The sequence below is a fragment of the uncultured Tateyamaria sp. genome (assembly GCF_947503415.1).
Classification (GTDB): domain Bacteria; phylum Pseudomonadota; class Alphaproteobacteria; order Rhodobacterales; family Rhodobacteraceae; genus Tateyamaria.
The window spans coordinates 388,684-446,354 of record NZ_CANNDS010000001.1 but is presented as its reverse complement, the minus strand read 5'-3'; the positions used below and the strand labels follow the sequence as shown (position 1 = coordinate 446,354).

Annotated in this window: 46 protein-coding genes (1 of these 46 running past the window's edge); 31 read left to right on the top strand and 15 right to left on the bottom strand. The window is 58.2% G+C overall.

Features of this window, described 5'->3' with window-relative positions:
• From xrtD to Q1A32_RS02220, 4 genes are all read left to right on the top strand, one after another.
• Positions 1-1,306, top strand: partial view of a VPLPA-CTERM-specific exosortase XrtD gene (gene xrtD, locus Q1A32_RS02235; protein ID WP_299648896.1) — the 3' portion only. It extends 296 nt beyond the left edge of the window; only the last 1,306 of its 1,602 coding nucleotides appear in the window; its start codon lies off the left edge, out of view; it ends in the stop codon at positions 1,304-1,306.
• A gap of 180 nt (positions 1,307-1,486) precedes the next feature.
• Positions 1,487-1,816, top strand: a complete 330-nt coding sequence (locus Q1A32_RS02230) for a hypothetical protein (protein ID WP_299648893.1) — start codon at positions 1,487-1,489, stop codon at positions 1,814-1,816.
• Positions 1,813-4,494, top strand: a complete 2,682-nt coding sequence (locus Q1A32_RS02225) for a hypothetical protein (RefSeq protein WP_299648891.1) — start codon at positions 1,813-1,815, stop codon at positions 4,492-4,494. The genes Q1A32_RS02230 and Q1A32_RS02225 overlap by 4 nt, the downstream gene beginning before the upstream one ends.
• Before the next feature lie 4 nt (positions 4,495-4,498).
• Positions 4,499-6,514: a hypothetical protein gene (locus Q1A32_RS02220; protein ID WP_299648888.1), complete on the top strand. Its 2,016-nt coding sequence runs from the start codon at positions 4,499-4,501 to the stop codon at positions 6,512-6,514.
• Between the two features lie 3 nt (positions 6,515-6,517).
• On the opposite strand, the gene rffA is transcribed toward Q1A32_RS02220, so the two are convergent.
• Positions 6,518-7,657: a dTDP-4-amino-4,6-dideoxygalactose transaminase gene (gene rffA / locus Q1A32_RS02215; RefSeq protein WP_299648885.1), complete on the bottom strand. Its 1,140-nt coding sequence runs from the start codon at positions 7,655-7,657 to the stop codon at positions 6,518-6,520.
• A gap of 436 nt (positions 7,658-8,093) precedes the next feature.
• Between rffA and Q1A32_RS02210 the strand changes: the two genes are divergently transcribed.
• Genes Q1A32_RS02210 through Q1A32_RS02200 form a run of 3 tightly spaced genes read left to right on the top strand, consistent with a single transcriptional unit; the run spans position 8,094 to position 12,531 of the window.
• Positions 8,094-10,109, top strand: a complete 2,016-nt coding sequence (locus Q1A32_RS02210; RefSeq protein ID WP_299648882.1) for an acyltransferase family protein — start codon at positions 8,094-8,096, stop codon at positions 10,107-10,109.
• A 3-nt stretch (positions 10,110-10,112) separates the two neighbouring features.
• Positions 10,113-11,726, top strand: coding sequence for a GMC oxidoreductase (locus tag Q1A32_RS02205; RefSeq protein WP_299609901.1), 1,614 nt, complete (start codon positions 10,113-10,115; stop codon positions 11,724-11,726).
• Entirely contained in the window at positions 11,710-12,531 is an 822-nt protein-coding gene (locus Q1A32_RS02200) for an SDR family NAD(P)-dependent oxidoreductase (protein ID WP_299609903.1), read from the top strand. The genes Q1A32_RS02205 and Q1A32_RS02200 overlap by 17 nt, the downstream gene beginning before the upstream one ends.
• A gap of 2 nt (positions 12,532-12,533) precedes the next feature.
• Here Q1A32_RS02200 and Q1A32_RS02195 read toward each other — a convergent pair whose 3' ends face one another.
• Positions 12,534-13,211 (bottom strand): rhomboid family intramembrane serine protease, encoded by a 678-nt coding sequence (locus Q1A32_RS02195; protein ID WP_299648879.1) that lies wholly within the window; start codon positions 13,209-13,211, stop codon positions 12,534-12,536.
• A 285-nt stretch (positions 13,212-13,496) separates the two neighbouring features.
• Between Q1A32_RS02195 and Q1A32_RS02190 the strand changes: the two genes are divergently transcribed.
• Genes Q1A32_RS02190 through Q1A32_RS02180 form a run of 3 tightly spaced genes read left to right on the top strand, consistent with a single transcriptional unit; the run spans position 13,497 to position 16,531 of the window.
• Positions 13,497-14,534: a glycosyltransferase 61 family protein gene (locus Q1A32_RS02190; protein ID WP_299648876.1), complete on the top strand. Its 1,038-nt coding sequence runs from the start codon at positions 13,497-13,499 to the stop codon at positions 14,532-14,534.
• Entirely contained in the window at positions 14,531-15,748 is a 1,218-nt protein-coding gene (locus Q1A32_RS02185; RefSeq protein ID WP_299648873.1) for a glycosyltransferase, read from the top strand. The genes Q1A32_RS02190 and Q1A32_RS02185 overlap by 4 nt, the downstream gene beginning before the upstream one ends.
• A gap of 3 nt (positions 15,749-15,751) precedes the next feature.
• The gene (locus tag Q1A32_RS02180; RefSeq protein WP_299648870.1) at positions 15,752-16,531 is read left to right on the top strand and encodes a YdcF family protein; all 780 of its coding nucleotides are present in this window, start codon (positions 15,752-15,754) and stop codon (positions 16,529-16,531) included.
• Between the two features lie 15 nt (positions 16,532-16,546).
• Here the strand turns inward: Q1A32_RS02180 and Q1A32_RS02175 are convergent, their stop codons facing one another.
• Entirely contained in the window at positions 16,547-17,266 is a 720-nt protein-coding gene (locus Q1A32_RS02175; RefSeq protein ID WP_299648867.1) for a WecB/TagA/CpsF family glycosyltransferase, read from the bottom strand.
• 139 nt (positions 17,267-17,405) lie between these two features.
• Between Q1A32_RS02175 and Q1A32_RS02170 the strand changes: the two genes are divergently transcribed.
• The 4 genes from Q1A32_RS02170 to Q1A32_RS02155 all read left to right on the top strand — a co-directional run bounded on the left by Q1A32_RS02170 (position 17,406) and on the right by Q1A32_RS02155 (position 25,069).
• Positions 17,406-18,320, top strand: coding sequence for a glycosyltransferase family A protein (locus Q1A32_RS02170; RefSeq protein ID WP_299648864.1), 915 nt, complete (start codon positions 17,406-17,408; stop codon positions 18,318-18,320).
• A gap of 160 nt (positions 18,321-18,480) precedes the next feature.
• On the top strand, positions 18,481-19,734 hold the full coding sequence (locus tag Q1A32_RS02165) for a glycosyltransferase family 4 protein (RefSeq protein ID WP_299648861.1): 1,254 nt from the start codon (positions 18,481-18,483) through the stop codon (positions 19,732-19,734).
• A gap of 1 nt (position 19,735) precedes the next feature.
• The gene (gene asnB / locus Q1A32_RS02160) at positions 19,736-21,685 is read left to right on the top strand and encodes an asparagine synthase (glutamine-hydrolyzing) (protein WP_299648858.1); all 1,950 of its coding nucleotides are present in this window, start codon (positions 19,736-19,738) and stop codon (positions 21,683-21,685) included.
• A 381-nt stretch (positions 21,686-22,066) separates the two neighbouring features.
• Complete coding sequence (locus Q1A32_RS02155) at positions 22,067-25,069, top strand: hypothetical protein (protein ID WP_299648855.1); 3,003 nt, start codon at positions 22,067-22,069, stop codon at positions 25,067-25,069.
• A gap of 470 nt (positions 25,070-25,539) precedes the next feature.
• On the opposite strand, the gene Q1A32_RS02150 is transcribed toward Q1A32_RS02155, so the two are convergent.
• A complete protein-coding gene (locus Q1A32_RS02150; protein ID WP_299609924.1) occupies positions 25,540-26,376 on the bottom strand; it encodes a 2OG-Fe(II) oxygenase in 837 nt (278 codons plus the stop codon).
• A 382-nt stretch (positions 26,377-26,758) separates the two neighbouring features.
• On the opposite strand from Q1A32_RS02150, the gene Q1A32_RS02145 reads away from it, so the two are divergent.
• Positions 26,759-27,550: an inositol monophosphatase family protein gene (locus Q1A32_RS02145; protein ID WP_299648852.1), complete on the top strand. Its 792-nt coding sequence runs from the start codon at positions 26,759-26,761 to the stop codon at positions 27,548-27,550.
• A gap of 13 nt (positions 27,551-27,563) precedes the next feature.
• On the opposite strand, the gene Q1A32_RS02140 is transcribed toward Q1A32_RS02145, so the two are convergent.
• The 6 genes from Q1A32_RS02140 to Q1A32_RS02115 are packed head-to-tail and all read right to left on the bottom strand — an operon-like array spanning position 27,564 to position 34,638.
• Positions 27,564-28,130 carry a histidine phosphatase family protein gene (locus Q1A32_RS02140; protein WP_299648849.1) on the bottom strand — a complete coding sequence of 189 codons (567 nt, stop codon included), beginning with the start codon at positions 28,128-28,130 and terminating at the stop codon, positions 27,564-27,566.
• The gene (locus Q1A32_RS02135; RefSeq protein WP_299648846.1) at positions 28,130-29,197 is read right to left on the bottom strand and encodes an ABC transporter ATP-binding protein; all 1,068 of its coding nucleotides are present in this window, start codon (positions 29,195-29,197) and stop codon (positions 28,130-28,132) included. Before Q1A32_RS02135 ends, Q1A32_RS02140 begins: the two co-directional genes overlap by 1 nt.
• Positions 29,198-29,209: 12 nt before the next feature.
• Positions 29,210-31,426: an iron ABC transporter permease gene (locus Q1A32_RS02130; protein WP_299648842.1), complete on the bottom strand. Its 2,217-nt coding sequence runs from the start codon at positions 31,424-31,426 to the stop codon at positions 29,210-29,212.
• 3 nt (positions 31,427-31,429) lie between these two features.
• Complete coding sequence (locus tag Q1A32_RS02125; RefSeq protein WP_299648839.1) at positions 31,430-32,455, bottom strand: ABC transporter substrate-binding protein; 1,026 nt, start codon at positions 32,453-32,455, stop codon at positions 31,430-31,432.
• Between the two features lie 57 nt (positions 32,456-32,512).
• Positions 32,513-32,980, bottom strand: coding sequence for an NUDIX hydrolase (locus tag Q1A32_RS02120; protein ID WP_299648836.1), 468 nt, complete (start codon positions 32,978-32,980; stop codon positions 32,513-32,515).
• Entirely contained in the window at positions 32,977-34,638 is a 1,662-nt protein-coding gene (locus tag Q1A32_RS02115; protein ID WP_299648834.1) for a Na/Pi cotransporter family protein, read from the bottom strand. The genes Q1A32_RS02120 and Q1A32_RS02115 overlap by 4 nt, the downstream gene beginning before the upstream one ends.
• Before the next feature lie 181 nt (positions 34,639-34,819).
• Here Q1A32_RS02115 and Q1A32_RS02110 point away from each other — a divergent pair, with 181 nt between their 5' ends.
• The 7 genes from Q1A32_RS02110 to Q1A32_RS02080 all read left to right on the top strand — a co-directional run bounded on the left by Q1A32_RS02110 (position 34,820) and on the right by Q1A32_RS02080 (position 40,671).
• The gene (locus tag Q1A32_RS02110) at positions 34,820-35,617 is read left to right on the top strand and encodes a DeoR/GlpR family DNA-binding transcription regulator (RefSeq protein WP_299648831.1); all 798 of its coding nucleotides are present in this window, start codon (positions 34,820-34,822) and stop codon (positions 35,615-35,617) included.
• 41 nt (positions 35,618-35,658) lie between these two features.
• On the top strand, positions 35,659-36,633 hold the full coding sequence (gene phnD / locus Q1A32_RS02105; RefSeq protein WP_299609943.1) for a phosphate/phosphite/phosphonate ABC transporter substrate-binding protein: 975 nt from the start codon (positions 35,659-35,661) through the stop codon (positions 36,631-36,633).
• Positions 36,634-36,694: 61 nt separating this feature from the next.
• Positions 36,695-37,492 carry a phosphonate ABC transporter ATP-binding protein gene (gene phnC, locus Q1A32_RS02100; RefSeq protein WP_299648828.1) on the top strand — a complete coding sequence of 266 codons (798 nt, stop codon included), beginning with the start codon at positions 36,695-36,697 and terminating at the stop codon, positions 37,490-37,492.
• Positions 37,489-38,304 carry a phosphonate ABC transporter, permease protein PhnE gene (phnE, locus tag Q1A32_RS02095; RefSeq protein WP_299609947.1) on the top strand — a complete coding sequence of 272 codons (816 nt, stop codon included), beginning with the start codon at positions 37,489-37,491 and terminating at the stop codon, positions 38,302-38,304. Before phnC ends, phnE (Q1A32_RS02095) begins: the two co-directional genes overlap by 4 nt.
• Entirely contained in the window at positions 38,304-39,119 is an 816-nt protein-coding gene (gene phnE, locus Q1A32_RS02090; RefSeq protein WP_299648825.1) for a phosphonate ABC transporter, permease protein PhnE, read from the top strand. Before phnE (Q1A32_RS02095) ends, phnE (Q1A32_RS02090) begins: the two co-directional genes overlap by 1 nt.
• Complete coding sequence (locus Q1A32_RS02085) at positions 39,116-40,021, top strand: HAD-IIA family hydrolase (RefSeq protein WP_299648822.1); 906 nt, start codon at positions 39,116-39,118, stop codon at positions 40,019-40,021. Before phnE (Q1A32_RS02090) ends, Q1A32_RS02085 begins: the two co-directional genes overlap by 4 nt.
• Positions 40,018-40,671 (top strand): HAD-IA family hydrolase, encoded by a 654-nt coding sequence (locus tag Q1A32_RS02080; protein WP_299648819.1) that lies wholly within the window; start codon positions 40,018-40,020, stop codon positions 40,669-40,671. Before Q1A32_RS02085 ends, Q1A32_RS02080 begins: the two co-directional genes overlap by 4 nt.
• A gap of 160 nt (positions 40,672-40,831) precedes the next feature.
• On the opposite strand, the gene Q1A32_RS02075 is transcribed toward Q1A32_RS02080, so the two are convergent.
• The 5 genes from Q1A32_RS02075 to Q1A32_RS02055 all read right to left on the bottom strand — a co-directional run bounded on the left by Q1A32_RS02075 (position 40,832) and on the right by Q1A32_RS02055 (position 45,583).
• Positions 40,832-41,719: an oxaloacetate decarboxylase gene (locus Q1A32_RS02075; protein WP_299648816.1), complete on the bottom strand. Its 888-nt coding sequence runs from the start codon at positions 41,717-41,719 to the stop codon at positions 40,832-40,834.
• A gap of 4 nt (positions 41,720-41,723) precedes the next feature.
• A complete protein-coding gene (locus Q1A32_RS02070) occupies positions 41,724-42,998 on the bottom strand; it encodes a TRAP transporter large permease (RefSeq protein ID WP_299648813.1) in 1,275 nt (424 codons plus the stop codon).
• Positions 42,995-43,420 (bottom strand): TRAP transporter small permease, encoded by a 426-nt coding sequence (locus Q1A32_RS02065; RefSeq protein WP_299648810.1) that lies wholly within the window; start codon positions 43,418-43,420, stop codon positions 42,995-42,997. The genes Q1A32_RS02070 and Q1A32_RS02065 overlap by 4 nt, the downstream gene beginning before the upstream one ends.
• A 130-nt stretch (positions 43,421-43,550) precedes the next feature.
• Entirely contained in the window at positions 43,551-44,543 is a 993-nt protein-coding gene (dctP, locus tag Q1A32_RS02060; protein ID WP_299648807.1) for a TRAP transporter substrate-binding protein DctP, read from the bottom strand.
• A 179-nt stretch (positions 44,544-44,722) separates the two neighbouring features.
• Positions 44,723-45,583, bottom strand: a complete 861-nt coding sequence (locus Q1A32_RS02055; protein ID WP_299648804.1) for an AraC family transcriptional regulator — start codon at positions 45,581-45,583, stop codon at positions 44,723-44,725.
• Positions 45,584-45,713: 130 nt separating this feature from the next.
• Between Q1A32_RS02055 and Q1A32_RS02050 the strand changes: the two genes are divergently transcribed.
• The 9 genes from Q1A32_RS02050 to Q1A32_RS02010 all read left to right on the top strand — a co-directional run bounded on the left by Q1A32_RS02050 (position 45,714) and on the right by Q1A32_RS02010 (position 57,627).
• Positions 45,714-46,538, top strand: a complete 825-nt coding sequence (locus Q1A32_RS02050) for a phytanoyl-CoA dioxygenase family protein (protein ID WP_299648801.1) — start codon at positions 45,714-45,716, stop codon at positions 46,536-46,538.
• Positions 46,539-47,219, top strand: coding sequence for an MBL fold metallo-hydrolase (locus tag Q1A32_RS02045; protein WP_299648798.1), 681 nt, complete (start codon positions 46,539-46,541; stop codon positions 47,217-47,219). It abuts the gene before it with no gap.
• A gap of 44 nt (positions 47,220-47,263) precedes the next feature.
• Positions 47,264-48,994 (top strand): ABC transporter substrate-binding protein, encoded by a 1,731-nt coding sequence (locus tag Q1A32_RS02040; RefSeq protein WP_299648796.1) that lies wholly within the window; start codon positions 47,264-47,266, stop codon positions 48,992-48,994.
• A gap of 114 nt (positions 48,995-49,108) precedes the next feature.
• Complete coding sequence (locus Q1A32_RS02035) at positions 49,109-50,119, top strand: ABC transporter permease (RefSeq protein ID WP_299648793.1); 1,011 nt, start codon at positions 49,109-49,111, stop codon at positions 50,117-50,119.
• Positions 50,119-51,042 (top strand): ABC transporter permease, encoded by a 924-nt coding sequence (locus tag Q1A32_RS02030; protein ID WP_299648789.1) that lies wholly within the window; start codon positions 50,119-50,121, stop codon positions 51,040-51,042. Before Q1A32_RS02035 ends, Q1A32_RS02030 begins: the two co-directional genes overlap by 1 nt.
• Positions 51,039-52,769 (top strand): ABC transporter ATP-binding protein, encoded by a 1,731-nt coding sequence (locus Q1A32_RS02025; RefSeq protein ID WP_299648786.1) that lies wholly within the window; start codon positions 51,039-51,041, stop codon positions 52,767-52,769. Before Q1A32_RS02030 ends, Q1A32_RS02025 begins: the two co-directional genes overlap by 4 nt.
• A 6-nt stretch (positions 52,770-52,775) precedes the next feature.
• Entirely contained in the window at positions 52,776-55,847 is a 3,072-nt protein-coding gene (locus Q1A32_RS02020) for a glycoside hydrolase family 38 C-terminal domain-containing protein (protein ID WP_299648782.1), read from the top strand.
• A gap of 642 nt (positions 55,848-56,489) precedes the next feature.
• Entirely contained in the window at positions 56,490-56,720 is a 231-nt protein-coding gene (locus tag Q1A32_RS02015; RefSeq protein ID WP_299648779.1) for a hypothetical protein, read from the top strand.
• A complete protein-coding gene (locus Q1A32_RS02010; RefSeq protein ID WP_299648776.1) occupies positions 56,713-57,627 on the top strand; it encodes an MBL fold metallo-hydrolase in 915 nt (304 codons plus the stop codon). Before Q1A32_RS02015 ends, Q1A32_RS02010 begins: the two co-directional genes overlap by 8 nt.
• Positions 57,628-57,671 lie beyond the last annotated feature (44 nt).

Genomic DNA, 57,671 nt, shown 5'->3' with positions numbered 1-57,671 from the left:
GGGGCGGCTGGCCAATATCGATGATATCGTAGCCTATGCCTTGATCCTTTGGGTCGGGGGCATCCTGCTGGTGAGCTTTGGCTGGGCCACGGGCAAACACTTCTGGCCGCCTGTGCTGCATCTTGTCTATATGCTGCCCTTGCCGGGGGTTCTTTACTACAAGTTGACGACTTGGCTGCAGCTGATCTCGTCCGAGCTGGGGGTCTGGTTCCTGAAGCTGATGGCCATTCCGGTGTTCCTGGATGGCAACATCATTGATCTGGGCATCATGAAGCTGCACGTGGCCGAGGCTTGTTCGGGCTTGCGCTACCTCTTTCCGATCCTCAGCTTTTCCTACATCTTTGCCGTCCTCTACAAAGGACCGATGTGGCACAAGGCGGTTCTGCTGATCTCGGCCGCGCCGATAACGGTGCTGATGAATTCGGTTCGCATCGCGCTGGCGGGCATCATCGTGAACCTTTACGGGGTCGAGTGGCTCGAAGGCTTCACCCATTTCTTCGAAGGTTGGGTAATTTTCCTGTCTTGCATCCTGATCCTGTTCGGGCTGGCGCGGGTCATGTTGATGTTCAACCGCGAAAAGATGAGCCTGCCCCATGCGCTTGATCTGGACACGGACGGGCTTGGCACGCAAGCACTGCGGCTGCGGCTGGTGCGCCCGTCGGCGGCTCTCATTGGCTCGGCGCTGGCTGTACTGGCAACGGTTCTGGCCTTTCAAAGCCTGCCCGAGCGTGGACAACAGATCGCAGAGCGCGACAGCTTTGCTCTATTCCCGCAGCAGCTTGGGGCGTGGCGTCAGACCGGCCCGCAGAAGATACTTTCGCCTGATGTGGAGGACGCCTTGCACGCAGACGACTATCTGCAGATTGATCTGACCCGGCCCGGTTCAGAGGCCGGGGTCGGCCTGTTCATGGCTTGGTACGCTGACCAGTCCAAAGGGGGTGTCCATAGTCCTGAGATTTGCCTGCCGGGGGCCGGCTGGGAAATTGCCTGGTTGGAGCGCAGTGACATTACCGCGCAGGTCGGCAGTGACACCCCGTTCGAAATCAACAAAGCCATCATCCAGAAGGGTGAGAATAAGATGATGGTGTATTACTGGTTCGAACAGAAGGGGCGCCGCATCGCTTGGGATTTCGAAGCCAAATACTGGCTGATGGTGGATGGTATTCGTACCGGCCGTACTGATGGCGCGCTTGTTCGGCTAACGACACCGATGCATGCGGGAGAGCCCAACGAGGATGCCGAGGCCCGTTTGCAGGACGTCCTGAGCAATCTTCAAGGCCCCCTACCACGCTTTATGCCTGGATAGGAAAATCGGCCAAGTCTTTGGTCTTAAGACCAAAAAATGCCCAATAGTTGTGAGTGAACGGCAGGACCGTACGCTCGCAACGTACGCTCATCTAAAATCATCTTAACCAAATTTCGGTCTCTACTGGGGCGCCGATGATACGCATTTTCAGTGGGCAGCACCCCTGAAGTGGATCACGGCATGAACGATCCTTTTCGCCCGCTTGGCAGCGGCGCGCTCTTCGGAACCCAATGCGGAGTCCTCTACATGACCGATATTTTTTCGGCGCAGCAGACGTCGCTACAACGTCTTGCGACCGCTATCCCCCCTGTACCTCACGACGACGCGGAATATCTGGAAATTCCCAGCCGCGCCCTGAATGAAGCGTTTAGTTGGATTGTGTGCGCGATAACGTTCGCCGAAGATGCCGCATCCATGTTCAACGCTGCATGCTCGGTTGTTCCGATCCGCTTACGCCGTGCCTGGGCCACAGGAAAATCCACAACAAATATCATGGAGCTTTTCCAATGAGTTCAATGGCTATCGGTCTTGGCTTGAGCCAGGCACAATCTCCCGGAACCTTAAATGTTCAGGTTTTTGAAACGGTCGAACCCGACTATTTTCTGCCACTGACAGCTGGGGTTGGCATCACAATTGTCGGTATCCTCGGCCCGGTGACCCACAGCGGGATCTATCCGGTTCAAAGTGACGTGCTTTCCAATGCACTGTTGAATGTTCGTGCCCCGCAGATCGAACAGGCTGTGCCCGGCGCACCTTTGCGTCTTACCGCGCCCGGTCTTTGGGCGCATGACGATCAAAACAGCGGCCACACACGTAGCTATCGCTGGCAGCGCAACGGGATCGACATTCCCGGCGCCACTGCGCCCGAGTATTCGCCCACCGCGGCTGATGCGGATCAAGACTTGCAGTTGATCGAAACCGTGGCTGGCGCCAACGGCGCGCGCAGCGCTGCTTCAAATTCTATCGACGCTGTGCACGAACAGGGTCTCTTTGCCACAACACTGAAAGCTGGAGGTCTTCTGGACATTATCGGCAATGATGGCCGCAGTTTTGCACTGGATGACCCGGCAGACATCTACGACGGTACGTATAGCGTGGCGGACCTGAGTGCTGGTCCAGTTGCACTTGTGGATGCTGTGTTGAACGCGACTGCAGCACCGGATGTTGGTCAGACGCTGACAATTACGCCCGCGCTTTTTGCTTGTGATCCCGCGTTTGGGGAAATTGCCGTCAGCTATACTACCAACGGCGCAAGTTCTGTTGATGCAAGTGATCCAAATACGCCGACGCTGGTCGCGGATGCTGCTGATGCTGGTACGACGTTGGTTGTGACGGCCAATGCAACACAGGGCGGTGCATCCGTAGACAGCGTTTCGAACGGTGTGGAGATCCCCGCAGTGCCGGAGATTACCGGCAGACGTCCTTCCATCGACCAGAATCTCACGGAAGGTCAAACGCTGGACGAAGTAGTGACGTGGGGCAGCGACTACGCGTCAAACGTAGGCGCTATTCAGTCTGTACTGCGTCAGGTGCGCACTGATTTGGCGGATTGGTCCGCTTACGACGGTGCCGCGGTTCTTGAAGCTGGTCGCGACTATCGAGTCCGAGAGAAGATCACAGACGATCAAGGCAACTTTAAGCGCTTCTACAGCCGTTTCCGCACAGCCTCACCTCTGCCCGACACGTTCAATATCGTGCTTGGCAACGATGGGACATTGCAGATCGAAGACAATGACGGGCGCAGCTTCACGTTGGAAGAAGGCCGTTACGACGGCACCTATAGCGTGGCCGAAGGTACCCTTGCATCCGGTGCGGTGTCATTGGTCGCGCCCGTCCTGATTGCGGACGGTAACCCAGTGGTCGGAGAAATCCTGGCCATTGCTCCGGCCCTTTTTGCCTATGATCCGGCTCTTGGGTCGCTGTCGGTGAACTATGCCACAAACGGTGCAAGCACCGTGAATGCCAGTGATCCAGCTGCACCCGTCCTGATGATTGACCCTGCCGATGCTGAAACGACGCTGTCCGTGACTGCAACAGCCACGCAAGGGGCGAACGACACGAGCACCTCGTCGAACGGCGTGGCCATCGCCGCTCTGTCGGGCGCGTTCAACATCGTGTTGGGCAGCGACGGGACATTGCAAATCGAAGGCAATGACGGGCGGAGCTTTCCTGTCGATGATTCACTGGACCGCTATGATGGCATGTACAACGTGAATGCAGGTAGCCTTGAAGCCGGGGCGGTACCTCTGGTCGCACCCATCCTGACTAGCGACGGCACCCCGACGGCCGGAGAGACGCTGAGCATTGTTCCAGCCCTTTTCGCCTATGATCCGGATTTTGGGGATCTGTCCGTAAGCTATTCAACCAATGGCGCCAATGCGGTCGATACAAGGGACCCGGACAATCCGACACTGCTGATTAGTGCGGCTGACGCCGAGTCTACACTCAGGGTAACGGCGCAAGCGACGCAAGGGGCAAACACAATCGATGCGGCATCAAATGGCGTCGAGATTGCAGAAGCGCCTTCGGCACCTTCAGCGACGACGCCCACATTCTTCCAACCTGCGCCAATCGCCAACTATGACAACTCGTCGACGGCATCAGAAACCATGGACCTGTCTGCGGGCACCGCAGGAGACACGGTTCTGATCCACTATGGCTCAGACAGTGCCTCGGCCCCAGTCTCGTTGACCATAGACGGGCAGGCGATGACGCTGATTGCCAGCGCTGCGGCCGGATCGGACGGCAACAAGACAAGCGGGTATCTTTACGAACTGGTTCTGACCAACGCCGGGTCGGCAAGCGCTTCTGTTGATGTCAATCTGGGAGGTTCAAGCTCGAACGGACATATCTTCGTGGGTGCAATTGTATCGGGTGGTGCACGAGTGGCCGCCGACGGAGACCAAACCGCGGATGCGAGCCTTTTGTCTACGTCTGTGGCGCCAACCGTCTCCGAAAACCTCGTTCTGTCATTCGTCTCAGGCTATTCGGACAGAATGAACGGCAACGAGACCTGGAGCGGCACGACCTCCCAGGGCTCACGGCTCACCGCGTTTTTCGGCAGCACTTTTGCCACGGCGGAAGATGTGCCCGCGAGCACCTTCACCAGCACCTTGCAAATTGATGGCGGCACACAATCGTGGCAGCATGGCGCGTCCATGACCACCGTCGTCTACAACGGAGTATAAGATCATGCCCAATATTGCATTTTCCGGGTTTTCGGCAGGAACGGCTGTCACAATCGGCGGCGTCACAGTCAACACATGGGGGCAAGTTGAAGGCGGTGGAACTGTCTGGGATCAGCCCGCTGCGCCAGGCACAAACGTCGCGATCAACGTGCAGCGCTCCGAACATCAAATTGCCCCTGAGGGAATGATGTTTGACGTCGATTTGTCAGGCTTTGACACCAATACGCTTCCGGTGGGTCAGTACGACCCCAGCTATCATGACAAGGTCATCTTCTGGGACTTTGGGGAAGACTACACATTCGAAGCTCCGACCCAGGTTATCTCCATGGATGATACGGACGGGGGCAATCGCTGTTCAAGCCGTTACATGCGTGGTCCACTGGGCGCGCACACCTATCGGTCAGCGAATAGCTATACCGTACGCGTGGCGGTGCTTGAGCCATCTTCGGGCAAATGGGGGCAGGGGGTCACCACTGTCACCGTGGGCAATCCCGACACGTTCTACACCGGAACGGCCACGCTTTTTGTCGATCCCTCGGGCTCCTTTGCCAATGCCCCGAGCGGCGCGTTGCGGTTCAACAGCATTGGGGCGGCTTGGAACGTCATGGCAACAGCCAGACGCGCCAGCCGGATCATGCTGGAACGCGGCCAGAGCTATACCCTCTCGCCCTCTGATGTTGCGCTTTATCAACCATCCGGTGCTTCGAGCGTCAGTCTTCGTATGGAAGCCCGCCCCAGCACCGGAACAAGCGATGCAGCCAAACCGATTGTGCAAGCCACGGGTTATGCTAGCCAGGAATCAAACGTCTTTTACGACAATTCCCTCGCCAACTCCGGGTCCGCTATGAGCGGTACGGTGTTCTCCGGCATTGATTTCCGCGGTCAGTGGAACGCGATCAACGAATCCGGTGTGCGACTGACCTTCTATCAGGTTGCCGCTGGCGGCAACGGCCCGACCAGCGTGACCTTTGATGCGTGCGATTTCACAGGTTGGGGCATCACACTTTATGGCAGTGACTGGCCTTCGGGGCGTGGCATCACAAACCGGGTCGCGACCTACAATGACTGCGTAATCACTGAATGGGGTGGGTACGGCATTCTGGAAGCCTCTCAGTCGAGCCACGCCATCACCGGCTGCCGGATCGCCCAGAATCCAAATGCGCAAGCAGGCGGAGATCGGACCAACGAACCAAACGCACCCATCCGGATCACTGACCCCTGGCGATCTGTCATCAGTGCTTGTGATCTGTTTTCACTCAACGGATGGGCGCGTTGGGGCGCTATTTCGGCCACACAACCCTGTGTGCGATGGAACACTTCGGCCCCGCATGCGGGAGCCCGTCTGAACGTTCAATCCTGCGCCATGGAAGCTGCCTGGACACCGATGTCTGTCAACAGCCAGAATCCGAGCACGGCGCGTGGCCTTGTCAACGCGCTGGTCGAGGGTTGTGTCTTGATAGCGGGCTTCCAGTCCCGGGCGATTTTCGAGGTCAGCCATGGCGGCACGACGATCCGCAACAACGTTGGCATCTTTGCACCGGTGTCGCATGACAGCGGTTCGATCGGTGGTTTCAACGCTGGGATTCAGGGTGGTTTCTTGTGGATGGAAGGCGGCGGGCAAGGCAACCCTGCCAACGAGGCGACGCCGGTTCTGTTCTACAACAACACGCTGGTGAACCTCACGAATGTGTCAGCGGCCGAAGTGCGGGATTCAATTGGGTTCAGCAGTGTAGTCGCGCGCAACAACCTGATCCATGCGCCTGCGCTCGGGGCGCAAGGTCGACGGTATGAACCCATGACGGCCATATCTGCCTTCGAGCCCCGGTATCGGGGATATCGTAACTCGTCTACGCCGTTGGCGAGTCAGTTTGCGCACCCCACCGATATGGCGACCCTTTGGATGCCAGCACTGAATTCGCCCGCCTTGGGCGAAGCTTTGGCAGAGCCTAATGCTCATACCGATTTCAAGGGTGATCTGAGGCCAGAACCTGCCTCACTCGGCGCAACCGAGGTGGGGTAACACCTAGAGCGTCTGCAGAATTTCGCTGGCCGCACCAATCACCGTTTCGATGTCGGGGCCCAGATCAAAGTACATCGGCAGACGCACCAGTGTATCTGCCACATGATCTGTGCACGGTAACGGCCCGGTGGTGCGGCCAAATTTCAGCCCTGCAGGCGCACTATGCAGCGGGACATAATGAAAAGGCGTATTTATGTCCCGCTCACCCATCTCTTTGATGAAACGGGTGCGCGCCTTTAGATCGGGCAACTGCAGATAGAACATGTGCCCGTTGCCCACACAGTGGGGGGGCGTTTTGGTACGCGTGATCTTTCCCAGCTCCTCAAATGGAGCAAAGGCTTCCATATACGTATCAAAGATCGCCTGCCGCCGTGCCAGGATCGTGCTGTGCGCCTCTAACTGCGCAAATAAGTACGCGGCGATCAGTTCGCCAGGGAGATAGGACGACCCCACATCAACCCAAGTGTATTTGTCGACCTGCCCACGAAAGAACTGCGACCGGTTGGTGCCTTTTTCGCGAATGATCTCGGCGCGCTCAAAGAGGTCTTCCCGGTTCAGCGTTAGCGCGCCGCCTTCACCACTGATGATATTCTTGGTCTCGTGGAAACTCAGGGTCGCCATATCCCCAAGACTGCCTGCGAGGCGCCCTTTGTACGTCGCGCCTAGTGCTTGAGCCGCATCTTCGACCAACATCAGATCATGCGCCTTGGCGATTTCAGCGAGCGCGTCCATGTCCGCCGGAAAGCCGGCATAGTGCACGGCAAAAATCGCTCGCGTCTGGGGCGTGACGTGTTTGGCCACCTCTGCTGGATCCATATTGAGCGTGAGGGGGTCGATATCGACGAAAACCGGCGTTGCCCCGCGCAGAACAACGGCATTTGCGGTCGAGACAAAGGTGAAGGACGGCATGATGACCTCGTCCCCTGACCCCAGATCACACAAGACAGCCGCCATCTCGAGTGCTGCCGTGCAGGAATGGGTGATCAGGGATTTTCGCGCAGCCGTAAGCGTACAGATCACATCCTGGCACTTGCCAGTATAGGTCCCATCACCGGCCAGTTGCCCGAGCCGCACCGCGTCCCGAATATATTTGATCTCATTCCCGATCAGGCTGGGGCGATTAAATGGGATATGGCGCACCATTGATGCCTCCGATAGTTAAAGCAGTTTGCGGAAACTGAGACCCGCGCACCGGCGAGTTAAGACGCCTGATCATATCCTTTTGATACCCTTCAACGGGTTGAAAAAAATACATAAATTTAGGTGGCGCACATCGCCACAATAAAACTGTTGCCCAATTGGTTCAGGCTCAATTGCTTTGACTACATTGCAAATCGCCAAGTATTCTAGTGACGAAGAAACTGACACAGGCCCCATTGGCAATCAACTGCTGAACGCGTGTGCGCATCGGGGTCCGCGCCGGCACATGCGACCTGAAAACCGCGGTTGTGGAGAACTCTTCCGGCCCACGCCGTCGGATGCTTGTCTTGGTCTGCAAACCTGTTAGATCATCCGCATGTTTTTAGAATTTTCCTTACAAACACATGATAAACCGCCCTTCTGACGTGGACTTCGGCACGTGAACCAAACCCCGCATGCACGCTATCGCCCAGAGATCGACGGATTGCGCGCCGTGGCTGTGTTGCCCGTGGTTTTGTACCATTTCGGCGTGGCAGGTCTGGACGGTGGTTTTGTTGGCGTCGACATCTTCTTTGTGATCTCGGGATTTCTCATCGGTGGCATCCTTTGGGCGGAACTGGAGAGCACTGGGAAAATCCGACTGGGCGCATTCTTTACCCGGCGGATCCGTCGATTGGCTCCGGCTTATCTTGTAATGGCATTGGCCACGCTGATCGGAGCTTGGTTCATACTTCTGCCCTTCGATTTCCGAGAGTTTGGGCAGGAACTTGTTGCCGCGACCGTCTATCTGGCGAATGTGCATTACTTCAACGGCGCCGGCTATTTCGATCAGGCCAGCGAATTGAAACTTTTGCTGCACACCTGGTCGCTGGCTGTGGAGGAGCAGTTTTATATCGTTCTGCCCCTGCTGCTCATTGGCTTGGCGCACTGGCGTGTGCATTTGCTCGCCCTGTTGATGGGCTTGGGTGTGCTGTCTCTGCTGGCCTGCTTGTGGATGATGAGCATCTCGCCGCCGGGTGCGTTCTACCTGTTCCCTTTCCGCGCTTGGGAACTTCTGGCCGGAGTATGTCTGGCCATCGTCGGGTATCGCCGGGGCCTAAGCTGGCGCGTGCATGCCGTGCTTAGCTGGGTCGGGATTGCCTTGATTGCTTCCGCCATCTTCTTGTTTGAGGCGGGTGATCACTTTCCCGGTCTCTACGCGTTTGTCCCGGTTCTGGGCGCGGTTTTGATCATCCTCAACGGTCAGGATGACAACCTGGTCAACCGTATCCTGTGCAGCCGCGCGGCGCTGTTCTTTGGGCTCATCTCCTATTCGCTGTACCTGTGGCACTGGCCGATGGTGACGCTTCTGCACAACTTTCAGGGGGCTGTTCCGACTCTGTGGCAAATCCCGATATTGTTTGCCACCGCCATCGCTGTGTCTTGGCTGTCTTGGAGATATGTGGAAACGCCTTTCCGCCGGGGCGCTCTACCGGGGTGGCGCCTGGTGGCGAGCTATGGCGCGGCTGCGACCGCCCTGGTTTGTACCGCGCTATCTTTTGCCTTTTCCGAAGGGTTGCCAGGCCGCTTTCCGACCGAGGCACGCCCTTTCATTTCCGCCACCCGTGGCTTCATTCAGGACTGGTCCCGCTGCACCCGCCCCGAGGACGGGGCTTGGGCCGGTATCGAGATTTGCCCGATTGGCCCTGACGGCCCGCCGGAGTTTCTGGTCTGGGGCGACAGCCATGCTCGCGCCTTCAAGGAGGGGCTTGAGCTGGCCGCCTCCGAAGCCAACGAACCCGGGCTGCTCATCTGGCATGCAGGCTGCCCGCCTCTGATGGGCGTGGTGAAAGACGAGTTGGTATCGACCCCAGCGCAAGAGGCATTTTGCGCGCAGTCCATACAGATCGTGGCCGAAGGACTGGCGGCCACACCGTCGATCCAGCGACTTTTGATGATTGGACGCTGGAGCTACTACGCCGAAGGCACCGGCATCGGGGCAGATAGCCACAATTGGATCACCCTGTCCGCGCATCCCGGCGGCCCCTTGGATACAACCCAGACCCAGCAGGACCTGTTCACCGAAGCGCTGGCACTGACTACGGAAACATTGGCCCCGCAGGTTGACCAGCTGTTCGTGCTTCAGCAGGTGCCGGAAATCTTCGATTATTCCACGCGCGATGCAGCGCGTGCGCTGGCTTTCGGCAGAACCGATACCGCCACGCTTGCTGCATCATCCGGGCAAACGTCTCGCGCCGCGTTGCAAGACCGGTTTGCAAGTGTCGACGCGGCCCTGGAGCGGGTTGCCCAAACGCCCGGTGTCACCGTGCTGGAACTTTGGTCACGACTTTGTTCCGACGCCCGGTGCGAAGCAATTTTCGACGGCACTCCCTATTATTATGACAACAACCACGTCACCAATACCGGGGCGCTGATCCTGCGGGATGTGTTCAGACCGGTTCTTGGAAGAGAATAAGCCATGCAGACAGTTTGCCTTTCTGACGCCCGGTCCCAATCCTGGGATGTCATCATCATCGGGGCCGGATTGGGTGGCGGATTGCTTGGCCGGCGTTTGACGGATCACGGGTTACGGGTGCTTTTTGTTGAAAAAGGGCCTGCGGGCTACGCCATGGATAGCCAGACCGGACAAAATAGCCCCGTGACCTCAAAAGCGCGGCAGCTCCGAGGCATGTGGCCAAAGCAATCGGAATCCCGTCTGGGCGGCATAGCCACCCGGTTTTTCGGTCCATACGGCAGTGGCGTCGGAGGCTCGTCGACTTTTTATGCCGCGGCTCTGGAACGGCCCGAGCGTCATGACATGGATGACAGTTCCGAGCTGCCGCACCCAACCGGAGGATGGCCTGTCTGCTTTGACGCATTCCAACCCTATTTTGATGAAGCCAGCGCGCTTTTGCATTTGTGCGGAACACCAGATCCCCTGTCGCGCGAACCTGTTCCGAAAGGGTTGAAGCCCCCTATCGCGGCGTCGGACGCAGACCTCGCGCTTATGCGCGAGATGGAAGAGAGCGGCCTGCATCCCTACCGGTTACACGTGGCAGTCAAGTACCCGGAGACTTGCCGGCAATGCTTTGGAAAGAAGTGCCCGTGGAGTTGCAAGATGGACGGCCGTTCCGCTGGCGTTGTGCCAGCCCTGGACACCGGGCATGCGGCGCTTCTCGACAATTGCGATGTGCGCGAGATCTTGCAGGATGGGGCACAGGTGACCGGCCTGCGGGTCAACTGCAACGGAGAGGAAGCAACACTGCAAGGCACGCGCTATGCCCTCTGTGCCGGATCTCTGGGGTCGGCCCGGCTCATGCTCGCGTCCCAAAGTCACTCCGCTGGAGGCTGCGCCAACTCAAGCGATTGGGTTGGGCGGGGCTTGATGTTCCATGTCGACGAGGTGTTTGTTCTGTGGCCCAAGACCCGGTCCGCGAAAACAGGTCCCTTTGGCAAGGCCATCTCTCTGCGTGATCTCTACACCGCCCCGGGCAAGCGGTTCGGGTTGGTCCAGTCGATCGGGCTGGATGTGAGCTATGGCAACATTGTCTTTTACATGGGACGGATATTCGATCAGTCGATCCTGCGCCGGTTTCGCCGCTTGCGGGGGCTGATCCGGGTGCCAGCTTTCATCGCCAGCCGCGTCTTCGGCAAAGCAGCAGTCTTTGTCGGCATGATGGAGGATTTCCCCTATCCGGAGAACAGAGTTGTCCTGAATTCTGAAGACCCGGAAGTCCTGACGTTCGAATACAGTTACCACCCGGAGCTTCTCAAACGCCGCAAAGCATTTCGCCGTGCCCTTCGGAAAGCGTTTCGAAAACACGTGTCTTTTCTTGTATCACTCCAGCCAGTGCTCAATTTCGGTCACCCCTTGGGCACTTTGCGCTTCGGTTCAGACCCGGCCACGTCCGTGCTGCGACCGGACTGCCGCACCCATGATCTCAACAATCTCTACGTGGCTGACGGATCGTTCATGCCGAGCTCAATGGGGGTCAACCCGAGCCTGACGATCGCCGCCAATGCCCTGCGGGTTGGGGATCTCATTGCGAAAGCTGTCAATCAGAAGGACGCACCGGATGTCGCAGCAGAATAGTGCCATGACCTCGCCCGCGATGCCGCCCGAGGCGTTGCCTGCTCCCGAGGTCGCAGTTGTCACGGGCGCTGGGCGCGGCCTTGGGCGACACTTGGCTTTGGAACTGGCCGCACAGGGACTGAGCGTTGCGGCCTTGGGTCGAAAGATGGTCGACCTGGAGACTTTGGCGACCGAAACGGCCAGTAACGGCGGCACTGTTTTGCCAGTGCTTGCGGACGTAAGTGATATGGCTGCTTTGCGCGCGGCATTCGATCGGATCGATGCCGAGCTGGGACCGGTGGACATCCTGTTCAATAACGCTGCCGTCTATCCACATCGCGATTTTCTGGACGAGACCCCGGAAAGCTTTCAGCACGTCATGGACATCAATTTGGGTGGTACACTGACCTGCGCCATGTTGGCGCTTGAACGCATGGTCCCGCGCGGGCGGGGCCGGATCATCAACGTGGCCACGTTCGCAGGCAATGATCCCACCTATCTGGCCTCTGCCTATTCGGTCTCGAAGGGGGCTTGCCGCATTCTGACCAAATCCATGGTGCGGGATTTGGGCGACAGGTTCCATGACATCCTGATCAATGACTGGGTGCCCGGCGCATTGCAAACCGAGATGGGGCTGCCCGATGGCACTGACCCCGCAGTGGCCGCGAAATGGGGCGTGGCGCTGGCCTTATGGCATGATCAGGATCTGAACGGAGTGACCTTTGATCGAGATTGCGAACAGCTGCCTGTTCTGTCTCTCAAGCGGCGCCTGTTCAACAAGCTGACCGGACGTACGAAAGCACCCCGCCGCATCCCGAGCCTTTAGCGTCAGCCGTTGTCGTCCAAGTCCGGCACCAGTGGATGCGGGTTGATCAGAAGGGCCAAAATCCAGCCGGCGACAAAGCCTCCCAGATGGGCCTGCCATGCCAGATGCCCGTCCAGCGCCCACCACATCACCACATTCAGCAGAATCAGAATCCCCACGGTACGGGCCACGGGGCGAAGCGCATCTTTGCGCGTGGATCGGTCCACATAGTCCCAAGCCAACAACCCTCCGGCAAGGCCGAACAATGCGCCCGAGGCCCCGACCATCGGCGCAGGTGTCGTGGTCAGTACTGCATAGGCCGCGCCCCCTCCGATCATCGCGCCGAAATACAGCACCGCAAATCCGCTCGGTCGCACTCGATCCAGAACGCCTAGGCTGAGCGACCAAAGTGTGATCATGTTCACCGCAAGATGCATGATGCCACCGTGCAGGAACCCATAGCTTAGAAACATTATATATGGCTGCAGCTCGTAGTTAGGCTGCCAGCGCCACAGCAGACCTGCCCAGAATGCCCCGTTTTCAAAGGTCGTGGCACGCAGCCGCGGCGCAAGATCGGCACGGGCGGCAACCTGCAAACAGATCTCTACCCCGCAACACAACACGATGATCAAGATGGGCAGCCACAGACCTGATCTGTCCGCAACTGCCTGACCATACGACGTGTCATTTGTACCTGTCATGCACCCAAGAACCCCGTTTTCGGGCTATTGGCAAGCCATGGGACGGACAGACACTTGCGCAGAATTCCACCGTGCCACACAACTCCGTGGGTAGGGGAAACCTGTATTTACAATTTTGGTATCGAGCCCCTATGCTGCTTAATTGCGTTTGTTGGGCACCTTGTTAGAAGGCCAACGCAAGAATGCGCATTACTGACCGAATATAGACGATAAAACACTACTTTGACGCGAAATTAGGTTTGCCTTTTTAATGGAATATCCGAAATGGCCGTAAACACGGCACTCATGAAATGGGGAATAAAGCGGCTTGTTTCCGGACGCCGTGCCGATATTTTTGACTTGGCCACACGTCGCTGGGAAATTAGCCCTGCCGAAACCATCAACAGCCCGCCTGCGGTTTACCTAGAAGACGCGCTGGACCACGTCGTATCCTTGTCGCCATGGCGCGATTGGGACAGTGAACGGCCATTTCTCGAAGGTGGGCCAACGGTTCACGCGGCTTCCGAAGCCTTTTTGATCGAAAACGCCGAAATCTCCGGCGCATTTCTGTATTGCGGTTCTGCAAAAGAGCATCCCGGATATGGTCCTCAGCATCTGACCGGGGGCGGCGCTGGTCCGTCCGTATCCTTGGACGAAGCGCATTTGGTTTCCAATTGGGCGTCCAGCAATTTCTTCGGGCTATTCATGCGTGCGTCCTTGCCGCTTGAGATGTTGCCTGCCAAAGACCATCAGGTCATCCAGATGCGCACCAAGACTTATGGCCACGAAGAAGGGTATCGCGATTTGCTGTCCATGCCCCGCCCCCAGGAGATCACCCGTGGGCGGATCAAGCGGCTGACGATCTACAAGGATTTTGCGCACAACGCGTCCAAAGTCGAACGCTATGCCGAGCTGCGTCGCCGCCTGCGCGCCAACCTGCCCGACGCAGGAGCCGCACCTCCACCGGGTGTTTATCTGAAGCGTGGTGCGACAGGCGAACAGCGCGTTGTGACCAACGAGGCCGAGGTCGAGGCCGCTTTGGCGGCACTTGGCTTTGACGTGGTCGAACCGGCGGGGCTGAGCCCCGAGGAGATCTCGCGTCGCTGCCTGAACACGCCGATTGTTGTCAGCGTTGAAGGCAGTCAGTTGGGCCACGCAATTTATTCCATTGCCGACAACGGCGCCTTTTTGGTGCTGCAACCGCCGGATCGCTTTGCCATGGCGTTTAAGGAATTTACGGATCGGCGTAATATCACATTTGCATTCACTGTGGGCCGTCCGGCGCAAGGCGGGTTCCGAATTGATGTTGACGACCTGCTGCGCACATTGGATCTGATCTCATGACCTCAGCGCCCTGCACAGAGCTGATCGCCCTGCCCAGTCTTCGGGCGCATCGCGGCCCAAGCGGTGGGTTGATCCTGACGCAGAAATATCTTGATGGGGTCGATATCTATGCCGACTATTGGCCCGGCCCGGTCACAACGCTGGTCAATCTTGAAACCGAGGCCAATTCAAACATGGATCTGGTGGAGTCCGATCCTGACAGCTTGCGCACAGGGCTTGAAGTCCGTCCGACGGACCCCGAGGCCTTGGCCGAGCGGCTGTCACGGGGCGCGGTTGCTCTCGCCCATCTCGCACCGGACGAAGCCGAGACCGCCGCTCTTTGCCACAAGATCGGACTGCCGATCGTCATGGTCAGCGAATATGCGCCAAAGACCGAACGACAGATCGTCGATGCAGGGACCCGGAACCCGCTGTTGCGGCTGCGCCGCAAGCTCTGGATTTCTGGGGCCGAACGCACGCGCCAGACGATCCTGAAAAGCCATGCCGCCGGGTTGCAATGCAGTGGGACACCTACATTCGATCTCTATGGTCCTATGGCGCCCAATCCTTTTTTGTTCTTCGACAATCGTGTGCACGCAGACGATATTCTGGACGACGCGGCACTTGAGGCCAAATGCGCGAGCTTGGCGCAAGATCGCCCGCTGCGTCTGGTTTTCGGCGGACGGTTGATTGCCATGAAGGGTGTGCTGGACTTGCCGCCGATCGCACAAGCCTTGGATCGGCTGGGCGTGCCCTACAGTATGGAAATCTATGGCAGCGGCGATTTGGAAGACACGTTGCGCAGTCAAATCGCCACCGGCGGGCTGACAGACCGGGTCACGCTGCATCCCCCTGTGGACTTCAACACCGGCTGGATCCCCTACTTGAAAGAGCAAGCGGACATTTTCATCTGCTGCCATCCGCAGGGTGATCCGTCCAGCACCTATCCCGAAGTCATGTCCTGCGGCGTGCCCATTGTCGGCTATGACAACGAAGCCTTTGCCGGGATCGTGCGGGAGTCGGGCACCGGTTGGGCTGTGCCGATCCATGACACGGATGCGCTGGCTGCGCGCATTGCAACGCTACACGCGGATCGTTCGGCCCTGCAGGCCGCCGCTTGGCAGGGGCGCGATTTTGCCCGGACACATTGCTTTGAAGCGACGTTTGCCCGCCGTGTCGATCATCTGATCTCGGTCAGCCGGTTGCCTGCGGACCTCAAGAACGGGCGGAACTGAACCATGCGGACGGTATTTGTCTTTCTGACAACCCCGTCCAATGCACTCGTCTTGCTGATTGTTCTGGGGCTTGGCCTCATGCTGCTGCGCTGGCGGCGATTGGGGATGAGTGCGGCCCTGTTGGGAACCGTGGGGCTGTTGACCTTTGGCTATAGCTCTGCCGGGGAATTGCTGATGGCGCCCCTTGTGTCCCGGTTTGCTCCGCCGGACCTTGAAACGGTCTCGGCCCCTTTTGGTATCATCGTGACCGGCGACGGCGTCAACGAAGTTTCGTCCAGAACAACCGGTGCCTTGATGGAACTGACCGAAGCAGGCGACAGCGTGCCAATCTCGGCTTTGCTGGCCCTGCGATATCCTAATGCGCAGCTGATCCTGATCGGCGGCAGCGGTCATCCCAGACCGACACGGCCTGCGGACGGAATGCGGCGTATATTGATGGAATTTGGAGTGGACGAGGATCGGATCACCATCGATGCGGACTCGCTGAGCACGCATGAACGGGTGACCAACGCCATGGGCGTGATCGGTGCGGATCGGGACAAGACATGGTGGCTGGTCACGTCAGCTCACCGGATGCCGCGTGCGATCGGTGTGTTTCGCGCTCAAGGGCTTGAGCCAATCCCATACCCGGTCGATTTTCGCTGGATACCGCCCTTTGACCCTCTCTATACATATCCCCTGACCGAAGGGCTGGCGATGACGGATACGGCCGCCAAGGAATGGCTCGGCATGTTGCTCTATCGCATGCAGGGCAAGACCCAAACCTATTTCCCGGCACCATAGCGCCATTGCAAGGGATCAGGCGCGTTGCGACAGCCGCCTGATGTGCATGAAGTATCTCACAATATCGATTGTATATCGCCGCCCCAACCGAAGCGGTTCGCGGCTGAGTCGATGCAGCCATTCCAACCGCATTCGTTGTACCCACAGAGGTGCGCGGGGAATGTGGCCGGAATGAAAGTTGGCCCAGCCGCCTCCACAGATGATCAGACCGTCGCCTTTGTCCGACAAAAGCTTGCCTGCCAACAATTCTTGCCGGGGCATCCCCATGCACAGGACCAGAATATCAGGCTGAAGCGTCCGGTACTTCTCGACATAGAACGCGTCCTCATGAAACCCGTGCTCCAGCGACACAAGCGCATCATGCCCGTCTTCACGCAACCGCACGCCCAGTTTCTCCAAGGCTTCCTCGGAGGATCCCCAGACCGCCAGACGCGCAGACCTGTGGTGCGCCAGCACCTTGGGGATCAGGTCAGTGCCATTCAGGTTCTCGGTCTCCTGCAGCCCCAGTCGCTGCATCCCTTTGGCAAGCCCGACCCCGTCGCGCAGCAGAAACTCACTGTGCAACACCTGCTGACGAAAACCGGTGTTCTCAGCCGCGCAGTTGACGCCATGCGCGTTGAGAAACATCAGCCGCTGCGCGCCCTTGCCGGGGTGAAGCTGGTCCAGAGACCAGGCCAAAGAGTCCCGTTCCACCTTTCGGAGGACCTCCAAAAGCTCTGCATCTGCCTGCGTCATGTCGTGAAATCACCATCTTTCAAGAATATGCGTACCAAAGGGGCGGAATAGAATTTGTTTTGTCCGCCCGATCTTGTAGCAACCCAACTATATATACACGCTGAAAATACAATTTTGCCGCAAACATAACCCGGATTCCATGACTTATATCCTGATCTCGCCCTGCAAGAACGAAGGGGCTTTTATTGAAAAGACGCTTATCTCGATCCGGGACCAGTCGGTGCCACCGGTACAATGGGTCATTGTCGACGATGGCTCTACCGACGACAGTGTTCAGATTATCGAAAAATACCTGCCGGACATGCCATATATCAAGGTCGTGAACCGGCCGCAGGGTGACCGGCGGGTGGGTGGTGGCGTGATCGAGGCGTTCAATACTGGCCTCGCGGCCGTTGACGTGACCGACTACGACTACTTGTGCAAGCTCGATGTCGATCTGGACCTGCCGCCACGCTATTTCGAGACCCTTCTGGACCGCATGGCTGAGGACCCGCGCCTTGGAACGGCCTCGGGCAAGGCGTACTATATGCATCCCACCACGAACGAGCGCAAAAGCGAGCTGTGTGGTGATGAAGCCTCGGTCGGGATGACGAAATTCTACCGCCGTACCTGCTTTGAAGAGATTGGCGGCTTTGTCGCCGAAGTGGGCTGGGACGGCTATGACTGCCACCGTGCGCGCTGGTTTGGGTGGCGCGCCGTCAGCTGGAATGATCCGGAACTGCAATTCATCCACCTGCGCCCCATGGGGTCGAGCCAGAAAAGCATCTATCGCGGGCGCATCCGCCATGGCAAAGGGCAGTTCCATCTGGGCGCGCATCCGCTGTTTTTCATGTTGAGTTCGCTCTACCGCTCGGTGCGGCAGCGACCCTATGTGACGGGCACCCTGTTCTCCATCTATGGCTACATGAAGGCCTGGCTGCAGGGCGAAAAGCGCTTCGGTGACCGTGACATCACGGCCTTCATTCGTGCCTATCAAATGCGCGCCCTGCGCAGCGGCAAGGCAGAGGCCGCCGAATGGGCGTTTCAGCAACGCCGAAACGCGCTTGGCTTGTAGAATGATGTTCATCCATCGGCGCAGCGGGACACATGTGAGGATGTGTGTGCCTTGGAAATCACCAACCGTCTCCATTCCAAACCGCAGGTATGCGGGTCGCGGTTTACTCGACAGCCGCCTTTCGGCATAAAGCCCCAGTTGATTAAGGAACTTGATTTACATGTCTGACCTGCCCCGCGTGGCCTATCTGACATCGCTTTATCCGGCTGCATCTCACACTTTTATTCTGCGCGAAGTGACCGCCTTGCGCGATTTGGGTTTTGAGGTTGTGACCTGTTCCGTCCGCCGTCCCGGACCCACACACCTGATCGGTCCCGAAGAAGAAGCCGCCCACGACAGCACCTTTTATGTCATTGAGGCTGGCAAGAACCCGGTTCGGATGCTGCAAGCGATTGCAGGGGGGCTCGCATCACCCGCCCGCTTTCTCAAGGCCCTTAAGTTGGCCCGCCGCACCGCACCGCCGGGGTTGAAAGGGGCACTTAAACAGCTCGCCTATTTTGCCGAAGGCCTTGTGTTGTCCCGGCACTTGCACGCGCAAGGTGTTCAGCACCTGCACACCCATTTCGCCGACCCGCCTGCCCATGTGGCGATGTTGACTGCCGCGCTGTCGGGCATCCCCTTCAGCTACACGCTGCATGGCCCCGCCGAAATCTACGAACCCAACACATGGTGCCTGCGCGAAAAGACGGCCGAGGCCACTTTCGTCGCCTGCATCAGCCATTTCTGCCGCTCACAGGCGATGTATTTTTCCGACCCCGCCCATTGGGACAAGCTGCATATCATTCATTGCGGCGTTATCCCCGAGCGCTACGAAAGTGACCCGCCAAAATCGAAGGCACCAGGGACCAACCTTGTTTTTGTGGGTCGCCTGACCCCGATCAAGGGACTTCGGGTCCTGATAGAGGCCTTTGCCGCCGCCCATGCCACGCGGCCTGACCTGACGCTCACGCTGGTGGGTGATGGTGATGACCGGGCACATCTGGAGGCAATGGCTGCGCCTTTGGGCGATGCGGTGCAATTTCTGGGCTTTCAAAGCCAACAGGGCGTGGCCGACGCATTGGCTGCCGCGGATGCATTGGTGTTGCCCTCTTTCGCTGAAGGCTTGCCCGTTGTGCTGATGGAGGCCTTGGCCGCTGGCAAACCGGTGATCTGCACGCAGCTTGCCGGTGTCGGTGAGTTGGTCGAAGACGGGGTATCAGGCTTTATCGTGCCCGCCAGCGACGCCGAGGCGCTGACCGCGCGCATCCACGATATGGCCGAAGATCCTGCACGACGGGCCGAAATGGGCGCACGTGGCCGTGAAAAAGTGCGCGCCGAATTCGATGTGCGCCATGAAGCCGCCCGAATAGGGGCGCTTTTTGCCGGTACACATGACGGCAAGATACGTCCTGACCCGTTGAAGAGACCTTCCTGATATGTGCGGCATTACCGGTTTTCTGTGTACGACGTCCCCCGGGCAGGCCCGCGACGAAGTCCTGCTGCCAATGATGCGGGCTATCGCCCACCGTGGACCGGACAGTCAGGGCCAGTGGTGCGATGCCGATGCCGGATTGGCACTTGGCCATCTGCGGTTGGCTATTGTTGATTTGAGCCCGGCGGGCACGCAACCCATGACGTCGGCTTCGGGGCGTTGGGTGCTGTGTTTCAACGGTGAAATCTACAACCACCAAATCTTGCGGCGTGAGTTGGAAGACACCGGAAAGGCTCCGGAGTGGCGCGGTACCTCCGATACCGAAACCTTGCTGGCGGGGATCGACATTTGGGGCCTGCGGGACACGCTGGAGCGGACCATCGGCATGTTCGCCATTTCGCTGTGGGACCGGGAAACACGGACCCTGTATCTGATCCGCGACCGTATGGGGGAAAAGCCGCTTTACTATGGCTGGCAGGGCGCAGAGGACGCTCGCGCATTGCTCTTTGGTTCAGAGCTCAAGGCGCTGCGTACCCATCCTTCGTTCGAGGGAGAGATCGCGCGCGACAGCCTTGTCGAAGTCTTGCGCCACGGCAATGTGGGTGAAGACCGCTCCGTCTATCGCGGGATCGGCAAGGTCCGACCTGGGGAAATGGTGACCATCGAGGCGTCGACCGGCGCAATAGAGACGGAGTTCTATTGGAATGGCGCAGAAGTTGCTGCGGCGCCCAAGCCTGTGCGTCGCCCTGATGATCAGGTTGTAGACGATCTGGAGGCCCTCCTGATGGATGCGGTCGGCCAACAGATGATGTCGGATGTGCCTCTGGGTGCATTCCTGTCGGGCGGGATCGACAGTTCCGCCATCGTTGGCATCATGCAGCATCTGTCAGACCGGCCCGTGCACACCTTCTCCATCGGGTTTCAGGAAGCACGTTATAATGAAGCCGAGTTTGCCCGGGCCGTTGCCGGGCATCTGGGCACCCACCACACAGATCTTTACGTGACGGATCAGGAATTGCGGGACGTCGTGCCGCTGCTGCCCACAATGTATGACGAGCCCTTCTCCGACAGCTCGCAAATTCCCACCTATCTCGTCTCCAAGCTGGCACGGGAGCATGTGACGGTGTCCCTGTCTGGTGATGGCGGGGATGAGTTGTTCTGCGGTTACGGCCGCTATGCGCATGCGGGCAAACTGCGCACTCGACTGAAATCAATGCCCCAGCCATTGCGCAACTTGGGGGCGAGCGCCATTCGGGCCATTCCTGCCGCCACGCTGACTGCTGCGCTGCAGGGCCTCATCCCGACGCCACAGGGCAAGGAACCCATCGGGCAGCGTCTGCACCGTCTGGCCAACTATGCGCGCCAACCTGATCTGGAGACCCTGCACCGTGCCATGGTGTCTGTCTGGCGGTTTCCAGACGCTGCCGTGCCGGGGGCGTCGCACCCGCAATCCATGCTGGCAGAGCATCTGCCGCCGCAGGGTGCCTTGAGTGATATAGAACGCATGATGCAGCTCGATATGCTGACCTACATGGTGGATGACATTCTGGCCAAGGTGGACCGCGCAACCATGGCTGTCGCCCTCGAAAGCCGTGCGCCGCTGCTTGATCACCGGGTTGTGGAATTTGCGCTGGGCCTGCCCGAGGACCAGAAACTACGTGGAGACGCGACCAAATGGGCCCTACGGCAGGTTCTGTACCGCCATGTGCCCAAAGACCTGATTGAACGGCCCAAGATGGGGTTCGAAGTGCCCATCGGGCTGTGGTTGCGCGACAGCCTCAAGGACTGGGCCGCCGCCCTTCTGGACCGTACGCGTCTGAATCGCGAAGGCTACTTCGATGCGGACCTGATCGATAAGCTGTGGCAGCAGCACCTGTCGGGGCGATTCAATTGGGGCCCGCAGCTCTGGAACGTGCTGATGGTCCAAGCCTGGCTGGAGAGCCTGGATTCCTAAGCGCCTCTTTGCCAAGACACCGGCAAGGATATGCGCACTGGACGCAAACGCATCCGTCCGCTTCCATTTGCAGCAAAGACTTGCACTCTACCTTAGGTCGGTCGGCGAGTTCCTGCGCAGATTTCCCACAGTTCTCAAAATTTCCGGTCAGGTGGCTTGTCTGTTTACCTTCTTGCCGTAAAACCGCCTTAATGAGGGGCCAATTCCTGCACGTTTCGGTAGTAATAATTAACGCAGGAAGTCGAGTAGGTAACCCGCTGAAGTGAAATAACGCGCAGAGCAAGCATGCGCGATCAATGGTGGCTTTCCCTATGGGAAGCCTCTGGAGAAGTATTGCCGGTGGCCTGCCACCGCCAAGGAATGAATGAAAAAGGCGCACTCATGCCACTCACACTGAATACCTCCACAACTGCACAAGTATCCGGCGCTCGGGTCACAACTCTCCAGACGGATGGGTACGAAACCGCGCGCAATATTACGATTATTGATGGACCCGACCACGGCACTCTGACGGTCAACCCTGACAATTCGCTCGCACTCGTCATGACAGAGTCCGACCATACGGGAGCGCTTGATTTCACAGTAGAAATCACGGACGCGAACGGGAACACCTCACAGCAGACCTTCAATTTCAACGTCACAGCCCCCAGCCAACAGGGCGGGTGGGGCACCGGCGCCAACCACTATATGCTGGAGACCGATGACGATGGTGAACTGGTCATTGAAACCGGTGAGAACCACCGTGAGGTCTATGTCTCTGCGTCGTCAGATGCCCTGACCATCTCCGATATTGCGGCCCAGGAAGGGTTGCAGACCTGGCAAATCACCGGCGAATGGCTCGCTGAGCATCCCAACTACGGTTCGAGCGCGGACACGGCCTTGGCCCAAGACGCCGGCATGATGCTGTGGTGGGAACTGACGGGACGTAACTTTGCCACCGGCGAAGATGCAGTCGCCAGCTCGCACTGGCTGCGTCTGGAAAGTGGCTATACCTACGACCAGATCGCGGACAACGCGCTTATGCCAGCGGGGATCCATGGTGAAAGCCCACTGCATCCGGTCGTGATCACCTCCTACGGAGAAGGCGAACAACCGGTTCTGGCCAGCAACCACTGGGTGGCCGGGTACAATGGTGAGACCTTCACCAACATCGTCCTCCATGATCTTAATATCACGGACGAATTGCTTTTCCGTGGTTCAACCGATGGCAGCGGAAACATCCTCGTTGATTCAATCACGGCAACGGACCTGGGATGGGTTGTTGTCGAAGGCGCAGACAGCTTTACGCTGCGCGATTCCAATATGCTGGATACGGGGCCGGACGCGCCGCGCTATGGCGACAACTGGAGCCCTCATGTCGAGCGCTTCTCGGGCTCATACTTCTCTGACACAGAAGGCCTTCTGATTGAAGGCACGCGGTTCACCGGCATCGGTTGGGACGAAGGCTATGACTACTACGGGAGCGGCGACCGTCCGCAACCGGCCAGCACCTATTCCCACAGCATCTATTTTCAGCATGACGTGCTGGACGCGACCTTCCGCGACAACATCTCTGCCTCGGCGGCGTCCATGGCGGCACAGTTGCGCAGCGGCGCATTTGTGGAAGACAACCTGCTGATGGACAGCGGCGGCGGACTGATCTTCCGCGGTGGTGAATTCTGGGGCGAGGGCCCCATCGGGAACTTCACACTTGTGTCCGGCAACGTCATCACGGCCGCTGGGTACCGCGCCGCAAACGAAGGCCAAGGCTACCATGCCATGGGCATCTATAACGGAGGCAACGACACCACTCTGACGGGCAACATTGTCGCGCATCTGGCCGATCCTAACGATCCACAGGAAGTGGCCGAACGTTCAATCAACGAAGGCGGTCTGAACCACGAGCACAGCCCGTATTTCGACGATACAATGGTCTATCGCTGGTATGGCACCTGGCACACAGAGCGCGGCATCGAAGAAGGTGAAAACCAGAACATCGAGGGTCTGGACCGCAGTGTTCTGGATCAGGCAACGGCTGACAACCTGGCCAGAATTGTCCTGAACAACCCGAATGCCAGCCTTGAAGATCTTGTCGCTTGGATCGGTCAGAATGAAGTTGAAGCAGATACGCTCAACGCCTATTTCCAAGCAGCCTTTGGCATCCTGAACGAGACCCGTACGGAGTCGCGTGAAGTGCGCTTCATTCCCAACGAATTGGGCGATGGCGTGCGCTGGGACAACCGCATGAACTGGGACACGGACGATGTGGCCGGCAGTGTGGCAGGCGACCGTGTCAATCTGGGTGGCAACCATGTGATCTATGGCGGCACGCACACCATCTATGGGCTCAACTTTGGCGACGGCGGTCAGCTTGACGTGTCGCATGGACGGCTCAACGTCGCCGGTCAGACAACGACTGGTGTGTCAGGTGGTCAAATCGACATCACCAACGCTGGTCAGGCTTGGCTGAACGGGTACAGCGGCCCCGGAGTTCTCAGCATCACACAGGACGGCGGACGATTTGCCAATACAGGTTCGGTGTCCCGCAATGTCGATCTTGTTATCGACAGTGGACAAGCGATCCTCAGTGCCGATGGCGGGACGTTCACCGTGGGCAGCAACGATGAGCTGACCATCATCGGTGCCGATGCACGCACAGGGTTTGATGGTGATGGCGGCGCGCAGGGTATCATTCGCTTCCTTGCGGGCGCTGACCTGACCATTGCCAACGACGCAAGCGGTCTGGGCAGCATCTCCGAATTCCGGTCCGGCGCATTTGGTGACAACAGCAATGTCTCGTCCCGTGTCGAACTGGGTGACGTTGATCTGACCGTTGATCTGAGCCAGTCCTACCTTGGAAACGGCAGCTACCTTCTGATCAGCGCGGATCAAGTCACAGGCGACATCGGCAGCTTCGATGTTTTGGGCCTCGGTGGGCGCGGCGCGACTGTCACCGTGAACTACAACACCGATGAGGTGTGGCTTGACCTTGGCACCGGCTCCGGCACCTCAGTGCGGACTGTTGGCGACGACAACACCGTTGACGACGACGTGACTGCCAATTGGGATCGCGACGGCGCAGACCAGAGCAATGGTGGCGAAGGGCGTGAAGAATCGTCCGGCGGTGATCGTTCATCGGGTGCTGACAGCTTCGTATTTGCATCCGCCCCCCCAGCCAGCACGTTTGATGTCCAACCCGACGACGTACTGATCGACATAGGCAACGAGCCAGCCGCTTCTGCTGCCGGTGACGTCGTTCTGGTGGAAGATGAAAGGTCGGACAACGCGCCAGTTATGTCGGCCGGCAAATTCGCGTCGTTCGACAAAGAGGATGACGGGGCCATGGCAAGCGCAATGTCTTCGATGGGTTGCATGTCCGGCGCTGAAGCCTGGGCATACTGGTAAAATCCTAAGGGGAGGGCATCGCCAGCGCAGCCCTCTCCCTTCCATCCTTCTGACAAAACCAAAACGGACAAGGCGCGCACGCACTTTGTCCGTTTTATTTTGTGTCGGCACGCGTGTGCCTTCAGCCGAAAGAGCGACAATACAGCGTTGAGAGCGATCAGCTGACCTTAGCTATGTTCCGTCTTGTGCGAAGCCACGTACAGCGCGCGCATGTCGGCTCCCAAAACATCAGCGCTCCAGTTTCTGCGAACAGGAGGTATGACGCGCCCGAGTACGCCAGGGCAGTGCCTCTGCTTGAAAAGGGCAGGATGTTAGCTGGACATCCCGGCTCACCCACAAGCTCCGACTGCCGCCAAGCGATTGGACAGTTTCTGATCGTTCCTCAAATGCAGGATGTCGTGGTCGAGTGGTGTGGCGGAGAGTCGAAACCCTTCGCCTTCCATATTCATGCTCTTTCGGTCATATGTGGTTCAAAGCCCGAGGCGTCTGAGCGGTCCTGCCAATCTGCGATAGACGATAGGTGGCAAGATATCCTGAATGACAGCGCGGCGCGCTTCAAGCTTGTCTGCCTGATCCACGGTACCCGGTCGCGGCTTGAAGAGCGTCCCATGCCCTTTCCGCGACGCATCCCAGGTCGCAGTGTAGTAATAAAGCGCGATCGACTGGCGCGGCTCACCATCAGGGTGGTTCACGGGTTCGGGGTTGCCATGGAACGTGTCCGAGCCGGTCGAAAAGCATACCATACGGTTATAGGTCGGCACGAAGCTCGCCATTTTCGTGGTCATGCCCTTGTCCCAAACCTCGAAGGAGCCGCCATATTCCTCCTTCCAGTCCCGGTTGAGGTAGATCAGCACGTTAAGCCGACGTTCTACCCGCATTTGGCCATGGAAGTTGAAATCGGCATGGATGTCGAGGTGCCCACCATTGAGCGTTTTGTGGATGCCTGCGCCCATGAAGTAGGGATCGGGGATCAATCCCTTGATGCCCGTCATCTGTTCCAGAAACAGAATGAAAGGGCGCGCATTGAAGGCGTAAAACAGGTTCTTGGTGTAGTTGGGCAGACGCTCCGGGATGAAGGACGATTTCAGGTTTTCCTGTGCACGGGAAAAGCTTGTTTCCGCCTCGGGCATCGTTCCCAGTTCTTCAAGCACGCGGTCCAACACAGCCTCTGGCAGGAAGTTGTCGATGCAGCCGTGATGGTAGGGCTCTGCAGATTGATAGGCTTCGGCTTTTGCGGCTCCGGCAGCCTTGGCCACATCATTTTCAATCAGAAGCGTGTCGGGGTCGATGGTGTAATAAGCGGTCATCGGTCGTGCGTTCCCTGGTAATGGAGTGCTTTGATAATAGGTTCGGAATTATTAAAGCGAACAGTACCGCAACGTGATGGCAATGTTGAGACATTTTGCAGCCGTTGCGTGCAAAAAGGACCCTCCGTTGCCAGTGCGCCACCCTTTGAGAGGCGGATGAACGGAGACAGGCGCAACCATAGTGCTACCCGCCTTTCGACATGTTGAGCGCGCCTGAGACATGCGTCCATGTGCTGATTTTCTGTTTTTGTAACGCGGCCATCAAAATGCGCCACATCGTCCACAGTTTGCCCCGGTCGAAGGTATATTCAACTCAGCATTTGCGATGCCGGTCGTCGGTCCTCTAAGTTCAAACAGATGCCAATGTGAAATCGGAGTGCCCATGGATAGCCTTTCAACCCGCCAAGAGTTTGCTATCGCCGTGTGCAGGGATGCAGGTACAAAAGCCGCTCGGTATTTTGCAGACAGAAGTGCGCTTGTGATCGATCAAAAGGGCGCGCAGGACTGGGTCAGCGAGGCGGATAGAAACGTTGAAATCTATATCCGCGAACGGATCGAAGAGGCTTGGCCCGACGATGGTATCGTCGGGGAAGAGCATGCGCCCAAAGTGGGGCAGAGCGGATTTGACTGGGTGATCGACCCCATCGACGGCACCACGAACTTCGTCAACGGCATCCCCGCGTGGACAATCGTGTTGGCGGGGGTTTCGGAGGGGCAGACCCAGATCGGCGTGATCCATGAGCCGAATGTCGATGAGACCTATGTGGCGCGACGTGGCGGTGGGGCAACGTTGAACGGCGCCGAGATGCGGGTGGCGTCCGGTGTCGCGCTGGACAGCGGGACAGTGTCTGTCGGCTATTCAAACCGGGTTGAGGCGGCGCATGTCATACCTGTCCTTGCGGCGCTGGTCGAGCGGGGCGCGCTGTATCACCGGAACGCCAGCGGTGCGTTGTCGCTTGCCTATGTCGCGGCCGGACGGCTGCTGGGCTACATCGAAGAGCATATGAACGCGTGGGATTGTCTGGCGGGTCAGTTGATGATCGAGGAAGCCGGCGGCATGGTCGAAGAACAGGACGCGGACCAGATGATCCGGACAGGTGGGCGGGTCATTGCAGGCAGTCAGGACGTATTCGGAACGCTGGTGGCCATCGCTGATGAGGCGTGGAACGACTGACGTTTGGCGCGGCTCAGGCGATAGGCAGCCAACCGGTTTGCGGACGTAGCGTCGACAGGTCTGCCTGCCAGAAATGCCCCTGTGAAGGCTGATCATGTGTCCGGTCGATGGGCCGGTGCATCAAGTGACACCAAAGCAGCGTTCCAACCGCGCCGTGGGTGACGATGGCAAGATCACCACCAGAATGTTGCGACGCAATTCTTTGTATAGCTTGGCAAATGCGCGCTTGTGCGTCCACGGCCGGTTCCCATCCCCGGAAGCTGTTCGACGGGTTGGCAAAGAACTCATCTGCCGCAGCTTCGAACTCTGCGGGCGGCAGGAAACCGGTGGCGCTGCGGTCGTTTTCGCCAAGGGCCGGGTCGACATTGACAGGTAATGTGCATGGTACGGCAAGGATCGCGGCTGTGTCGTGCGCCTTTCGTTCAGTGCTGCACCAGATATCAGAGACGTGCGCCATATGCGCGCTGGTGGCAAAGGCAGTTGCGCGGTTCCGTCCGGTTTCGCTCAGCCGCCAATCGGGGATCGGGCGATCTGGCTCGACCACCACTTCGGGATGCGTGACGACCAGAAGCTTTGGCACTAGGTTTCTTCGGGCAACAGCACCGGCCCTTTGGCTGCAAAGGCCATCCTGACCTCTGTTCCCGGTTCCAGCGGGTCGTCCACGTCATCAAGCACGGCAAAGACCTGACCGAATTCGCCCGTCAGCGTATATTCCATGTGCACGCCAACATAAGTGGCCTTTGCAACCGTGGCGGCGATACCGGTGTCATGCCCGATGAGAAGCCGCGAGGGGCGCACGGCAAGGGTGGCCGGACCAAGCCCAAGCCCGCGCGCTGGCAAGCTGTGTTGATAGCCGTCGATCTCGATCGTGGCTGTGCCGCCGTCGACCGATACGATCTGGCATGTCAGCAGGTTCGCCTCGCCGATGAAATCGGCAACAAAGCGGTCATTGGGGGCGTCGTACAGTTGCCGTGGTGTGCCGATCTGGGCAATGGACGCGTTGCGCATCACAACAATTTCGTCCGAAACCGCCAGTGCTTCTTCCTGATCGTGGGTGACGTAGACGACGGTGAGGCCGAGGTCCTGCTGGATCGCCCGAATGTCTTCGCGCACCTGCCGGCGCAATTTTGCATCGAGGTTCGACAGGGGTTCGTCGAACAAGAGCACTTGCGGCTCAAGAACCAGTGCACGGGCCACGGCGACACGCTGTTGCTGTCCACCCGACAGCTCGGATGGCAGGCGGTCGTCAAAGCCCTTCAGGCCGACCAAGTCCAGACCGTGAAGCGCGCGGGTTCGTGACTCGTCCTTCGAAAAGCCCGAAAAGGTCAGACCGTACATCACATTTTCCAGCACGCTCATGTGGGGGAACAGTGCGTAGGATTGAAACACCATGGATACGTCGCGGTCAGTGGCGGGCAGGCGGGTTACATCGCGATCGCCGATCAGAATGCGGCCCGAACTGGCCATCTCCAGTCCAGCGATCATGCGCAGTGTCGTTGTCTTGCCGCAGCCCGATGGCCCCAGCAGCGTGACGAGTTTGCCGGCCTCGACATGCAGGTCGATGCTGTCGACGGCGACCACGTCTTTGCCAAAGACTTTCGACACGCCCTCGAACCGGACGGGAGCGGCCTTGGATTGAATGCTCATGGTCGGGGTTCCTTACACATTGGTGCGCGACTGCGTCATGCGGCGCCCGATCCGGGTGCGCCCAACGATCAACTGCATGACGGCCACAACCGACAGCATCACGAAGATCAGCGTGGTCGAATAAGCGATGGCAAGGCCATAGTCGTTATTCTCGACCCGCCCGATGATGTAGCTGGTTGCCATGTCGTACTTGGCCGACACAAGGAAGATCACCGCCGAGATCGCCGTCATGGCCCGGACGAAACTGTAGACAAGTGCCGCAAGGATTGCAGGGCGCAACAGCGGCAATATGATCCGGCGGAATGTTTGCCATGAATTCGCGCCAAGGGTGAGGGACGACTCGTCCAGTGACTTGTCCAATTGGCTCATTGACGCGATACCTGCGCGCACGCCGACGGGCATATTTCGGAAGATAAAGCTGACAACCAGAATGACGCCCGTGCCGGTGATTTCGATAGGCGGCACGTTGAACGCAAGGATGTAGCTGACACCGATCACCGTGCCGGGAATGGCAAAGGACAGCATCGTACCGAACTCGAAGGCATTCTTGCCCGCAAAGGACTGGCGCGTGAGCAGATAGGCGGTGACCAGCCCCACCGCCGCCGTAAGGGGGGCGGCGATGGCGGCGATGGTGATCGTGGTCCAGAAACTGTCCCACGCGGCCCCAGTCCAGCGGATGCCTTCGGCCTCGAACCGGACGCTGAAGGCGGTGACGTAGTGCTTGAAGGTGAGCGTGTTGTTGACGCCCCACAATTCGACCACGCTGCCGTAGATGATCATGGCATAAACCACCGCAGTGAACAGCGCCCATGTCAGGGCAATCGCGAGGACGGGAACGGCAAATGCGGTTGGCATCAACGGATGAACGCCTGCGTCACCCTTGCCGGTGACAGTGGTATAGCTTCTTTTGCCCAGCCAAGCGCGCTGGGCATAGAAGGCCGAGAGAGTGAAGAACAACAGCACCATGGCCAGAACAGCGGCGCGGCCTTGATCGTATTGTGCGCCCACAATGGCAAAGAATATCTCGGTCGAAAGCACGTCGAAGTTGCCGCCAAGCACCAGCGGATTGCCGAAGTCGGCCATCGACTCGATGAAGCCCAAGAGAAACGCATTGGCGAGGCCGGGCCGCATCAACGGCAGCGAGACTGTGCGGAACGTCTGCCAGCGGTTGGCGCGCAGCGTCTGCGCGGCCTCCTCCATCGAGGGAGAGACGCCTTCGACCACACCGATTAGCACAAGGAAGGCAATCGGGGTGAAGGCGAGCGTCTGCGCGATCAGCACACCGGGCCAGCCATAGAGCCAGCGGGTGGGTTGCGTGCCGAAGAGATCGGCAAAGAAAACTGTGATTGAACCCGACAGGCCAAAGAGCAGGATCAGCGCCAACCCGATCACGAAGGGTGGCGTGATGATCGGCAGGACCGTCAATGCACGAATGGCGCGTTTGTAGCGAAAGCCCGAGCGGGTGACGACAAGAGCGAAGCAGAGCCCGAGTATGGTTGTGATGAAACCAACTGCGATGGCAAGGAACAGCGAATTCCAGGCGACGCCACAGCGCGCGCCCCAAAGGCACCCAAGCCCCCACAGCCGGTCATCAAAGAACTTCGCGGCGAAAACGGCCAGCGAATATGCTCCGTCTTCGGTGACGAAGGCCGAAAACAGCATGTTGGCAATCGGGTAGAACACAAAGGCCGTGACAATCGTGATAACGCCGCCGATGGCGCTGACGACAAAGACATCACCGTTGATTGCACCACGTGCGGCGATGCCCTGTGTCAGAATAAACAGGAAAGACGAGGCGCAGATCATCGCGCCGTAGCCCATACCGAACTGGCGGATCCGCAGGTCTCCGAACAGGGCTTCCAGCCAGTCATAGTTGAAGCCACGGATGCCGATGCCGAAGCCCTGGGCAATCAGCCAACCAAACCCGAGGGCTCCGGACAGGATCAGGATGCGGGCGTAAAGCGGGTCGGATTTGGCACGCCCAAGCACCAGAAGCGGCATGGCAAGTGGGATCAGAAGTGGCGTGAGCCACAGTTTTTCGCCCTGACCGATCAGAAACGCAGCTGGCGCGAAATCCTCATCAAAAGGATAGCCATCGACCAGCCACAAGAATGACCAAATGCCATCCTCGACCATATACCATGGCAAAAGAAGATACCCGACCCACCCGGCAATGATCCAGAAGATCAAAACCGGGCGGGCGGTCCGTAGACTTGAGACGGAACGCATGGATTACTGAGGCAGAACTGACACCTCTTCGTCCCACTTCTGAAGCAGGCGCTTGCGTTCATCAGACGAGCCATACTTTTTGAAGTCATAATCGATCAGCTTGATCGTCGACATGTCAGGGGCGCTGTCGGATGTCTGTGCGCCTGTGTTCGACGGCACCTGAAAGGCGTTGACCTCAAGGGCAAGGTTTTGCGCGTCGGTGCTCAGCGCCCAGTCGTAGAACTGCTTGGCCTCGTCCTCGTTGCGCGCGCCGTCGATGATCGACATCGACCCGATCTCGTATCCGGTGCCCTCGCATGGTGCGACGACCTTGACCGGGAACCCAGACACCGCCTGTTTCACAGCATCATGCATGAAGACGATGCCGATGGTGTTTTCACCGCGGCCCGCAGCCTTGATCGGAGCCGAGCCCGATTTGGTATACTGGTTCACGTTTGCATGAAGGCCTTTCATGAACTCAAAGCCTTCGTCTTCGCCGAAGATTTGCACCATCGAGGCAAGCGTTGTGTAGGCCGTGCCCGAAGAGTTCGGGTTCGCCATCTGCACGTGACCCTTGTATTCAGGCTTCAGCAGATCTTTCCAACACGCGGGTTCTGGCAGATTGTTCGCGGCCAGCAGATCGGTGTTGTAGCCGTAGCCCAACGCACCCGAATAAATGCCGATGGTCTTGTTGCCAGCGCTCTCGGCTTGGGAAATCGCCCAATCGTGCAGCTGGTCGCGCATGGGCGACATGTATTCCATCGTCAGCCCTTCTTCGGCGGCCTGCAAATGCGGATCACCGGTGCCGCCCCACCAGACGTCACCCTTGGGGTTGGACGCCTCGGCGCGGATTTGGGCAAATGTTTCGCCCGAGGATTTACGCGTCATGTCGACATCAATGCCGGTCGCATCCTCAAAGCTGCGGGCCATCAACTGGCACCAGTCTTCCTGTGCCGAGCAATAGAACGTCAGCTTGTCCGCCTGCGCCATGCTGACCGACGCGGCAAGTGCGACCAACGCGCTCGCGCCCGTGAGTTTCAGTTTGTTCATTTTGGTCCTCCCTAGGGTTCAAACGATCCGGTATTTCCGGATTCTATCCGCTCGACGTTAGGCCGCCGGGCGCAATTCTTCGAGTTCAATCAGTTTTTTCGGGTTCTTTGCCAAGTCCCGAAGCAAATGCGTCAATTCAGGTTCGTCCACCAGCTTTGCGGCTTTTCCCAAAGAAAACCAGTGCCTTTTGCGTTCCTTGCGTTCTTTCCAACGCCGTTTCAACCTGTCCACGATCATCGGATAGACCGTCACCCGGCAAAGGACCGAACGATTCTTCGCCAGTCTTTTGTGATAGTGATAGATGCCAATTGCCTGGTCCGACACGAAGCCAACGGCGCCCGCTTCTTCCAGCGCTTCGATCTTGGCCGCCTGCCACGGCTTCTTTCCATCCATCGTCCAACCCTTGGGCATGACCCACCGGCCGCGGTCGCGCGAGGTAACCATAAGGACCCGCAGCTTGCCCTTTTTGTCCCAACGGACGGGCAGGGCGGCGATCTGTACGGCCATGTCGCGTTTCGTGCTCATGCCAGACCCATGGAGCGTTTCGGTTTCGCCAGACGACTGCCCAGCAAATCCCCGGTCTCTTCGGCAATCGGATAGGCGACATAGCTGAGGGCTGCGTTGATCTGTTTCAGCAGGCACAGGACTTCTTGATGGATGTTCGTCGTCTCGATGCTGGCCGTGCCACCTTGTTGCAGACGTTTGAGGTGGCATTCCTGCAGCCGCTGCTCCTCGACCCGGATGCGGTCCTTTTCCGCCACCAGTTGACGGGCGGCTTCGGCATCGCCGGTCGTCAGCACCTGTAACGCCAATTGACCGTTGGTGACGACTTGATCGTGAAAATGCTCAAGATCGTTTGTGCCTTGTTCGGAAAAGGCGAGGGCGTCGTCACGCAACTTTTTCGCCAGCGTGGCGAGGTTGACGGCAATGCGATCTCCGGCCTCTTCGAGGCTGTTTGCCATCGCGACGATCTCAAGCGTTTTCTTTTCTTCAGCCTCGGTCAGCGTGCGCTCCCGCAATTGAGAGATGTAGATCTTGGTTTCGAAATGCATGTGGTCGATTTTGTCTTCGCACAGGTCGATCATCCGCGCGGTGTCCGCATTCCAATCGCGAAACAGGCTCATGATAGGAACCAAGGTGGTCTGCACCGTTTCCGCCATCGTGAGCAATTCGCGCTGGGCGCAGGCAAGGGCAAGCGGCGTGTGTTCAAGCGCTGTCTTGTCCAACGCCGTGACGGTAGCTGCGCTGTTTTCGGCACGTTCAGGGACGAGTGCCTCAGCCAACCGCACCAGAAGGCCGATGAAAGGGAGCGCCAGGACAACGACGGCTGTATTCAGGGCGATATGCAGCACGATGGCCTGCTGACCTGCGTTTGGAATGGCAAAGAGCGGCTGAAATACCCCAAGGTGCAGCGCGGCGAAAAATACCAGTGTCACGACACCGCGGGCCAAAAGGTTGCCAACGGCGACAAGGCGCGCGGGCCTGTCGTCTCCTATCAGCAAGACGAACGGAATGAACGCGCCGCCCAGGTTTGCGCCGATCACCAATGCTGCGGCGACGGGTGCGCTGACAAGACCTGTCGCCGCGAAGGTGGCAAAGGTCAGCACGGCGGCAAGGCTGGAGTGCATGACCCATGTCAAAAGTGCCGCGATGACGAAGGCGCTGACCAGATCGCTTTGGAAGTATGTGGCAATGGACTGGACAATGTCATTTTCGCCCATCGGCGCTGTGGCCTGTCTGATCATGTCCAGCGCAATCAGCACGAGGGCAAAGCCGATTGTGATGCGCCCGACCTGTTTTGTCTTTCGGCTTCGCGCCTTGAAGAACGTCAGAATTCCGGCCAGCAGAACAAACGGGATCGCGGCCTGAACCGGTAAGAAGAGGACCTGCGCCATCAGGGCCGAACCCAGATCTGCGCCAAGGACAAGCGCCAAAGCCGCTGGGACTGCCAGCATGCCCGAGACTGCAAAGCCAGCGCCGATTAGCGCGACCGCCGTGGCGCTTTGCATCACCATCGCGGCCAGTATCCCGCCGCTCGCAGCCGACACAGTGCGCCCCGACAAAGCGCGCAGCCGGCGCTTGAGTTCTGGCATGAAAGCCCGTTCGACCCCGGTTCGGATCAGGCGCACGGACCACAGTAGCAATGCCACCGCCGCGGCGAGGTGCCCGGCCAGCAAGATCATGGGTGCAGTCGCGTCGTCTTGGTCCGCTGGTATGATGCGTCCCGGGTCAAATCTGGTTTCCTTGTTGTTTTCAAAGGTAATTTTGAAAATCTCACACTGAAACGTGGCTTATGCAACAAAATAATTGAAAATCCGTCGGAAAGGCCACACTCTGCCCTCAGGGGACGTAACGGGGCGGCAGATGTCGAAAGCGGAGATCAAGGACAGGGCGCGCTTGAAGAAAAAGGAGCGGCGCCGTCAGATCTTGCTGGAGCTCAAATTGCGTCCGCATGTGCGGATCAGTGAGCTGGCGCAACGCTTCAATGTCTCGACCGAAACCGTGCGTCGGGATTTCGATGCGCTGTCTGGCGAAGGGCTGATCGCCCGCGCCCACGGCGGCGCATCAGCCCCGTCGCAGGGGCATTATCCAAATCTGGACGAGCGGGCAAATTCACGGATCGACGAACGCGAACGCATCGGTCGGCGTGCCGCCAAGCTGGTTCGCGAGGGCGAGACGGTGATGATCGATTCCGGGTCTACCACCATCGAGATGGCGCGCGCGCTGGCCTATCTGGGTACGCCCTGCACCGTCATCACCAATTCGATCCCCGTGGCAATGACACTTGGCCACGGTGCCCCCGAAGTGCTGCTTTGTCCGGGTGAATATCTCGCCGCCGAGTCAGCCGTGATCGGGACCGAAACACTGGAATTCCTGTCGCGGTTCAACGTCGACCGTTGCGTGATCGGATCGTCCGGTTTTTCGACCGAGGGGCCGTCGGAATCGGTGCGTGGGTTCGCTGCAGTAAAGCGGATGATGCTGCAGAGGGCCGAATATCGGCACCTTCTGATCGACTCGCAAAAGTTCGGGCGCAAGGGGTTGGCCCACGTAGGAGACTTGACGGGCCTGCAATCTATTGTTGTTGATAGCCGACCAAAAGACGCGCTGCTTGGTGCGCTGGTCGCGGCGAACGTAGACATCATTTCAACGGACGACACATAATCAATCGCGGCAAAAAACGCCGCATGTCAGGGAGGACACACATGAAACTGGACATAAAACTGCTGATAGGTGCATCGGCCCTAGCGTTGATGGCGCTAGGCACCTCGGCCTCGGCCCAGGATTGCCCGCGCGGAGATCTGGACGCACGCTTCTGCGATGCGGATGGCGACCTGATCGCGGACATCCCCACCGATGCCGCCGACCAGATTGACCCCGACACATTGATCTTCGCCTATACTCCGGTCGAAGACCCTGCCGTCTACAAAACCGCATGGTCGGATTTCCTCGAGCATCTGGAGGCTGAAACCGGCAAGGACGTCGTGTTCTTCCCAGTGCAGAACAACGCCGCCCAGATCGAGGCGATGCGGTCGGGTCGCTTGCATATCGCGGGCTTCAATACGGGCTCGAACCCTTTGGCGGTCAACTGCGCTGGCTTCCGGCCCTTTACGATCATGGCGTCGAAGGATGGTAATTTCGGCTATGAGATGGAGATCATCACATATCCCGGCTCGGGCATCGAAAGCGTGGAAGATATCAAGGGCAAGCAGCTTGCCTTTACCTCACCCACGTCGAATTCGGGCTTCAAGGCACCATCTGCCATCCTGAAGGGCGATTTCGATATGCTGCCCGAACGCGACTTTGAGCCGGTGTTCTCGGGCAAGCATGATAATTCGATCCTTGGTGTCGCCAATCAGGACTACATGGCCGCCTCTATTGCGAACTCGGTCAAGTCGCGGATGATCTTGCGTGATGTGATCAAGGAGGATGACGTCAAAGTCATCTACAAGTCCCAGACGTTCCCGACGACGGGTTTTGGCACGGTTCACAACCTGAAACCTGAATTGCAGGACAGCATCCGTGACGCCTTTTTCAGCTTCGAATGGGAAGGCACATCGCTCGAGGCCGAGTTCTCGAAGTCGAACGAGGGCCAGTTCCTTGAGATGACCTATCAGGAGTTCTGGGAAGTCATCCGCAAGATCGACGCGGCGAATGGCGTGTCCTACGCCTGCGAATAGGTCTTCGCTGATCCGGCGGGCCTGATCAGGGCCCGCCCATACCCCGTGCTAGGGAAATTTTATGCTGCGCCTTCAAAAACTGACAAAGACATACAAGACTGGCGATCAAGCGCTGAAGTCAATCGACTTGGACGTACCGAAAGGGCAGGTTCTGGCGTTGATCGGGCCGTCGGGCGCGGGCAAGTCGACCATGATCCGCTGCATCAACCGGCTGGTCGAACCCACCAGCGGCGCGGTGATGCTAGACGATGTGGATCTCGTCAAACTCAGCTCTGGCGCGTTGCGCAAGGCGCGCCGCGAAATGGGGATGATCTTTCAGGAATACGCATTGATCGAACGCCTGACAGTGATGGAGAACGTTCTGTCCGGGCGGCTTGGCTATGTTGGTTTCTGGCGCAGCTTTCTGCGGCGCTACCCGCAATCTGACGTTGATGAAGCGTTCCGCCTACTGGACCGGGTTGGTCTGTTGCACATGGCTGACAAACGCGCCGATGAACTTTCGGGCGGTCAGCGCCAGCGGGTCGGTATCTGCCGCGCACTGATCCAAAACCCAAAGCTTATGCTCGTGGACGAACCCACGGCGTCGCTTGACCCCAAGACCAGCCGACAGATCATGCGATTGATCACCGAGCTGTGTCAGGAACGGGGGCTGGCCGCGATCATCAATATCCACGATGTGGCGCTGGCACAGATGTTCGTTCCACGCGTCGTCGGTTTGCGGTTCGGCGAGATCGTCTATGACGGTCTGCCCACTGGTTTGACCCCAGACAAATTGACTGAAATCTACGGCGAGGAAGACTGGGAAGCGACCATCGAAAAGGTCGAGGACGATGAGACCGGCATAGAGGCCGCGGAATGAGCCATCGCGAGTTGGACGATATGCTGGGGCGCGGTTGGCGGAAGCCGGCCTTTATCAAGAATACAGCACTGCGCTGGACCCTGATTGTGGGGTTCGTCGCGTACCTCATTGCCGCTTTCATGACCATCGAGGTCGATTGGGGCCGCGTCTATGACGGGCTGGATCGGGGCTGGGCTTTTGTCCTTGCCTTTACCAACCCGGATTTCCTGTCGCGCTGGTCGGACATCTGGAGCGGCCTTGTCGAAAGCATCGTCATGACCGTGGCGGCGTCGGTTGTGGGCATCCTGATTTCAATCCCCATCGGTTTGGGCGCCGCCCGCAACATAGCGCCGCTACCGGTCTATGTCATTTGTCGGGGCATCGTGGCCATCAGCCGTGCGTTGCAGGAAATCATTGTCGCGATCCTGCTTGTTGCGATCTTTGGCTTTGGTCCGCTGGCCGGTTTCCTGACGCTGTCCTTTGCCACGATCGGCTTTCTGTCGAAACTGCTGGCCGAAGACATCGAAGCCATGGACAAGGTGCAGGCCGAAGCGATCAAGGCCAGCGGCGCACGTTGGACGCAGTGGATCAACTACGGTGTGCAGCCGCAGGTCATGCCGCGGCTTGTGGGACTGTCGATGTACCGGATCGACATCAATTTTCGCGAAAGCGCGATCCTTGGTCTTGTCGGTGCCGGTGGCATCGGGGCGACGCTGAACACCGCCTTTGATCGGTATGAATACGACACTGCGGCGGCCATCCTTCTGCTTATCATCGGGATTGTCATGGCGCTTGAATACTTGTCCGGCGTCATCCGCGCGAGGGTTCAGTAATGCCGGTTCTGGAGCGTGAAGGTGCGCAGATATGGCGGCGTCGGACCAGTGGTGAAAGCCTGATCCGCTGGGTCGGGTGGCTGTTGGGTGTGGCGGTGTTTGTCTACTGCTGGCAAATCATTTCAGAATCCACAACGTGGTTCTTTGTCTGGGATGCCCCGCGCATCGCAAACGACATCTGGACGCGCGCAACGCCGCCCAAATGGGAGTACATCACCCAATTGGGCCGCCCGATCTGGGACACGCTGAACATCGCGACGCTCGGGACAATGATCTCGCTGTGCCTTGCGGTGCCGGTTGCATTCCTTGCCGCCCGCAACACCACGCCGTCTGCCCTTTTCGTCAGGCCCATTGCCTTGTTGATCATCGTGTCCACCCGGTCGATCAATTCACTGATCTGGGCACTTCTTTTGATTGCCATCATCGGTCCTGGTGTCTTTGCAGGTGTTGTCGCCATCGCCATCCGGTCCATCGGATTTTGCGCCAAGCTGCTGTACGAGGCGATCGAGGAGATCGACCACACCCAGGTCGAAGCCATCACAGCCACAGGCGCCAGCCGTTGGCAGGTCATGGCGTATGGTATCGTACCGCAAATCCTTCCCGCTTTCGCGGGCATCGCCGTCTTCCGGTGGGACATCAACATTCGCGAATCCACCGTGCTGGGGCTTGTCGGCGCGGGCGGGATTGGGCTGCAGCTTTCGGCGTCGCTCAATGTGCTGGCGTGGCCGCAGGTCAGTCTGATCCTTGTCGTGATCCTGTTTGCCGTTGTCATCAGTGAATGGGTGTCGGCAAAGGTGCGTGGAGCGATTATTTGAGCGCAATCTCAGCAGAAGAAGCGTTTCTCGCCTACGAAGCGGTCCGGCATCGCTTGCCTGACGCCGTACGGACAGACGGTTCATATCGCAGCGTTGAAACGCTTGAAGACCTTGCCGATGAATTCGACGCGTTCCTTCTGGACGCATTTGGCGTTCTCAATATCGGAGAGACGGCCATTGCGGGCACGCCCGAACGGGTCAAGGCATTGAAGGCGGCAGGCAAACGCGTTCTGGTTGTCTCGAACGCGGCGGGGTTCCCCCATGCGGCGCTGATGGAGAAATACGCAAGGCTTGGGTACGACTTTGCGCCGGAGGACGTCGTCACCAGCCGCGCAACGTTGCTGGCAGGGTTGAACGGCCATCGCGGAATGCACTGGGGCCTGATGGCGACGCGCAGCACCGGCCTGCGTGATCTGGAAGGGCTGAACCTGACCTATCTGGAGGAAGATCCGGCACCCTATGCCACCGTCGACGGTTTTCTAATGATCGGATCGGCGGCTTGGACCGACGCGCGGCAGACCCTGTTGGAGGCCGCGCTGATGGACAACCCACGTCCCGTTCTCGTCGGAAACCCGGATATCGTCGCCCCCCGCGAAACAGGCTTCTCGACGGAGCCCGGCCACTTCGCACACCGCCTTGCCGATCGGACCAATGTTGCGCCCACATTCTTTGGAAAGCCGTTCGCCAACATCTTTGATCTGGCCTTCAAACGGCTGGGAGCGGTCGACAAGTCGCGGGTGCTCATGGTGGGGGATAGCTTGCACACCGACATTCTGGGCGCGCAGACTGCCGGTGTCGCATCGGCGTTGATCTCTGGCTACGGCTTTTTTGCCGGTCAGGATGTGAAAGCGGCGATTGCGCAGGCTGGGATCACGCCAAGCTTCGTTGTAAGCCGCCCATGACGGCGAGAATTGTCTTTGATCTGGACGGCACACTCATTGACAGCGCGCCCGATATTCAGGGCGTGGCCAATGCGGTGTTGCAGGATATGGGCGTGGAACCGATTTCGCTCAACGACACCCGTAGTTTCATCGGTGAAGGCATACACGTTCTTGTCTCCAAGGTGCGCGCTGCGCGTGACATCCCGGACAGTGCGCAAGAAGTGATGCTGGACGCGTTTATTGCGCGATACGACGAGGCGGTGACACTAACAGTTCTATATCCCGGCGTGCGCGATGCGCTGGAAACGCTTGCGCGCACCCACCGCCTTGGGATCTGCACCAACAAGCTGTACCGGCCCTGTGCCGCGGTATTGAAACATCTTGAGTTGGATGGCTTTTTTGCTTCGGTATGGGGCGGCGACAATCCTCTTGGCCGAAAGCCGGATCCGTCGGCTTTGCTGGCTGCCTTTGAGGCGCTTGGGGACGGGCCGCCGATCTATGTGGGCGACAGTGAAGTTGATGCAGAAACGGCTCGCCGCGCTTCGATCCCGTTCTTTCTGTTCACCGAAGGATACCGCAAGCAATCCGTGGACACGATGCACCATGATGTGGCCTTTGGTAATTTCGAAGACTTGCCAGAGTTGGTCGAAACCCACATCCGTCAGCTTTGATGGGACAGGCGCAATTTCGAAACCGGCCACGCACACGGGTCGGTTCGCGTCTCAACGTACCACTGGCCGTCAGAGCCTGATCGGGAAGGACTTGGACGTTATTGCAAAGCCGCTGGAACATACTCGGCGTCCGGCGCCTTATTGAGCAATGTCCAATGCGTCAGTCGTCGGACCGCAATCGAAGTGAAGACGCGTAGCGTGCGGATGCTGCGTAATAGTCGTCAAAGCCAATCCGAGACCGGAGATTGCCGAAATCCATCTGGTTGGGGCGCTGGTCTTGGCGCATAGCACGCAGGGTTGTGACCATCGCCTGCATTGCGGCCGCCATAAGTGACAGGGGATACGCCGCGATCGTGTAGCCGATGTCGTGCAGTGCTGCGTTCGGTAGATCGGGGGTATCCCCACCTTCAACAATGTTTGCCATCTTCGGTCCCGGCAGTGACCGACAAATCTCGCGCATCTCTCCTTCGGAGCGGGGCGCTTCCACAAAGAGAATGTCCGCGCCGATCCCAGAGAATTTCGCGGCACGCTCAATGGCTTCACCAAGGCCATGCTCGTGGCGTGCGTCGGTGCGCGCCAAGATAAGGATATCACCCCCACGCGCGCGCAGCGCCTCCCGTTCGTCTACGGCCGCGCGGACACGGTCGAAAGCCTCGTCGCGTGACACCACGGCTTTGCCAGGCGTATGACCGCAGCGTTTGGGCGCCAGCTGATCCTCGATCATGATTGACGCGGCCCCGGCCTTGGCAAAGCCAGCCACGGTGCGACGCACATTCATGGCGTTCCCGTACCCTGTATCGCCATCGCCGATCAGCGGAATGTTGGTGGCATCGGTAATGTTGCGCACCTGATCCAAAACTTCGCCGTAGCTCATCAGGCCCAGATCGGGTGCGCCAATCCGGCTGGCTGATGCCGCAAAGCCTGACATGAACGTAAGCGCATAGCCTTCCTGCGCGATCAACTTGGCCGACAGCGCATCGAAGCAGCAGGGCATGATGTGGCAGGTATCTTCCGCCAAGAGGGCACGCAGGGTTTCGGCTGATGTCATTGGATTACCATTTGAACGGGATGTAGAGGGCGAGGTCAGGGAAAGCGTATAGCAGTGCCACGGTGAACAACATCAGCGCCAGAAAGGGCCAGACCCCCCGGGCGACGTTCCCGAGCGTAGTTCGCGCCACCGATTGGATAACGTAGAGGTTCAGGCCCACCGGCGGTGTGATCAGCGCACATTCGACCATGATGACCATGTAGATACCGAACCAAATCGGATCGAAACCCAAACCCAAAGCGGCCGGCAGAAGCACAGGTGTCATGATCAGGATCATCGAAAGCGCTTCGAACACCAGTCCCATGAGCAAAAGCACAACCGAAACCACGATGATGAACATGATCGGCCCGTCGATGGTGGATGCCAGAAAGGCCGAGATGTCCTGCGGGATGCGGTAGAGCGCGATTGCCTTCCCAAACACCTTGGCTCCCGCGACGATCAACAGGATTGCGGCCGTTGTTATGGCGGACTCGCGTACGGCTTCCCAAAGCGTTGCCCATGTCAGCGTCCGCAGCCAGAACGCAACGATGAAAAGTGCTGCAGTTGCGCCAACAGCGGCCGCTTCCGTCGGAGTAAACGCGCCGGAATACAAACCGACGATCACCAGCGCAGCAAGCGCCACAGAAGGAAACGCACGTTTCGACGCATCGATCCGTTCGGACATGCTTGCCTTTGGCACGTTCTCGAAATTGCCGGACAAACGGGCGTGCAGCATCGCAAAGACGATAAAAAGCGTGATCAGAAGCAGGCCGGGGGCAATGCCCGCAAGAAACAGGGCAATCACCGATTGCTCGGTGACGAAGCCGTAGACGATCATCGGGATAGAGGGCGGAATCAGAATACCAAGTGTGCCTCCGGCCGCCAAAAGCCCGTAGACGAAGCGTTTGTCGTACCCACGGTTGATCATTTCCGGAATTGCGACCGTTCCGATGGTTGCAGCCGTCGCCACCGATGACCCGGAGATCGCAGCGAAGAGGCCGCAGCTGATGATTGTGGCCACTGCCAGCCCGCCGGGCCAGTGACCAACCCAAGCCTGCACCGCAGCAAACAGATCACGTCCCACACCGCCCTTCAGCAGCAGGTTTGACATCAACAAAAACAAGGGTACCGCTAAAAGGATGAACCCATCCAGTGTCGACAGGATGGATTGCGGTGCCATGAGCGGGGAAAACCCGCCCAGCAGAAGCATGCCCAGACCCATTCCACCGAGCGCGAAGGCCACAGGCACACCCAGAAGCAGAAGCGCGAAAAGGCAGACGAGGATCAGGATTATGGTCATTCGTGCGTCGCCCCAAGGCTGGTCGTGCCGGAGCCGCGCAAGCCAATCAACTCAACCACACCCTGCACTGCAAGCAGACCAAAGCCGATAGGCACCGAAGCCTCCGCGATCCAGACCGGCAAATTCAGCAGCGATCCGGTTGTCCTGCCGCGGACGAAGCTGTCGTGGAAGATGTCATAGCCCCAGAACGCGACGATGGCAGAGAACGCCACAACAACGGCCAGTGCGATAAAGGCACAGAACCGTTGTGCAGGTTGCGGCAGAAGGGTTGTGACCGCATTCACGGTTATGTGGCGTCTGAGGGTCAATAGATACGCCATCGACAAGAGGCATCCCCAGATCAGGCAAAGCTGGCTCAACTCCGCCGCCCAGATCGTTGGCCGTATGAAGAAGTAGCGTGCAACGACCTCATAGGTCAGCATCACTCCGGTCGCTGCCAACAGTACGGAACCGATTGTGCATGCTGCGCGCGAAAGGGACGTGATTGCCTTCATGGCGCAAAAGAACAGACGACCCGCAGGCCGTCTGTCTCAGACTGTAAGGGCATGTCTATCAGGACCCTGAATCAACGCCGAGCGCGTCCAGGACCTTTTGACCAGCCTCGCCCGTCGCTTCGAGGTATTCGTCAATCACTGGCTGGGACACTTCCTGCCATGCGGCAAGCTGTTGGTCATTCAGTTCAACGATTGTCATGCCGTTTTCTTCGGCTGCGGCATAGGCATCGGCCTCAATCTGGCTCATCCGATCGCGTACATCGTCCTGCGCAATCTTGGCCGCCTCGCGGATCTGACCCTGGACTTCCGCGTCCAGTCCAGCCCACCAGTCACTGTTGACCACCACAACGAATTCGATGTTCGCGTGGTTGGTCTTGGTGATGGTGTCCATCACTTCCCACAGCTTGCGGGATTTGACGCCGGACACGCCCGTCATGCCCACATCAACCGTGCCGCGTTGGTACGCGAGGTATTGCTCCGAGCCGGAAATAAGAGTTGGTGCACCGCCCGCAGCGGTGACGAAATCACCCAGTGTTTTCCCGAAAACGCGCGCCTTTTTGCCCTTCATGTCCTCAGGTGTGAGGATCGGCTCATCCTGCGACAACAGGATCGCGCCACCGTAGGCCTGCCAATAGAGAACCTCGCCGCCGGTCTTGGCAATTTCGGTTTCCAGAACCTCGCGCACGGGGGAGCCTTCGGCAACTGCGGTGCGCACCTTGTCTTCGGTGTTGAACAGGAACGGCATGTAGAACACGTCGACCACCGGCGCGTCGCCAACGTAGCGTGTCAGTGAGGCAACCCCGGCCTCAATCGCGCCGGAGCCGACGGCCGCGGGCACTTCCTTGTCTTTGTAAAGCGTCGCGCTGTCATAGATTTCGACATCAATGGCGCCGCCGGTGCGTTCTTCGACTTCCTTTTCGAAAAGCGTGAGGTTTTCACCCAGATGGCTGGTCAGCGGCAGTTGCAGCGAAATCCGCATCTTCTCCTGAGCAACGGCAGCAGAGCCGAGCAGTGACAGGCTGGCGGCAGCGATGATGGCTTTGTGAAACATTGAATCCTCCCAGAGACATTGACCAACAGGATTCCCGAGTGGCCTGCGTTTGGCAACAGGATTATCCTCCCCAAGAGTACCGGTGCTGCGGGCGTCCGATGCGGTCGGCTGGCTGGACATGGTGACACGGCTGCGATGTCTGGCGAGTGCCTGGGATCAACCCTGCCAGCCAATTCACGCTAAGATTGACCAACAGGCTGGAAAGGATCCCGCTGACCGGCAAGCCTGTAGGCGCGCGGTGTTGATCCGGTTTGGCTTCGAAACAGCCGGTAGAAATAGCTGGTGTTTTGAAAGCCACAGGCTTCAATGACATCTTCGATCGGTTCTTCGGTGCTGCGTAACAGTTGCCCTGCATGTTCGATCCGGATGCGATTGATATATTCCGATGGGGTCATTCCGGTGACGACCTTGCATGTGCGGCAGACGTGTTCGTGGCTGCGTCCAGCGGCCGAGATCAATCCAGCGGCGCCAAGGCGAAAGACATCCGGCGCCAATGCCGCGCTGCAGGCTTCCGCAAACCAACGCGGCGTTGACGCGTTTAGATTGCTTGACGCGTGCACGACACGGTTCACAAGGACCAACAGAAATTCTTCGATGCCTGCGAGGGACCGCCGCGCGGTCTGCAATTGATCAGCGACGTTAACAGCGCGCGAGAAACGCGCAGGCCCCAGAGTGTGTAACTCCGGTAGCGCGCCACGTGCATCAAAGAAGCGCCCTGCGATAGTATCTTGATACCGCTTTGCGAGATGTTCGGCTGTTTCGATGCGAAACATGACGTTGATGATCTGGCATCCGGATTTTCGATCCGCCGAAAATGCATGCACGTCGCCGGGGCGGATAAAGGCCAGATGTCCGGGTTCCAACGTCTGAGTGACGCCATTTACCCAATGTGCGGTGCGCCCGTTCTCGATCAGAAAGACTTCGAAATAGTCGTGGTCATGGGCAGCACCCGGATAGCGTGTCGCCAGTTTCTTACGGGCGAAGTGGAATGCCTCATCCTCCCTCAGGTAGCTTTCGATGTGGAAGTGTGTTCTTCGCATGCAGCAACTCAAGCCAATAAATCAAACTCCAGACAGTCAAAAGATCAACATAGTACAACAAAAAGTCAATTTGCGTCGCTGACTATACGCCCCCCTGAAGTAAGCTGACCTGGCAAGGGAGTGTGTCGTGATGTTGGATGAACCGCACAATCTGAGCTTTCAGAGTGTGCAAAATACAACCCCAAAGACGTTGAGCGTTGAACAGATCGCTCAATACAATTTGCGGGGCTTTGTCCAACCGTTCGACATTTTCTCAGTGGCAGAGATTACCGACATTCGCTCGTATGTTGATCAACTGATGCACGAGATGGGACCGCAAGGTGCCTATGGGATCAACTGCTATCAAGCGCGCCTGCGCGGTCTTTATGATATAACGACCGACCCCCGGATACTTGATCACGTGGCCGACCTGATTGGCCCAAATGTGCTGTGCTGGGCCAGCGCAATTCTATCGAAAAAGCCACATGATCCAAAGGTCGTTCCATGGCATCAGGACGCCACGTTCTGGTCGCTTGCGCCTGCGCGCACAGTCACGGTGTGGCTGGCGATTGATGACGCGGACGAGAGCAATTCGGCAATGCGTTTTCTTCCCGGTACGCATGATCAAGGCGCGATGAGGGTGCAGCAAACCGACGGCAGTGCTGTGTTTCACAAGGAAACTGCGAATGCGGACGCTTTGGGCAACCCCTTTACCAATTCTCTGAACGCCGGTCAGATATCAATGCACGCTGACATGCTGGTGCACGGCTCGCTGGCCAATACCAGCAACCGTCGTCGCTGCGGGCTGACCCTGCGGTATTGCCCGCCTGACGTACAAATCACCGACGAAACCTGGGCGCGCGGCGTCGAGGCAATCCTTTGTCGGGGAGAGGCGGGGAATTGGCAAACCCATCCGCGGCCCGACAATGATGATATCACCAAGACCAGTTCTCCCCATGTTGTGGGGAATAACTAGATGAGAGTGACGTGGTACGGACACGCGGCGTTTGGACTTGATCCAACAGACGGACCGCGCATCATCACGGATCCGTACACCCCCGACGGTGTTGGTTACGCGCCTATCGCAGACGCCGCCGATCTCGTCTTGATCTCTTCCGACGACGACAGTGCACATTGCCGGTCTGATCTGATTGCTGGCAACCCTACGGTGGTGAATGCCCTAACCGTGGCGCAGAATGGCGGATCCACCACAGCCGAAGGGGTTGAAGTTACTGCTATTGAAGCGGCGGAGTGGGACCATCATCCAGAGCATGAAGTGCCGGGACAAAACGGCATGTATCGGTTCACGCTGGATGGTATCAAATTCGCCCATATGGGGGATGTTGGCAATCCGCTGACGGACGCACAACAGGCGTTTTTTGAAGATACGGATGTGCTATTTGCACTGGCGGGCGGCTACCTGACGTTGGAGTTGCCAGATCTGATGGAAATGATCCATCGCACGCGGCCAAAGCTGGTCATACCGATGCATTTCCGCACGCTGACCTACAAGCCGCGCAATACGGTGTGGATTGAAAGTTTCCTGAGCCATTTCAAGGACGAAGATGTCGATTTCGCCTTTGGCGCGACAACTGAACTGGCACATGCAACTCTACCTGAACGCACGCGTGTTCTGGTGCTGGATTACGTTCGATAACGGACAAGCGGGCAACGACCCGTCGGACCAATTGGGAGGAAAATATGAGAGTTTCAAAACTGCTTTTAACAGTTTCTACACTTGCCTTTGCGGCATTCTCCGGCAGTGCTTTCGCTCAGGATATCAGCCGCGAAGAGACGGTCATCTTCGACCTCGACCGCACGATACAGGACCCCGAGAACTTCAACTGGATGACCCCCGGCACCAAGCGGATGCATGGCGCGCACCAAACGATGTGGGAGCCGCTCTTTATTCTGAATTACGGCACGGGTGATCTTGATCCATGGCTGGCAACGGGCTTTGAATCGAACGGCGACAGCACGGAATTCACGGTGGCCCTGCGCGACGGCGTGGAGTGGTCCGACGGGGAAGCCTTCAACGCTGATGATGTGATATTCACGGTCAACATGGCGTTGACGAATGAAGACATTTCTTCGCGGGAGGCTTCTACGATCCGGGCGCAAGTGGCTTCGGTGGAGAAAGTGGATGACCTGACGGTCAAGTTCACGCTGGCGGATGCCAATCCGCGCTTCGTCGTTGAAAACTTTGGGGTGCGCATCTTCGGATCCTTCCTGATCATGCCGGAACATATCTGGAACGGTCAGGATGCAGCGACGTTCGCGTTCAACCCACCGATTGGCACCGGGCCGTACACCTTCACCTCCGCGTCCTCCAACCGCGCGATTTGGGATCGCAATGATGAGTGGTGGGGCGCCAAGGCAGGCTTTCAGGATTTGCCCGCGCCGAAGCGCGTGATCTTCCTTGAAACGGGTGGCGAAGAAAGCCGCGCGCAGCTTATGGCATCCAATCAGATAGACGCCGCCCAGAACGTCAGCATCGGCACGTTCGAAGCCGTGCAGGCGCAAAACCCAAACGTCATCGCCTGGCATCAGGATTACCCATTCGCCGCTTCGGACCCGTGCGCGCGACAGCTTGAGATCAACACCACAATGGCCCCGTGGGACAGTGCGGCCATGCGCAAGGCGGTGGCTCATATCATTGACCGGAACCAGATCGTGAATGTGGCCTATGAAGGCACGACAGAAGCCTCGCGGACCATGTTTGCTCAATATGGCTCGATGGCGCCCTTTATCGACGCGATCGTGGATGCGGGCCATGGCCTTCCAGCGTCAGCTGATGTGGCGGCGGGTCAGGCGCTGATCGAAGGCGATGGTTGGGTCAGGGACGGCGATTACTATGCAAAGGATGGCGAGACGCTGTCGGTGAACATTCATGTCAATTCCGCGTCAACGGAATACACGCGCACCATCGATGTGATCGTTGAGCAGTTGCAGCGCGCAGGCATCGACGCCAAGGCGGTGCCGGTCGAGAATGGTGTGTTCTGGGGTGAAGTACTGCCATTTGGCACCTACGAGATGAGCTATTCGTGGCTGTCCTGCGGTTCGGTGAACGAGCCTTGGGCCTCCATGGGGCGCTATACGGTGAAGGATGTGGTTCCGGTGGGTGAGCGGTCTCCGGGCTTTAACAACACCGCCCGCTGGGATGGTGACGCGGCAGAGCTGTATTCGCAAATCGTGGACAAGATTGGCACCATGCCGCTTGGGGATGAGGCGATCCCGGGAATGGTGGCCGAAGCCTATGCCCATCTTGATGCCGAGATGCCGTTCATTCCACTGGTGCAGGCCGCAAAATTGCTGCCGATGAACACCACTTACTGGACTGGTTGGCCAAGCGCCGAGAACTACTACAACCACCCGTTCTTCTGGTGGAACCATACCCACCAGATCATCCACAATCTCGAACCTGCCGGGTGATCCGAAATCGTTGCTGCGCGCGGTGGCCCATGTCTGGCACATCGCGCGCAACAGCGAGCCATTGCAGAAATTCTTGCCGAGGCTCAATGCCGCCGATTTGACGAGGTCTGAGACATGGGACGCATCCCCAGGGACTACCTGATCAACCGTCTTGTGACGCTTGTGCTGACGATCCTGATCGCGGCGACGATCATATGGATCATCCCGCGCCTTTCGCCGGTCGACCCGGCAGAGATCGCGCTTGGCCGGATGGCGGCAGGCGCAGGGGCGGTTGCGAATTCCGAGGAGATCCTTGCGCAGTTGCGGGCCAACATGGGCATCGATCAGCCGCTGATTGTTCAGTACATCAAATACCTGTCGGGCGCTTTGGTTTTTGATTTCGGCCTTTCGACTGCGGCCTTTCCCACGCCGGTGTCGACCCTGATCCTAAACGCGCTGCCGTGGACATTGGGGCTAATGATCCTTTCGCTTATCATCACGTTTTTCATCGGTAACCTATTGGGGGCGTTGATGGTTTGGGACAGATCGCCAAAGCTGGTGCGTGTGGCGATCCCGGCCGCGATGGTCTTTACATCAATTCCACCGATCCTCTCCGGTCTCCTCCTGATGTGGATCTTCGCGGCCAAACTCCAATGGTTTCCCCTGACCGGGGCCTACTCGATTTTCGTGGAACCGGGCTGGACGTGGGAGTTCGTCTCTTCAGTGCTTTATCACGGCTTCCTGCCTGCGCTGTCCATCGTCATTGTGACCTTCGGTTTCTGGGCCCTGGGCATGCGCGGTTTGATGATCACGGTGCAGGGCGAGGACTATGTGAAACTGGCCGAGGCCAAGGGTCTGCGTCCGCGATACATCCTGTACCGATACATGATCCGCAATGCGATCCTGCCGCAGATCACGGCCTTTGCGCTGAAGGTCGGGTTGCTGATCGCGGGGCAAGTGCTGGTGGAACGCATCTTTGCCTACAACGGCATGGGCAAGCTTCTTTATGACGCGATCCTCAATCAGGATTTCCCGGTCATTCAGGGTGTGTCGTACGTGATCATTCTGATGACGGCGGTATCCGTGTTTCTTGTGGACCTCTTGTATCCGTTCATCGATCCCAGAATCAGACACGGGGTCACCTGATGACCGATGCACCGATAACCCGCAGTGAAAGACGGCAGCAAAAGCGCCTGAAGCGCTTCGATAACCCGTGGATGAACCCGAAACTGATCTGGGGTGCAGGCCTGCTTCTGGGCATCATCGCGTTGGGGCTCATCGGGCGCGTTCTTTGGGACCCGGAGCTGGTCTTCACCGGATCTGCAACGCTTAAGCTTCCGCCTGTCGGCTTCGAAAACCTTCGCAAGCAACCGGGTGTCTGGAGCAATCCGCTTGGAACGGATGGCGGCGGGCGGGACATGCTGGCCCTCATCATCATCGGTGCGCCAAACACCTTGTTCGTGGGACTTCTGGCGTCGCTGATCGGCATGTCCATCGGCATCTTTCTGGGTTTTTCAGCCGGGTTTGTGGGTGGCCGCACCGACGATACGATCCGCGTGCTGGCGGATGTGATGATCACTATTCCGCCGCTTCTGATCCTCGTCGTATTCCAGTCAGCCTTTGGCGACGTGACGCTGACCATGATGGCGCTTCTGATCGCGGGGTTTGTCTGGCAATCGCCAACGCGGCTGATCCGGGCGCAAGTGCTTTCGATGAAGCAATCAGGATACGTGCAGATGGCGCAACTGTCCGGGGCCTCGACCAGCCACATCATGTTTCGGGAGATGATGCCCAACCTTGTGCCGTATCTGTTCGGGTCCTTCATTGCGTCGGTCACCACCTCCATCGTGACAGCGGTGGGGCTTGAGGTCCTTGGGCTTGGCCCACAACGCATCCCGACCCTCGGGCGGACGATTTACGAGGCGATCAATGCGGGCGCGCTGATCCAGAACCTGTGGTGGTGGTGGGGCATTCCGACCTTGCTGCTTGCCACGATGTTCATCGGGCTATTGCTCATCAATCTGGGTCTGGACGAGGTGTCGAACCCACGCCTGAGGAAACTGTCATGACCGACAAACCTGTCCTCACCTTGCGCGATCTCTCCATCGAGTTCCCGACACCGAAAGGTGTCGTGAAAGCGGTCAAACACCTGAACCTGACGATCCAGAAAGGCCGCCGCGTGGGCTTTATCGGTGAAAGCGGCTCGGGCAAGACGACGACCGCGCTTGCCGTGATGCAGATGCTGGCCGAACCGGGGCGTGTCGCATCCGGTACTATTGATCTGTCAGGTACAGATGTCCTGGCGCTCTCCGAAGAGGAGATTCGGAAGGCCCGCCTGTCGCGGATTGCGTATATTCCACAGGGCGCCATGAATTCGCTGAACCCCGTGATGCGGATCGAACCGCAACTTTGGGATGGCATCATCGCACACGAAGGCAATATGGACCGCGCAGAGCTAAAGCGTCGGTCTGACGAGGCGCTGACCAGCGTCGGGCTGCCCGCGCATACGGGTACCCTTTATCCGCACGAGTTGTCAGGCGGGATGAAGCAACGGGTTTGCATCGCGCTTGGGATCATTCTGAACCCCGATCTGATCATTGCCGATGAACCCACATCTGCGCTGGATGTGGTGACGCAAAGGCAGGTGATGCAAACGCTCAATGACATTCAGGCGCAGATCGGGTCAGGTCTTATTCTGATTGGTCACGATATGGGTCTGATGGCACAATCGGTGGATGAGCTTGCCGTTCTGAAAGATGGCGAACTGGTCGAACACGGCACCGTAAAGCAGATCATCGAAGCGCCGAAGCATCCCTATACTCAGGACCTGATTTCTTCGGTGCCTCTGGTTGGCGGTGAGAGTTTTCTCAATCCTGAGCGCAATGCCCAAGCGCCGAAACGCGCCAGCAATGAGCCGTTGCTGCGCTTTGAAAATGTGCGCAAGGACTATGGGCCCGTAACGGCCCTGCACCCGATGTCCTTCGCGCTGCAAGGCGACACGCCGCAGATTATTTCTATCGTGGGGCAATCCGGTTCGGGCAAGTCCACGATGGGCTCGATCATGCTTGGCTTCAATCCGCCAAGTCAGGGCAGGGTGCTCTTCGAAGGGCAGGACGTTGCCACCATGAGTGCTGCGCAAAGCCTCGAGTTTCGCAAAAATGTGCAGGCGGTGTTTCAGGACCCGTATTCCTGTTTCAACCCGTTCTACCGGGTCAATCATGCTTTGAAATTCCCGTTCAAGCAGTTCGGATTGGCGCAGTCCGAAGCACATACGCAAAAGGCGATGGAGGCGGCTTGTGATGCGGTGGGGCTTGATCCCGATCTGGTTCTTTCCCGCTATCCGCACCAATTGTCGGGCGGCCAGCGCCAGCGTCTCATCGTGGCGCGCGCTTTGATGCTTTCTCCGAAGTTGCTGATCGCGGATGAGCCTGTGTCCATGGTCGATGCCAGTCTGCGCGCGACCATCCTGAGCAACATCTACGATCTGAAGGACAAATACGGCATCTCGATCCTCTATATCACCCATGATCTGGCCACGGCCTACCATGTGAGCGACTATGTGATGGTTCTGTACAAGGGACACGTGGTCGAAGCCGGTCCGCCAAAAGAGGTGATTGGTCAGCCGCAGCATCCATACACGCAACTGTTGATCGACTCGATCCCGTGGCCTGATCTGAACCGCGCCTGGGGTGGTGGCCGCGACGATTGGGACCCAGCCTCGCTGGAGGCCGAAGCCGAACGCGCAGGCGCTGTATATCGTGGCGATGTCGCCGGCTTCGAACTGGCACAGGTCTAACACGGGATGGGCGGGCGCTGGCCCTTCACCGAAGAGAAGATCGCCTCGCGGCTGGCATTGATCGCGCCTTATATCTTCCGACGAAAACGACCTTTGCCGCCTTTCAGGCTGATGCCGCTCACCGGGGCGATGATCGATGCGCCGATCTGCGCTGACCCCACCAATTGGGAGGAGGTTCCGCATGAAAGCTATTGGGGTCAAACCGATCTGAATTTCGTTCTCAAAAGCAGTTTCCGGGTTCCGCAGGATTGGAATGCAAAACATCTGGCATTGCATCTGCCGCTTGGGGAACTGGGTGATATCTTCAACCATCCCGAAGCTCTTGTTCACATCGATCAGGTTCCTATTGGATCGGCAGATCGGTATCACCACACGCTGCCGCTGAGCGCTGCAGTGTCCGATGGCGCAGAACATGTCCTGTCACTTCACGGATGGACCGGGTTGGCAGGATGGCCACCCGCTCCTGCGAGCAAGGCAAAACTGTTCATGGGAACGCCTTCGTTGGTTGAACGGGACGAGGGGCTCTTGGCATTTCATCAACTGGCAAATGCTGCGCTCGACACAGTTTCGGTCTTGGAGCCAGAGCGCGAGGAGCGCCAATCTCTTTTGGCAGCGCTCGATCAAGCGTTCAAAGTGCTCGATACCCGCGATCCGATTGGCGATGATCTATACAATTCGGTCGCCGCAGCACATGCCGCCCTTGATGCAGGCATAGCGGCTGCGGGCCAACCCCTTGACGTGACCCTGCATGGGATCGGTCACGCACATATGGATATTGCCTACCTGTGGCCGATCTCTCAAATCCGTCTAAAAAATGCCCGGACCTACTCCAACGTTCTGAGATTGATGGAGGAGGAGCCTGACTTCAAATTCTCCCATTCGCAACCACAACTCTACGCGATGACTGCCGAGGACTATCCGGTGCTGTTTGAGCAAATCAAAGCCCGCGTGGCGGAGGGCAGATGGGAGGTCATGGGCGGCATGTGGGTCGAACCGGATCTTAACATTCCCGGACCCGAAGCTTTGGTCCGCCAACTCACATTGGGGCGCCAATACTTCCGTGACACGTTCGGGGACGTGGAAACACCGGTTCTGTGGCTTCCCGACACGTTTGGATTTCCGGCCCAAATTCCGCAGCTTATGCAACTTGCCGGGCTCAAGTGGTTTGTGACGAACAAGCTGAACTGGAACCAGAAGAACAAGGTTCCATGGTCCACCCATCATTGGGAAGGTCTGGATGGAAGCCGCGTGCTCGCCCATATCCTGACGACGCCCAGAGACGTGCAATACCTGCCATTCCCGACAAATTACAAAAGCGATCTGAGCGCCGCCGAGGTTCTGGGCACGTCAAATGACCCGACAATTCCCGCTCAGATCAACACGCTGCCGATCTGCTACGGGTATGGCGATGGCGGGGGCGGACCGACCGAGGATTTGCTGGCCAAGGCGCGTGCATATGGAGACATGCCCGGCATGCCGAAACTCAAGATGAGCACGGTCCGGGAGACATTTGAGCACATTGAGGCAAGCGCTGCCGATTTGCCCGTATGGACCGGCGAGCACTACATGGAAGGCCATCGCGGCGTTCTGACGTCGCAGGGCTGGATCAAGAGAGCGAACAGACGGGCCGAGCAAGCGCTTCACGAGGCCGAAGCCTTGTCTGCTATGGCCGGTTCGACACCAGATTTGTCCGAAGCCTGGCGCTTGCTGTGCCTCAACCAGTTCCACGACATCGTCACAGGCACCTCGGTTCCATCGGTTTTTAAGGATGCACGTCGTGACTTTGCAAAGATCATGGAGATTGCAGAGCGCGCCGCAGCGCAGGCCGCCACTGCATTGCGCGCGTCCAGCCCCGCAATTGCAAACACGTCACCTATCTCGGGCGCGCGGGTGATCTTGCAGGACGGGCCCGGCTCTGAGGACGGGCAGGCGGTTGAAGATGGCACGCTGCTGTTCTTCGAGATGCTACCAGCGTATTCCGTGACGCCGACTTCGAATGCCATGCTGCCTGCAAAACCTGTTTGCGTTGAGCAAAACGACGCAAGCGTCGCTTTGGAAAACGCATACTTGCGGGTAGAGATCGCGCCGAACGGACAGCTGACCCGCGTATTTGATAAGACAACCGGATGCGACTTTCTGAAATCCGGTTGCACCGGTAATCAACTACAAACCTTCGAGGATCGTCCGATTTGCTGGGACGCGTGGGACATAGACCCGCATTTCGAAGATCGGATGGAGATCTTTTCAGGCGCAACCACATTTGAAATCGTGGAGCGAGGTCCGATCAGGGCGAGCGTTCGCGTCACGACGCGGTGGCGGTCGAGTGTCATAACGCAAAAGATCACTCTGTGCGCCCATTCCAACCGGATCGATTTCGTTACAGATGTTGATTGGCACGAACAGCACACGTTGCTCAAAGCCGCCTTCCCAACCGCCGTCCAGGCACCCTATGCACAATTTGATATTCAATGGGGTCATGTCGAGCGGGCAACCTCGCGTGAGAGTTCCTTCGACGCCGCGCGCTTTGAGGTTCCGGCTCAAAAATGGGCAATGCTCACGACATCTGAGCTTTCCGTCGCTGTCCTGAATGACTGCAAATACGGCTATGACGTCCATGATGACACGATCAGGATCACCCTCATCAAGTCCTCAACCGCTCCGGATCCCAATGCGGATCAAGGCCCGCATACGTTCACGTACAGCCTGTTGCCATTTACAGGAAATGATCGGCACAGCCTTGATCGCGAAGCCTATGACCTGAACTCTAATGCGCGTTTCCTGCCCGCCGATAGCGGCGCAAGCGATGCTCATTCTCTCTTTCGATCCATTGAAACGCGCAATGTGATTGTCGAAACGCTCAAACCAGCTGGAGATGGAAATGGCATTGTGCTCCGCATGTTCGAGGCGGCAGGCCAAGAGGCAGTGGCCAGTATCACGTTTGTCCCGCAAATCCTGACTGCCTCAATCGTCGATTTCTGGGAACAGGACGTGTCGCCGATTTCGCATGATGAACACCGGGTAGAACTAAAATTGCGGCCTTTTGAGATTGTCACTTTGAGAGTTGTTCTGAGCCCTTAGAAACGCGCAAAGCCATGCCGCGTAAGTTGATCGTTTGATTGTTTGACCTGCATGTAAGTCCGTTTCGCTCCAACCGGGATCAAAGGAGGTCCCGAAAAAAATTCCGTGTCCTTTCCTGCAATTGTCACAGTGCTTCGCCCGAACTTACCGCATGCGTCCGCTTCGGGCCTTTTTAACAATGTGCCCAAAAAACGATCTCTCGCATTGGTTGACTCCGATTGACTCTGCGGAACGCAACGTCGAAGACTTCTTTCGTTCCGTGAGTGGTGACCTTTTTTGGGGAGCTGGAACGCGTCGGGGCGTGAAATTTCTGCACGTCCCGGCAACGGAACCAAAGCCTTGCAAATGCTAATCGCTACCTTTCGGAATGCAGCCGCGCAGTGCGTTACACTCTGGTCCTGCACAGGTTTCCTAAAAAGAAATCCATTCGGGCATGACCATTTCCCCATGAAGGCGAAACAGTTACCGCTCAATGACTTTGCGTGAGACGCTAAGTATCGCGTGGCGGTTCTCACGAACGTTGACGCAAGCCGTAACGCCTGTTTGCGCGCAGATACGCGGTATTCTGAAAAGGAAAACGACAGAATTTGTATCATCTGATCGGCGTGCGTTCAAAGGTGGAACGATCTGAAGGAGCGTATGATGACATATCACAACCTCGATCATGACGCCGGCATTCCTGTGCAGCCCAACCTGGTGAGGCTCGTGGGATCGCTGTTCCCGATCCTGTTCGGAGCCATGCTGTTCGATCACGCAGCCAACGGCTGGCAGTATCCTGTCTTTCTCATTGCAGCATCGTTGGCCGTTTTCCTGCCGCACGGTCATACGTCACCGGGCGCGGCAGGAGATGCAAGTGGAGGTCGCCATGTCTGACGACCCCGTATCGCGCCGAGCCGTTGTGCAAAGCATTGCCGCATCAACCTTATTGTCCGGGATTCCAATCATGTCTTATGCCGAAACAGCCTTTACCCAGCGGATGACGGTGGGTGACCTTACCGTGACAGCCCTGTCTGACGGCCACTTCGATCTGCCTGCGGAGGCGTTCCAGAATGTGGGCACGCATTCTCTTGCATCAAGCCTGCGCGCGGGCGCGACGCTTTGGGCCATTTCGACCGGCACCCGGTCGATCCTGGTGGATGCCGGGTCGGGCGACTTCCTCAAGGCGAAATACCCGGCGACAGGCCAGATGGTTGAACGGTTGACTGCTGCTGGGATCAACCCGAAGACTGTATCGGACATCATCGTCACGCACATGCACGCTGACCATATCGGTGGTCTCATGAAGGATGGGCAACCAGTCTTCCCGAATGCGGTGCTGCATATGTCCGAAGTCGAATGGACCTATTGGACCGCCGAAGACCGCCCATCAAATGTGCCTGCAGGACAAAAGCCACTTGCCGGATTGATCCAATCCATCGCCAATGGTCTGCCGTACGCGCGACAATTGCATGCCGGTGCTGCGGATTTGGGGGAGGGGGTGCGGCTGGTGCCTGCACCGGGTCACACCCCGGGCCACGCAATGGTGCACCTGTCATCGGGTGCTGATCAGCTCTTGCTGCTAGGTGACGCTATGATCGCAGGTCCGCTGCAATTTGAACGGCCGCAAGTGACTTATGTTCTGGACAGCGATCCGGAGCTCGCGCTGCAAACGCGGCTTGCGCTATTCGAACGAATAGTCGCCGACGAAGTTGCATTCTGCGCCACTCACTTGAACGGTCTGGGCAAAATGCGCCTGGAACGTGCGGGCGATAGCTATCAGGGATATCAGGCTGACGCATAAGCATAGCGGTGCCAATCGATCCGGCGCACAACACGCCTGTTGAT

What these genes read in the sequence shown, in the direction of transcription:
- Q1A32_RS02230 (WP_299648893.1), top strand. Translation starts at nt 1,487, where the DNA reads ATGAACGATCCTTTTCGCCCGCTTGGCAGCGGCGCGCTCTTCGGAACC.
- Q1A32_RS02225 (WP_299648891.1), top strand. Translation starts at nt 1,813, where the DNA reads ATGAGTTCAATGGCTATCGGTCTTGGCTTGAGCCAGGCACAATCTCCC.
- Q1A32_RS02220 (WP_299648888.1), top strand. Translation starts at nt 4,499, where the DNA reads ATGCCCAATATTGCATTTTCCGGGTTTTCGGCAGGAACGGCTGTCACA.
- rffA (WP_299648885.1), bottom strand. Translation starts at nt 7,657, where the DNA reads ATGGTGCGCCATATCCCATTTAATCGCCCCAGCCTGATCGGGAATGAG.
- Q1A32_RS02205 (WP_299609901.1), top strand. Translation starts at nt 10,113, where the DNA reads ATGCAGACAGTTTGCCTTTCTGACGCCCGGTCCCAATCCTGGGATGTC.
- Q1A32_RS02200 (WP_299609903.1), top strand. Translation starts at nt 11,710, where the DNA reads ATGTCGCAGCAGAATAGTGCCATGACCTCGCCCGCGATGCCGCCCGAG.
- Q1A32_RS02195 (WP_299648879.1), bottom strand. Translation starts at nt 13,211, where the DNA reads ATGACAGGTACAAATGACACGTCGTATGGTCAGGCAGTTGCGGACAGA.
- Q1A32_RS02190 (WP_299648876.1), top strand. Translation starts at nt 13,497, where the DNA reads ATGAAATGGGGAATAAAGCGGCTTGTTTCCGGACGCCGTGCCGATATT.
- Q1A32_RS02185 (WP_299648873.1), top strand. Translation starts at nt 14,531, where the DNA reads ATGACCTCAGCGCCCTGCACAGAGCTGATCGCCCTGCCCAGTCTTCGG.
- Q1A32_RS02180 (WP_299648870.1), top strand. Translation starts at nt 15,752, where the DNA reads ATGCGGACGGTATTTGTCTTTCTGACAACCCCGTCCAATGCACTCGTC.
- Q1A32_RS02175 (WP_299648867.1), bottom strand. Translation starts at nt 17,266, where the DNA reads ATGACGCAGGCAGATGCAGAGCTTTTGGAGGTCCTCCGAAAGGTGGAA.
- Q1A32_RS02170 (WP_299648864.1), top strand. Translation starts at nt 17,406, where the DNA reads ATGACTTATATCCTGATCTCGCCCTGCAAGAACGAAGGGGCTTTTATT.
- Q1A32_RS02165 (WP_299648861.1), top strand. Translation starts at nt 18,481, where the DNA reads ATGTCTGACCTGCCCCGCGTGGCCTATCTGACATCGCTTTATCCGGCT.
- asnB (WP_299648858.1), top strand. Translation starts at nt 19,736, where the DNA reads ATGTGCGGCATTACCGGTTTTCTGTGTACGACGTCCCCCGGGCAGGCC.
- Q1A32_RS02155 (WP_299648855.1), top strand. Translation starts at nt 22,067, where the DNA reads ATGCCACTCACACTGAATACCTCCACAACTGCACAAGTATCCGGCGCT.
- Q1A32_RS02150 (WP_299609924.1), bottom strand. Translation starts at nt 26,376, where the DNA reads ATGACCGCTTATTACACCATCGACCCCGACACGCTTCTGATTGAAAAT.
- Q1A32_RS02145 (WP_299648852.1), top strand. Translation starts at nt 26,759, where the DNA reads ATGGATAGCCTTTCAACCCGCCAAGAGTTTGCTATCGCCGTGTGCAGG.
- Q1A32_RS02135 (WP_299648846.1), bottom strand. Translation starts at nt 29,197, where the DNA reads ATGAGCATTCAATCCAAGGCCGCTCCCGTCCGGTTCGAGGGCGTGTCG.
- Q1A32_RS02130 (WP_299648842.1), bottom strand. Translation starts at nt 31,426, where the DNA reads ATGCGTTCCGTCTCAAGTCTACGGACCGCCCGCCCGGTTTTGATCTTC.
- Q1A32_RS02125 (WP_299648839.1), bottom strand. Translation starts at nt 32,455, where the DNA reads ATGAACAAACTGAAACTCACGGGCGCGAGCGCGTTGGTCGCACTTGCC.
- Q1A32_RS02120 (WP_299648836.1), bottom strand. Translation starts at nt 32,980, where the DNA reads ATGAGCACGAAACGCGACATGGCCGTACAGATCGCCGCCCTGCCCGTC.
- Q1A32_RS02115 (WP_299648834.1), bottom strand. Translation starts at nt 34,638, where the DNA reads ATGATCTTGCTGGCCGGGCACCTCGCCGCGGCGGTGGCATTGCTACTG.
- Q1A32_RS02110 (WP_299648831.1), top strand. Translation starts at nt 34,820, where the DNA reads ATGTCGAAAGCGGAGATCAAGGACAGGGCGCGCTTGAAGAAAAAGGAG.
- phnD (WP_299609943.1), top strand. Translation starts at nt 35,659, where the DNA reads ATGAAACTGGACATAAAACTGCTGATAGGTGCATCGGCCCTAGCGTTG.
- phnC (WP_299648828.1), top strand. Translation starts at nt 36,695, where the DNA reads ATGCTGCGCCTTCAAAAACTGACAAAGACATACAAGACTGGCGATCAA.
- phnE (WP_299609947.1), top strand. Translation starts at nt 37,489, where the DNA reads ATGAGCCATCGCGAGTTGGACGATATGCTGGGGCGCGGTTGGCGGAAG.
- phnE (WP_299648825.1), top strand. Translation starts at nt 38,304, where the DNA reads ATGCCGGTTCTGGAGCGTGAAGGTGCGCAGATATGGCGGCGTCGGACC.
- Q1A32_RS02080 (WP_299648819.1), top strand. Translation starts at nt 40,018, where the DNA reads ATGACGGCGAGAATTGTCTTTGATCTGGACGGCACACTCATTGACAGC.
- Q1A32_RS02075 (WP_299648816.1), bottom strand. Translation starts at nt 41,719, where the DNA reads ATGACATCAGCCGAAACCCTGCGTGCCCTCTTGGCGGAAGATACCTGC.
- Q1A32_RS02070 (WP_299648813.1), bottom strand. Translation starts at nt 42,998, where the DNA reads ATGACCATAATCCTGATCCTCGTCTGCCTTTTCGCGCTTCTGCTTCTG.
- Q1A32_RS02065 (WP_299648810.1), bottom strand. Translation starts at nt 43,420, where the DNA reads ATGCTGACCTATGAGGTCGTTGCACGCTACTTCTTCATACGGCCAACG.
- dctP (WP_299648807.1), bottom strand. Translation starts at nt 44,543, where the DNA reads ATGTTTCACAAAGCCATCATCGCTGCCGCCAGCCTGTCACTGCTCGGC.
- Q1A32_RS02055 (WP_299648804.1), bottom strand. Translation starts at nt 45,583, where the DNA reads ATGCGAAGAACACACTTCCACATCGAAAGCTACCTGAGGGAGGATGAG.
- Q1A32_RS02050 (WP_299648801.1), top strand. Translation starts at nt 45,714, where the DNA reads ATGTTGGATGAACCGCACAATCTGAGCTTTCAGAGTGTGCAAAATACA.
- Q1A32_RS02045 (WP_299648798.1), top strand. Translation starts at nt 46,539, where the DNA reads ATGAGAGTGACGTGGTACGGACACGCGGCGTTTGGACTTGATCCAACA.
- Q1A32_RS02040 (WP_299648796.1), top strand. Translation starts at nt 47,264, where the DNA reads ATGAGAGTTTCAAAACTGCTTTTAACAGTTTCTACACTTGCCTTTGCG.
- Q1A32_RS02035 (WP_299648793.1), top strand. Translation starts at nt 49,109, where the DNA reads ATGGGACGCATCCCCAGGGACTACCTGATCAACCGTCTTGTGACGCTT.
- Q1A32_RS02030 (WP_299648789.1), top strand. Translation starts at nt 50,119, where the DNA reads ATGACCGATGCACCGATAACCCGCAGTGAAAGACGGCAGCAAAAGCGC.
- Q1A32_RS02025 (WP_299648786.1), top strand. Translation starts at nt 51,039, where the DNA reads ATGACCGACAAACCTGTCCTCACCTTGCGCGATCTCTCCATCGAGTTC.
- Q1A32_RS02020 (WP_299648782.1), top strand. Translation starts at nt 52,776, where the DNA reads ATGGGCGGGCGCTGGCCCTTCACCGAAGAGAAGATCGCCTCGCGGCTG.
- Q1A32_RS02015 (WP_299648779.1), top strand. Translation starts at nt 56,490, where the DNA reads ATGACATATCACAACCTCGATCATGACGCCGGCATTCCTGTGCAGCCC.
- Q1A32_RS02010 (WP_299648776.1), top strand. Translation starts at nt 56,713, where the DNA reads ATGTCTGACGACCCCGTATCGCGCCGAGCCGTTGTGCAAAGCATTGCC.